Source organism: Acinetobacter sp. AOR41_HL, from assembly GCF_027854645.1.
Classification (GTDB): Bacteria; Pseudomonadota; Gammaproteobacteria; order Pseudomonadales; family Moraxellaceae; genus Acinetobacter; species Acinetobacter nosocomialis.
The window spans coordinates 115343-171286 of record NZ_JAKTHZ010000022.1; the positions used below are offsets into that span (position 1 = coordinate 115343).

A 55944-nucleotide genomic window follows, 5' to 3' on the forward strand; every position below is an offset into this window, starting at 1 on the left:
TGCCTTTTTACAGGGTGGCTATTATCAGCCTTTACAGCAAGCAGTAGTTCATTTGCTAAAGCATCTTAAAGCTAAAGCTGTACTTGATATTGGCTGTGGTGAGGGATATTACACTAGTGCGATGCAACAGGTTGTTGAGCAATGTATAGGTGTAGATATTGCAAAAAATGCGGTACAACGTGCTGCAAAGTTAAATGCCAACGTGACTTGGGTTGTCGGTACAGGAGCAACTTTACCTGTAATTGATCAAAGTATAGATGTGTGTACGAGTCTTTTTAGCCCGATTCCACAAGCAGAAATTTTGCGCGTTTTAAAAGATGATGGGTATTTAATTGTTGTGACTCCTGCAACCGATCATCTGTATGCAATGCGTGAAGCGCTATTTGAGCAAGTTAATCCGCACACACCGCAAAAGTTTGTTGAACAACTGCAAGATTTATTTGAGTTGAAAGAACAGCAAGTTATAGATGCTCCTTTATTACTTGACCAAGAAGCTTTAAAGAATCTGATCGCTATGACGCCTTATGCGTATAAGGCGTCTCCAGAGCGCCGGATGCAATTAGAACAGCAATCACACCTGAAAGTGACAGCATCTTTTCAAATCTATCTTTTTCAAAAGCGTAATAAAAAAGCCATCTAACGATGGCTTTTTTATTTTTACTCAATTTGGTTAATCAAGTTTTCCAACTCATCTTTGTCACGCTTCGGCGCTGTTCCTTGTGAAGGCTTCATTGCCGGAGGTGCTGCCTTAGATGGAATTACAATTTCCTCACCAGGTAGGTCATCAAAGTCATTATTGGTGTTAGCTTTCGGTTGCGGTGGTGCAGGACGATAGAGTGGACGTGCTAATGGTGGTGCAGCACGATATGTTTTCTTATCGCCTATTTCTGTAACGACAGCTTGTTTGTCACGAGAAATAGGTGCCTGAGCATCTTTTTCTAAACGAACCCAAGAAGCTGGAGTACCTTTTAGAGATTGATCCATAAAGTTAATCCAGATTGGTAATGCGGCAATACCACCATACTCACGACGGCCAAGTGTTGTTGGTTGGTCAAAGCCGACCCATGTAATTGCGACTAACTTGCCGTTGAAACCTGCAAACCATGCATCTTTTGCGTCGTTCGTTGTACCTGTTTTACCACCCAAGTCACTACGGCCAATTTTAAGTGCGGCACGACCTGTACCATGCTCAATTACGTCACGTAAGATATTTGCCATATCATAAGCAGAGCTTGATTTTAAAATACGCTGAGCTTGACGATATTGACTATTATTCTTATCAGTTTGTTTTAGGTTGAGCTGTTTAGCTGCTTTTTCTTTCTGTTCCAACTCTTTATTGGTCACTTCAACAACTTGATCATCTGGTGTAGTTGCCTGTGCATCTTCAGTTGTTTCAGGTGAATTAATACATGGAATACATGCATATTCTGGTTTAGCTTCGTAAATCACTTTACCGTATGCATCTTCAATACGTTGAATGAAATGTGGTTGGACACGGTAGCCACCGTTTGCAAACGTTGCATAACCTGTTGCCATCTGAATTGGCAATACTTGAGGTGTACCTAAAGCAATGGTGTAGTTACGTGGAATCTGATCTTCTTGTAAACCAAAATCCATGAATAACTGACGAGTACGTTCAATCCCTACAGTTTGTAAAAGTCTTACAGAGACGGTATTACGAGACAAATACAAAGCTCGGCGTAATGGGATCATACCTAGGTAACGGCCATCAGAGTTCTTTGGTGTCCACTTACCAATGGTAATCGGGCTATCGTTGACCATGCTATAAGGTGTCATGCCACGTTCTAATGCTAAAGCATAAAGGAATGGTTTGATGGTCGAACCCGGCTGACGCCAGCCTTGTAAAGCACGGTTAAATTTTGATTGATAGAAATTATAACCACCAACAATTGCTTCAATGGAGCCATCATTTGGATTAATTGCAATAAGCTGACCTTGAACTTTAGGTACTTGAACTAACGACCATGCAGTTTTAGCTTCATTTGGACGTAAACGAACAATATCTTTAACTTTAACAATCTGAGATGCACGTGAAGGTGCTCCACCTACGCTATTTGCATTGCGATAGGGGCGGGCCCATGACATGCCAGACCATTGCACAGTGACTGTTGAACCATCTTGCATTAAGGCTTCAAAAGAGTTGTTATTTACCTTGGTGACTTCCGCAGGGTAGGTGTTGGCATAAGCTCTAAATTGGCTTAATGGTTTGTCATGTGCTTCTGCTCCACGCCAGCCATGACGACGGTCATAAGCCTCTAAACCATCTTGTACAGATTTTTCTGCAATAGCCTGACGTTGGGCGTTAATGGTCGTGTAAACCTTATAGCCTGAGTCAATTGCTTGTTCACCAAAGTGTTTTACAAGCTCTGAGCGGACCATTTCACCTGCATATGGGTGAATATTATTTAGGTCACGGTTGGGCATATTCAAGTTGATCGGCTCTGCAACAGCCTTTTGATACTCTGCTTGAGAAATATAACCGAGCTGCAACATACGGCCTAAAATCCAGTTGCGGCGTTCAAGTGCCCGTTCTGGGTTAACCACTGGGTTGTATTTAGATGGTGCTTTCGGTAAGCCAGAAATCATAGCCATTTGAGCAATGCTGAGCTCATTAATACTCTTGTTATAGTAAATTTTTGCAGCAGCTGCGATACCGTAAGCATTTTTACCCAAGAAAATCTTATTCACATAAAGACTTAAGATGTCTTCTTTAGATAAGTTTTGTTCAATTTTTCGGGCCAAAAAGATTTCGGTTAGTTTGCGTTTTAAAGTTCTTTCTGGGCTTAAATAATAGTTTTTTGCAACCTGCATTGTGATGGTAGAACCACCTGTTTGCACATCAGACCCAGTAACACTTTCACTTAAAGCACGGCCTAAACCTTTAAAGCTAATGCCGCTGTGTTCGAAGAAAGAAGAATCTTCTGCTGCTAGGAATGCATGAATAAACGTAGGAGGAATTTGTTTGTATTCAACAGGAATAGAAAGTTTACCACCGTACTCAGCAATAAGTTGGTTGTCGGCTGTATAGACTTGCAAGGGCTTTAAAAGCGGTGCTTTTTTTAGTGAACTCATTTCCGGGAGGGTTGGGGCAATATAGAGATACATGCCATAAAATCCCATCGGAAGTGAGACTAAGATAATAATAATGATCAAAAAAATTGGACGCACGAAGCCCAAACTGGATAGCTTTTTCATGATAAGTAAGCTTTAATAAGATCGAATACAAACTAATTGTGGTCAGTATAGCCTTTAGACATGCGGATTGTTAGATGAGATATTGTATCCGTGTAAAAATAAAGACCGAGATTATTGGTTTGTAATTTTTTTTGGGGATAAAAAAATAATAGGACAATAGTGTGCTCAGGTTATATCGTAAACCTAATAAGGGGTTAATGGGCGTCGATATTAGTTCGACTTCTGTTAAGTTGTTAGAGCTCTCTGTCAAGAACGGTAAATATTGGGTAGAAAGCTATGCTTTGATGCCTTTACCTGAAAACAGTGTAGTTGAAAAAAATATCTTAAATCCAGAAGCAGTAGCAGAAGCTTTGGAACGGGCGATGAATTTAGCAAATCCCCAAACCACTAATGCTGCAATTGCTGTTCCAACATCGACGGTTATTCATAAAACTATCGAAATGGATGCAGATATGAGCGATGACGAACGTGAAGTTCAGATTCGTGTAGATGCGGAGCAGTACATACCGTTCCCGCTGGATGAGGTGAGCCTTGATTTTGAGGTTTTGCCTGATCGCTTGCTGAATCCAAATCGAGTAAATGTTCTTTTGGTCGCAACAAGAACGGAAAACGTTGAAACACGTGTTGAAGTTCTTGAATTGGCAGATTTGAATCCTAAACTGGCAGATGTCGAGAGTTATGCAGTCGAACGTGCTTTTAGTGTGTTTGCTGATAGCTTGCCGATGGGCGCAAATACGATAGGAATTTTAGATATCGGCCATACCATGACAACACTATCGGTCATGCAAAATGGCAAGATTATTTATACTCGTGAGCAGGTTTTTGGCGGTAAGCAACTTACGCTTGAAATTCAAAGTCGTTATGGCCTCTCTCTAGAAGAAGCAAGCCGAGCTAAAAAAGACCGTACTTTGCCAGACGATTATGAAATTGAGGTACTAGATCCATTTCTAGATGCTGTGGTTCAGCAGGCGGCCCGCTCATTACAATTCTTCTTTTCTTCATCTCAGTTTAACGAAATAGACCATATTTTGCTTGCAGGTGGCAATGCGAATATTCCAGGTCTTGCCAAGCTTTTGCAGCAAAAATTAGGCTACCGTGTCACTATTGCCAACCCATTTTTACAAATGGGTTTTTCTCCTCAAGTCGACGTTCAAAAAATCGAAAATGATGCTTCATCTTTAATGGTGGCATGCGGCTTGGCTTTAAGGAGTTTTGATTAATGGCAACAATTAACTTACTACCTTGGCGTGAAGAGCTAAGGGAACAACGAAAAAAACAATTTATAAATCTATGCTTTGGGGTGGTTGTTTTGGGGATTACAACCGTATTTGGTGGATGGTTCTATTTTGATCATAAATTAGATGATCAAGAACAAGCAAACCAACTTATTAAAAGTACAAATCAAAACCTTGATCAGCAATTAAAAGCATTAAACGGTTTACAAGAGCAGCGTGATGCCATTATTGAGCGTATGAAGTTGATTCAAAATTTGCAGAGTCAACGGCCAGTAGTGGTGCGATTAGTTGATGAGCTCGTTCGAGTCACGCCACCAGCAATGTATCTAACCAAATTCAGTCGAGTGGGGGATAAATTTACGATCGAGGGTAAAGCTGAGAGTCCAAATACAGTAGCTGAATTGCTTCGTAACCTTGAATCGTCTCCTTGGTATCGTAATGCTTTTATGAATTCTTTCTTGGCTAATGAAGATAAAAAAGATAAGACTGCGAGTTCTCTTCTTCCTAGGGTGGAAGATAACTATGGCAGTTTTGTTGTGACTGTCGATTTGGGGGAAATGGGCGTGACCACAACGAATAACGATGCTGATAAGCCAGCCGTAGCGAAAGACACGGGGGCAGCCAAATGAGTCAAGATGAACTGCAAGAATTATCATTAGAGCAATCAGCTTCAAAGAAAAAGAAATTTAATCTCGATAAATTCCTTCAGCAATTTAATACGCTTGATATGAACAACTATGGTAGTTGGCCAATATCTGTAAAAATTACTTGCTGGATTTTTATTTTCTTTGCTGTATTGGCTTTGGGTTATTTTGTTGCTATTCAGCCAAAGCTACAAGCAATTGATAATGCCCAAGCTCAGGAAGGTAATTTATTAAATGAATTTCGAGAAAAAGACTCGAAATTACGTAATCTTCAGCAGTATCAAGTACAGCTTCAAGAGATGCAGGCAAATTTCAACCAGCAATTAGAACAATTGCCGAAAGAAACAGAGATTCCAAGTTTAGTTGAGGATATTAACTTAACTGGTGTGAACTCTGGATTGAAATTTAAAAATATCCGTTTAGAGGATGAAGTAAAGCAGGAAATTTTTATTGAACAACCAATTGCCATCGAAGCAACAGGCGACTATCACGCTTTCGGTGCTTTTGTAAGTAGTATCTCTGCTTTGCCACGTATTGTGACGATGCATGACTTTGTTGTAGAGGCTGCTCCAGCTAAAGATAGTAAGTCAGATATTCCTGTGCTTAATTATTCTATTAAAGCCAAAACCTATCGATATATAGGAGCACCAGAGCCATCGGCACAACCAGCTAAGGCTGCAGCGGCGAATGCACCAACTAGCCCTAATGCTCAGCCGAAATAGGAGAGTTATGATGAAAATTAAGCAAATTACTCTTTATATTTTGGCCTGTGCCGCTCTTGTGGGATGTGATTCAAGAATTGACGCAGTCAATCAGCAAATGGCAAGTATTCGCAATCAGCCACCGCTCCCTATTGAACCAGCGCCGATTTTTACCCCTGTACCACAATTTAATTATGCTGCTCATCAATTAAAAAGCCCGTTTATGCCAAGCTCACTGGCAGCTGAGCTTAAAATTATGGCCGGGAAGCGAGTGTATCCAAATTTCTCACGTGCACCGCAACCATTAGAAAACTATGCACTTGAAGCCTTAAATATGAAAGGAAGCATGCGTAATAATCGTGGTCAAATATTGGCTTTGATTCAGACACCGGATCATCAAATTGAACGGGTACAAGTGGGTAATTATATGGGCATGAATCAGGGCCGTATTACTCATATTAGTCCAACCCAGATTGATCTGGTCGAGATTGTGCCAGATGGTCGAGAAGGCTATGTCGAGAGACCGAGAACTTTGGTCTTGATTGGGCCTGCACCCTAAAACTTAGGGAATAACAACGAAAAAGTATTTTTAAAGATTATTTAATTGGGGATGGTCAGACAATGAATCAGGTATTCCGTCAGTTTTCTATGGGGGCTGTAGCTGTTGCAATTATGCAGGCTGCATCTGCACAGGTCAGCATGACCAATATAGTACCAACGCAAGTTGCAGGTCAGGGCACAGAAATTAGAGTTATGTTTAATGGATTGCCACCACAGCCACAGGCTTACCAACTTGAAAATCCGTCACGTTTAATATTAGATTTTGATAAAGCTCAACAAAGTTTAAAACAGTCTAAAATTGCTGTTGCAACCAATGAAGCAAGCTCTGTAGATGTAACTTCAGATGATCAACGTTCACGTTTGACTGTAAATTTAAAAGATGCTGGAGCGTTTACAACACGTGTGGAAGGTAATACTTTCATTTTAAAAATTAATTCGGTCCAACCGAATAATAAACCTGTACCAGTAGTTACTGCACAACCACAAGGTATTTCAAACATTGGATTTCAGCGTGGTAGTCAGGGAGAAGGTTTAGTTGTTGTGGATCTTTTGGGAAGTAATACACCTGTAGATGTTCAACAACAAGGCAGTAAAGTTGTTATAAGAACTTTAGGTACAAAAATTCCGGCACATTTGGCGCGTCGTCTAAATGTAAATGATTTTGCAACACCAGTCTCAAGTATTGATGCTTATAATGATAAAGGTGCTGGTGTAATTACTATTCAGTCATCTGGTAGCTACGAATACATGGCATATCAGGCTGAAAATAAGCTCACAATCAGTTTGAAACGACCACAAGATAAAAATGTAACTTCTTTATATAAAACGCCAAATTATTCTGGAAATAAGCTTTCGCTAGATTTTCAAGACATCGAAGTGCGCCGTGTTTTACAGCTCCTTGCTGATTTTACGGGAATCAATATGGTGGCTGCTGATAGTGTGCAAGGTAATATCACGCTACGTTTAAAAGATGTACCTTGGGATCAGGCTCTGGATATTATTTTAAAAACTAAAAATCTTGATAAACGTCGTAATGGGAATGTGATTTGGATTGCTCCTGTTGCAGAGTTGATTAAAGCGGAAGAGGAAGAAGCGAAAGCTGTAGCGCAAAGTGTAAAACTTGCTCCGTTACAGACAGAGTATATTCAACTTAAATACGCTAAAGCTGGCGATATTATGGGTTTAATTACTCAAGGCTCAAATAATAGTAATGGCTTACAACATACTTCTGGTGGAGGAACTTCAACTTCAACCAATTTAAATACTGGCGTTGATAGTCTTGGGAATAATGTGGGTAGTTTACTTAGCCCTCGCGGTACCATTACTCAAGATGACCGAACTAATACTCTTATTATTAATGATACTGCTCAGTCGATTGATCAAATTCGAAAAATGATTGACTTGCTTGATGTGCAAGTTAAACAGGTTATGGTTGAAGCACGTATTGTGAGAGCGTCTACGTCGTTTACCAAAGAACTTGGTGTGAAGTGGGGCATTCTTTCGCAAGGTATTACCAATAATAAAAATTTGTTGGTTGGTGGTAGTGAAACAACTTTATGGAATCTGCGCGAACCTAAAAAAGATGAAACTACAGGTGGGTATAAATATACGATTGAGCGCCCAGATAATTTAAACGTTGATTTGGGGGTTTCTAATCCTGCCGGTAGTATTGCCTTTGGTCTTATTAGTATGTCGGACTTCATGTTGGATCTTGAGCTCTCAGCTTTACAAGCCGATGGTTATGGTGAAGTAATTTCAACGCCTAAAGTGATGACCGCCGATAAGCAAACTGCGAAAGTAGCAACAGGTCAACAAGTTCCATATCAAACTACAACAAATTCTGCTGCAGGCTCAACAGCCACAACATCATTTAAAGATGCATTACTAAGCCTAAATGTAACTCCAAGTATTACGCCTGACGGTAAGATTCAAATGAAATTGGATATTTCTAAGGACTCTGTAGCAGGTGCGGCCCCAAATGGTGAATTAATTCTGAATAAGAATAATATTAATACCAATGTGCTGGTTGATAATGGAGAGACCGTTATTTTAGGTGGTGTATTCGAGCAAACAACGACGAATTCTCAAACCAAAGTTCCGTTTTTTGGTGATATTCCTATTGTAGGGCATTTATTTAGAAAAGATGTAAAGTCTGATGATAAGCAAGAATTATTGATTTTCGTAACACCACGAATTGTTAATGACACTTTAGCTAGAAATCATTAATATATTTTTTAATGAAAGCAATTGAAATAGGTGGCGCCTTGCCAAGCAAAGCGTTTGAAACCCTGCCAAATATTTATTTGGTAGGGCCCATGGGGGCAGGAAAAACAACCGTTGGACGTCATTTAGCAGAACTATTAGGGCGTGAATTCTTAGATAGTGATCATGAAATTGAGCGCAAAACAGGGGCGACTATTCCCTGGATTTTTGAAAAAGAAGGAGAAGTTGGATTTCGTACCCGTGAAACTGTGGTCTTAAATGAGCTCACTTCACGTAAAGCATTAGTGCTTGCTACGGGTGGTGGGGCGATTACTCAAGCACCTAACCGAGAATTTTTAAAACAACGTGGAATCGTTATTTATTTATATACTCCTGTTGAATTACAACTACAAAGAACTTATCGGGATAAAAACAGACCCTTATTACAAGTTGAAAATCCTGAACAAAAATTGCGGGATTTATTAAAGATTAGAGACCCCCTGTATAGAGAAGTTGCACATTATACGATTGAAACAAATCAAGGTGCTGCACGTGATCTCGCACAAAAGATTTTGCAACTTATTCTAGCGAACAAGTTAAAATAGACGAACTGACTAGTGGTTTTATAAATTCATGCAAACTTTACATGTTGAATTAGGCGAACGCCGTTATCCTATTTTTATTGGTAGTCAACTTGACCCGAAACAGTTACTCGAGCCATATATACATGGTCAACAGGTCATGATTGTAAGCAATGTTACGGTTGCACCATTATATTTAAGCCACTATCAAGAAGCATTAAAAAGTCTGGGTAAAACGGTTGCGACTTGTATTTTACCTGACGGCGAAAAATATAAAGATATTCAACATTTAAATTTAATTTTTGATGCATTGCTTGAAGCCGGCTTTAATCGCGATTGTACAGTTTTAGCTTTAGGTGGTGGCGTGATTGGGGATATGGCGGGTTTTGCTTCTGCTTGTTTCCAACGTGGCGTTTATTTTGTACAGGTTCCTACGACATTGCTTTCACAAGTCGATTCGAGTGTTGGCGGAAAAACAGGAATCAATCATCCGCTTGGCAAGAATATGTTAGGTGCTTTTCAGCAACCACAAGTCGTTTTAGCTGATATGGCACAATTGAATACATTGCCAGAACGTGAGCTTTCGGCCGGTTTAGCTGAAGTGATCAAATATGCACTTTTAGGTGATGCTGATTTCTTGGTTTGGCTTGAAGAAAATATGGATGGCCTTGTTTCTAGAGATGCTGATTTACTTGCAGAAGCTGTCTATCGTTCATGTGCTCATAAAGCGCGTATTGTTGCGAATGATGAGAAAGAACAAGGTGAACGCGCTTTACTTAATTTAGGTCATACTTTTGGCCATGCGATTGAGTCGTATCTAGGTTATGGTACTTGGTTGCATGGTGAGGCTGTTGCAACTGGTATGGTGATGGCAGCAGATTTATCACAGCGTTTGGGCTGGATCTCAAATGAAGATGTAGCTCGTACAAAAAAAATCATTCAACGTGCGAATTTGCCGATATCATGTCCACAAATTCCATTGGATGATTTCCTTGGATATATGGCTCATGACAAAAAAGTTCTTAATGGACAATTACGTTTGGTGTTGTTAAAGCAACTTGGACAAGCAGTAATTACCAAGGACTTTGATGTCGAATTGATGAAACAAGCTATTTTGGCGAATCAACACGGATAACAAATAAGGTAAAGCATGACTGTATCACGTACACTTTGGCAGAATGTTCAACAATATATCTGGTTGGTTGGTGGTATTGCCTGCTTATTGCTTGCTTTTATTTTTTGGGTAATTACAGATAGCAAAAAACTGGTTGAAGTTGAAAAGTCCGCTGACTCTGAGGCGCCTGTACAAATTCAACCAGAGAAAGTTGCTACAACACCTAACCTAGGTGCTTTGGCTGATGAGGTTCGTCCACTCGATTTAACTACACGTACTGTGGCTTCGGGTGAGCATGAACCTGAGTTTCGCGGTACAAAGTTTATTAATGAAAATAAAAAACAATGGACGCTTGAGTTATTTCGTGCCTCTGATGAAGATATTATTAAAAACTTTTTAAAAAATCGTACCGACCGTAATAAATTTATTTATTTCCGTTTAAGTGGGGAACAACAAGCAGAGCAGTATGTGTTGGTTTATGGCACATTTAAACGCTCAGAAGAGGCAATTCAGCAATTAACACAAATTAACCTGCAATTACCTGAGTCAGTTAAACCTCAGCCACAACAGTTCTCAAGTTATGCCTCACTGGTAAATGACTTAGGGGCAGATGAGATGAAAGGTGGCAATAATCAGCTTTATGAAGTACGTCTGCGTCCGGCTGCTTTACCTACAATTGATGAGTCATTATTGATGTCAGGAGTAGCTACGGGAACTGCCAATGCTCAGCCTAAAGCTCCTGCAACTAATTCAGCTACAAAAACTACGATTATTCGTCGTGATGCAGAAGGAAATGTGGTTGATGTACAGCAATCAAATTCTAATATTGATCAGCCTAATAGAATACCTCAAACACGAATCAATGAGGGACAGCAGAAAAATGCCACAAATGAGGGCACAAAAGGGAATTAATTTATCTAATAATATGCGCAAAAATGGTGCAAACTAATTATATGATAATATTTTTTGATCAGATGTGGTGCATATTTAGACATTTTTTAACATGATAACGCGAATAAAATAACTATATTTATAATAAATATAAGGGTTTAGTCTCATTTTTTCAATATGGCACACTTTTTGCTTTATTGTTGTGCTTATTAATGTGCTGCAAACTATTTTAGCCCTCTAAGAAGTGAATTCTATGCAGAGGCGTGGAGTCCAACTGCTTTAAAAGAGTGCGAAATAAGTCAAAACATTTTTCTAGCAAAAACCAGTGTACGTAAAAATGGAACAGCGTATATTGGCTTATCAGCCCAAAATTTTTTGTTTGCGAAACATTGAGCTAACTGTCATCCGTAGGCACTATCGCAAAAAGAAGTTGTTTGTTTGACGCTCGAAAGAGCCTTATTGAAAGAAGGGTACGCTATGCACATGCCATCGCCTAATACTGTAGCTCCCGCTCAAGGTTTATATCAGCCTGATGAGTTTAAGGATAACTGTGGTTTTGGACTGATTGCCCATATGAAGGGTGAATCAAGTCATCATCTAGTAGAAACCGCGATTCACAGTTTAAGTTGCATGACGCACCGTGGTGGTATTGCCGCAGATGGCAAGACGGGAGATGGTTGCGGCTTATTATTGGCGATGCCAAAGCAATTTTTCCGTGATGAAGCAAAAAAACTAAGTGATATTACACTAAGTGAAATTTTTGCTGTGGGTACGGTATTTTTAAATATTGATCCTGCATTAGCACAGCACTCTAAAAATATTTTAACAAAAGAAATTGAGTCAGAAGGTTTACGTGTACTTGCTTGGCGTATTGTCCCTACAAATAACGATGCATTAGGTGAAATCGCGCTTCAATCTTTACCGGCTTTTGAACAAGTCATTGTGAACTGTCCAATGGGTGTAACTGAGGTTGAATTTAACCGTAAGTTATTCTTGGCGCGTCGCCGTGCGGAACAACAACTTCAAAAAGATCCGTCATTTTACGTGACTACGCTTTGCTCGACAGTTATTAGCTATAAAGGCTTGATGATGCCTGCTGCAATTGCTGAGTTCTATACAGATTTGGCAGATGAGCGCTTAAAATCGCATATCGTGGTATTCCACCAACGTTTCTCTACAAATACATTACCGCGTTGGCCGTTGGCTCAGCCATTCCGTTACCTTGCGCATAATGGTGAAATCAACACGATTACAGCAAACCGTAACTGGGCGTTAGCGCGTACTCCTAAATTTGAAAACCCATTATTACCAGGACTTACTGAGCTTAACCCGATTGTAAACCGTACAGGTTCGGATTCTTCAAGCTTGGATAATATGCTTGAGATTTTGGTGGGCGGTGGTATGGATTTATTCCGTGCTTTACGTATGCTCGTACCGCCAGCATGGCAAAACGTTGAAACTCTAGATGCAGACTTGCGTGCATTCTATGAATTCAACTCAAAACATATGGAAGCTTGGGATGGTCCTGCTGGTCTTGTTATTCAAGATGGACGCCATGCGATTTGTATGCTTGACCGTAATGGCCTGCGCCCTGCACGTTGGGTAATTACCAAAAATGATTACATTACCTTGGCATCTGAAATTGGGGTTTGGGGCTATGAACCTGAAGATGTAGTTTCCAAAGGTCGTGTAGGTCCTGGTCAAATCTTGGTAGTCGATACTTTAACAGGTAAAGTACTTGATACTAAAGATGTTAGTACTCATTTGAAAAACATGCGCCCGTACCGTGAGTGGTTACGTGATCACGCGATTCGCTTAAATGCAAACCCAGAACTTGAAGAGCAACTTGTTGATAAAGGTTTAACTGGTGAAGCATTAAAAGCAGCTCAAAAAATGTTTATGGTGACATTTGAAGAGCGCGACCAGTTGTTACGTCCAATCGCTGAGAGCGGTCAGGAAGCTGTTGGTTCTATGGGTGACGATACGCCAATGGCTGTATTGTCTCGTCAAGTGCGTCATGTGACCGACTACTTCCGTCAACAGTTTGCACAGGTGACAAACCCACCAATTGACCCACTGCGTGAATCAATTGTTATGTCACTTGAAACCTGTTTGGGTCGTGAGCAGAACGTATTCGAACAAGGTCCTGAGCATGCTGATCGTATCATCATCTCTAGCCCTGTATTGTCAAATTCAAAAATGCAGCAAATCCGTACAATTGAGCGTGCAGGTTACGAGGCAGTTGATATTGATTTGAACTATGCTGAAACAGAAGGTTTACAAGCGGCAATTACGCGTATTTGTGAAGAATCTGCACAAGCTGTTCGTGATGGTAAAACCCTAATTGTTTTAACTGATAAAAACATTCGTGAAGGTTACTTACCTGCAAACGCTGCTCTTGCAACGGGTGCGGTACACCATTACCTCATTAAAACTGGTTTGCGTACTGATGCAAACATTATGGTTGAAACTGGTTTTGCACGTGATCCACACCAATTTGCGGTATTACTTGGTTTTGGTGCGACTGCTGTTTACCCATACCTTGCATATGACGTAATCAATGACTTGATTGCGAAAGGTGAGCTTTTAGGTGATCCGATTCATGCACAAGCAAACTTCCGTAAAGGTATTGAGAAAGGCTTGTTAAAAGTTCTTTCAAAAATGGGTATCTCGACAGTTGCCTCTTACCGTGGTGGTCAGCTTTTTGAAGCAGTAGGTTTATCATCTGAAGTTGTAGATCAGTGTTTCTTAGGCGTTCCGAGCCGTATCCAAGGTGCAACTTTTGTTGATCTTGAAAATGACCAGAAAAAATTAGCGGCGACAGCTTGGTCAAGCCGTAAGCCAATTGATCAGGGTGGTTTGCTTAAATTCGTATTTGGTAAAGAGTACCATGCGTTTAACCCAGATGTGATTAACTCACTACATAAAGCGGTTCGCTCTGGTAAATACGAAGACTTTAAAGAATATGCTGAATTGGTAAATAACCGTCCAGTAGCGACTATTCGTGACTTATTTAAGTTAAAAACAACTAATCCGATCCCAGTTGAACAAGTTGAATCGGTTGAAGATATCTTGCCTCGTTTCGACTCGGCAGGCATGTCTTTAGGTGCGCTTTCTCCAGAAGCGCATGAAGCCATTGCAATTGCGATGAACACCATTGGTGGTCGTTCAAACTCTGGAGAGGGTGGTGAAGACCCTGCACGTTACGGCACAATTCGTAACTCGAAAATTAAGCAAATTGCATCTGGTCGTTTCGGTGTAACACCTGCTTACTTAACTTCTGCTGAAGTTTTGCAAATTAAAGTTGCTCAAGGTGCAAAACCAGGTGAAGGTGGTCAGTTACCAGGTGGTAAAGTGAATGGCTTAATTGCGCGTTTACGTTACTCAGTACCGGGTGTGACACTTATTTCACCTCCACCACACCACGACATTTACTCAATTGAAGATTTGTCGCAACTGATTTTTGACTTGAAACAAGTTAACCCGAAAGCAATGGTATCTGTGAAGTTGGTATCTGAACCGGGCGTAGGTACGATTGCTGCTGGTGTTGCTAAAGCATATGCAGACTTTATTACCATTTCTGGTTATGACGGTGGTACTGCTGCATCTCCACTTTCATCAATTCACCACGCAGGTTCTCCATGGGAGCTTGGCTTGAGTGAAGCGCATCAGGCACTTCGCGTAAATGACTTGCGTGGCAAAGTACGTGTACAAACTGATGGTGGTTTAAAGACTGGTCTTGATGTTATTAAGGCAGCAATTTTAGGTGCTGAGAGTTTCGGTTTTGGTTCAACACCAATGATTGCATTAGGTTGTAAATATCTACGTATTTGCCACTTAAACAACTGTGCAACTGGTGTTGCAACTCAACAAGACCATTTACGTCAAGAGCACTATATTGGCGAACCACAAATGCTCATTAACTTCTTCCACTTTATTGCAGAAGAAACACGTGAATGGTTAGCGGCTCTTGGTGTAGCTTCACTTAAAGACTTAATTGGTCGCGTGGACTTACTTGAAGTATTACCGGGTGAAACTGAAAAACATGCTCACCTTGATTTAAGTGCATTGTTAACTTCTCATCCTGCTGCTGAAGGTAAAGCGCAGTACTGTGAAGTACAAGGTAATGCACCATTTGATAAAGGTGTATTGGCTGAGAAAATGGTTGCAGAAATGCTTCCTGCAATTGAGTCAAGTGCAGGCGGTCAGTTCAACTTTAATGTCGTGAACTGTGACCGTTCAATTGGTGCACGTGTATCGGGTGAGATTGCTCGTCGCTATGGCAACTTGGGTATGGAAGCACATCCGGTTGTAATGAACCTAACAGGTACTGCTGGTCAGTCACTTGGTGTTTGGAATGCTGGTGGTTTACATATCCGTCTTGAAGGTGATGCTAACGACTATGTAGGTAAAGGCATGGCGGGTGGTCGTATCTCGATCTTCCCACCAAAAGGTTCGCCTTTCCAAACACAAAATACAGCAATTATTGGTAATACTTGTTTGTATGGTGCAACTGGCGGTAAGTTATTTGCTGCAGGTACAGCAGGTGAACGTTTCGCGGTTCGTAACTCTGGTGCGTTTGCTGTTATTGAAGGTGCAGGTGACCACTGCTGTGAATATATGACTGGTGGTGTTGTGACTGTGCTTGGAAAAGTGGGTCATAACTTCGGTGCAGGTATGACAGGCGGTTTTGCTTACGTGCTTGACCTTGATAATGACTTTGTAGATTACTACAACCACGAGTTAATTGACTTAACCCGTATTTCAACTGAATCTATGGAAGATCATAAAGAGTTCTTGTTGCGTATTATTGACGAGCATATTAAAGAAACTGGTAGTGCTTGGGCTTATAAAATTCGCAATGAGTTCGATTTCTACAGCCGTAAATTCTGGCTTGTAAAACCAAAAGCTGCTAACTTGCAATCGCTTTTGAAAACTACACAAGCTGATCCACAATAATTCCACGACTGCAAAGACATAGGCAGGTGCGGGCAACAGGGAAATCCGCGCCTACCCACGGAGAGAGACATGGCAGAACGCCTAAATAATGACTTTCAATTTCTGGATGTACCACGTCAAGATCCAGAGAAAAAAGATATTACTGTCCGCAAAGCAGAATTTGTGGAAATTTATAAACCTTTTACTTCGGAAACTGTCACTAATCAGACACACCGTTGTTTAGGTTGTGGTAACCCATATTGCGAATGGAAATGTCCTGTACATAACTACATTCCAAACTGGTTAAAACTCATTGCCGAAGGACAAATTTTCCAGGCTGCTGAGCTTTGCCATCAAACGAACACTTTACCTGAGGTATGTGGTCGTGTGTGTCCGCAGGACCGTTTGTGTGAAGGTGCTTGTACCTTAAATGATGGTTTTGGTGCAGTAACTATTGGGAACGCTGAAAAATATATTAATGACACCGCTTTTGCTTTGGGTTGGCGCCCAGACATGTCCCATGTAAAGTGGACAGGTAAAAAAGTTGCGATCATTGGTGCAGGTCCAGCAGGGCTGGGTTGTGCCGACATTTTAGCCCGCGGTGGTGTTAAGCCAGTTGTATTCGATAAGCGTCCTGAAATTGGTGGCTTACTGACATTTGGTATTCCAGAATTCAAAATGGAAAAGGATGTCATGAAGCGCCGCCGTGAAATTTTCACAGGTATGGGGATTGAATTCCGCTTAAATACTGAAATTGGTAAAGATGTCACGATTGATGAATTACTTGCTGAATATGATGCAGTATTCATGGGAATGGGAACTTATACCTATATGAAAGGTGGTTTCCCGGGTGAAGATCTTGATGGTGTTTATGATGCGCTTGATTTCTTGATCTCTAACGTGAACCGTTGCCAAGGTTGGGAAAAAGATCCAAGTGAATACATTAGCTTAGACGGTAAAAAAGTTATTGTTCTTGGTGGTGGTGATACCGCAATGGACTGTAACCGTACTTCATTGCGTCAAGGTGCTCATGATGTAACTTGTGCATATCGCCGTGATGAAAGCAATATGCCAGGTTCTGCACGTGAAGTAAAAAATGCGTATGAAGAAGGCGTAAAGTTCTTGTTTAACCGCCAACCAATCGAAATTGTTGGTGAGAATGGTAAAGTAACAGGCGTAAAAGTGGTAACGACGCAGATGGCTGAACCAGATAGTCGTGGCCGCCGTAGCCCTGAGCCAATTCCAGGTTCGGAAGAAATTTTACCGGCAGATGCAGTTTTACTCGCGTTTGGTTTCCGTCCAAGTCCAGCAGACTGGTTTGGTAATGTGAATATTAATCTTGATGGTTCAGGTCGTGTAGTTGCACCAGAGCATCAAGAATTTAAATTCCAGACATCAAACCCGAAAATCTTTGCTGGTGGTGATATGGTGCGTGGTTCAGATCTTGTAGTTACAGCTATTTGGGAAGGTCGCCAAGCTGCTGAAGGTATTTTAGATTATCTTGGTGTTTAATCTAAAAATCATTACTAAAGTTTTTGATAAAGCCTGCTATATGCAGGCTTTATTTTTTACCGTTAATCAGTTTGATGTTTTTGGCAAATACAATAAGCTTTTTTGCCCTTTTTGGCCCCTTAGTTGCAAGAGATACTCAAAACTTCCTTCTTCACTACAGTAGGTGTTGAGCATGAACATCGCAGGTATGACGGCAGAAAAATCATATTTAAATCGTCGAAAAGCGTTGGGTATTACAGTGCGTCGCCTTGAGTTTAATCCTCAAGCAATCAAGCGCTATTATTTTGCAAATTCGCCTTTAATGTCCCATTTTTTAACTGCACTCTCTTCAACATTTCCCGTAGGAGAACAGTTTTTTGTAAATAGCGTGCGTAATGTACGTGACAAAGTTTCCGATCCCCAATTGCAGGCACAAATTGCAGCTTTTATTGGACAAGAAGCGATGCACTCAAAAGCGCATGGTGAATTTAATGAGGCTTGGCGCCGTGATGATTATAATCTGGATCGTTTTCAGGCTTGGTTGAATGAGCGTGATAAATATTTAAGAACAATTTCTCCTAAGCTACAGCTGGCATTGACATGTGCATTTGAGCATTTTACGGCTTTGCTTGGAGGGTATATTTTACAGCATCCTGAATTATTAAAAACTTTGGACCAAGATGCGCTAAAGCTTTGGGTCTGGCATGCTATTGAGGAAATCGAGCATCGTTCAGTTGCATTTGATGTGTACCAACATGTATATGGTGATGATCGTATTCGCCGTTTACTCATGCGTAGTGTTACTACGGGATTTGCGAGTCTTGCTTTCTATGGTACGACGCGGTTATTTTGGCAAGATAAATGGAAAAGCTTGCCTAAAGTCGGAGGTAACTTATTTGGGCTATATTTGCTTGCTAAAATGCTTATACAGCTAACTCCTGAATATTTTGCTTATTACAGAAAAGACTTTCATCCGAGTCAAAAAAACTATGGCCAGATGGTCGATTACTGGAAGAGTTATTTGGCCGATGAATATCAAATGACAAGTTTCCAAGAGGAAACAAAGTTAAGGCCAAGCTAGAATAAAAAAACCGGATTTAAAGATCCGGTTTTTTTAAATCTATAAAATAAAAGCAACACAATAATGCCAAATTCATCATACAATCGAGACAAGAGGTTAAAAATATAAAGAAAAACTTGAGGATAAAGTGACGATGAAAACGTTTAAACAACTTGTAATCGCGACAACACTTGCAAGCACCTTACTATTTTCCGGCTGTGGCTATAATACTTTACAGGTCAAAGATGAGGCTGTAACAGCGGCTTGGTCTGAGGTACAGAACCAATATCAACGTCGATCAGATTTAGTACCAAATCTTGTAAACGTAGTTAAAGGTTATGCTAAGCACGAAGAGCAAGTATTAACTGAAGTAACTCAGGCACGCGCAAATGTAGCAGGCTTGAAGGTCGATAAAGAAGTATTGGAAGACCCAGCATTACTTGAAAAATATCAACAAGCGCAAAGCCAGTTAACTGGTGCATTATCTCGACTGATTGCTGTTTCAGAAAATTACCCAGACTTAAAAGCCAATACCCAATTCCAAGAATTACAGGTTCAGCTTGAGGGTACAGAAAACCGAATTGCTGTGGCACGTAATCGTTATATTACAACTGTTCAAGACTATAACTCTTATGTCCGTCAGTTCCCACAAGCTGTAACAGCGAAAGTGATTGGTATGCATCCAAAAGCTAATTTCTCTGCAGAAGCATCGGCTCAGCAGGCTCCAAAAGTTTCTTTCGATTAATTTAAATCAAGGAAGAGCCGCATGAGAAATACTATATTGCTTCAGTTTAAGCAAATTAAGGTGTTTGTTATTACCTTAATAGTGCTCTGCTGCAGTGTTCTGTTTCAGAGTGCGGCTTGGAGTGAGAATAATATTGCCACTGCTACAGATGAAACTGATACTGTGGTGGCAGGTAAAATTATTCAACAGCAGCAAGCTCAAGCATCGAAACCTAAAATCAATGAGCAGGCTGCTTCAAGTGCCGCGTCTCAAGCTCAGGTTGCGAATGACATGGCTGATGGTGAATCAATTCGCGGTTTACCAACATTAAATCAGCCTGTTATTGATCAAGCCAATATTTTGAGTGAAGCTGAAAAGCAGCAACTCAATCAGAAAATTTTAAATCTATACCAGCAAGGTAAGGCACAAATAGGTATTTTGATTGTACCGACCACAGGCCAAGAAGATATATTTGATTACGCTTTACGTGTCGGCGAAAAATGGCAACTTGGTTCGAGTAAACGAGATAATGGTTTACTTATCGCAGTTGCTATTAATGATCATAGAATACAAATTTTGACTGGATATGGTTTAGAAGGCGTATTGCCTGATATTGTGGCAAGTCGAATTATTCGAAATCAAATTACACCTTATTTTAAACAAGCCCAATATGCCCAAGGCTTAAACGCTGGTCTTGATGAAATCGGAAGGATTTTAAATCTAGATCCGGAAGTTGCTCAGCAAGCTGCTCAAGATTTAAAAGAGCGCCAACATCAGGCTGCCGAAGAACAACAAGCCAAACAAACTACTTTGACAATGGCGTTGTTTATTCTTATTGCCGGAATTGTAGGCTCGTTTATTGTTGGTCGACCTCTTAGTGCTTCTACAGCAGGTGTTGCTGCCGCGGTAGCAGGCTTTGTAAACGGTGCTGGCTTGGTCACTAGTTTATTACTTGGATTTGGTATTTTCTTTTTACTCATTACCTCAATTGCCCAACTTATTTTACAGGCTATTTTAAGTGGTTCTGGTGGGGGTGGACGCGGAGGCGGCTTCGGTGGTGGAGGCGGCGGTTATGGCGGCGGTGGAGGTCGTTTTGGTGGTGGAGGTGCTTCAGGGTCATGGTAACAACATCAGAAACAACACAAATTATTACTCAACCAAAAATTGAGGAATATGTAGAGCCAAGTTTAAAACGTTGGTTTAAGCATCTTTGCTATTTTCCTGCTAGTAGCCGCTATTTTAGTAAAAGGGATAAACAAGCTATTGCTGAAGCTGTTCAACAAGCAGAACTTGGTCATGTTGGTGAAATACAGGTCGTTATAGAAGGGCATATTCCTTGTTCACAAGCATATAGGCAGAACACGCGCTTAAGGGCACAGCAATTATTTGCAGAACTTGGGGTTTGGGATACTGAACTTAATAGCGGTGTACTGCTCTATTTAAATTTATGTGAACGCACAGTAGAAATTATATTTGATCGTGGTATTCGAAGCGCGACGACTGAGCAGGTATGGCAACAGATTTGTGAGTCTATTGTGCAGCAGCTTAAACAAAAGCAGTATCTACAAGCTGTAGTGATTGGGGTTCAGCAAATTGGTAATGTGATGTCTCGCTTTTACGATGAAAATATGCCAGATCAGAATAATGAATTGGGTAATGCGCCTATCATTATTAATTAAATTATCTACACAAACTCTAGTTGTTTTAAAAAATTTGGACAATAAACTGACTGACAAAAAATGTCATCTAATTATGTATTTTTAAAGAGATTTTTGTCACATTAAAAAGTAAAAAAAAGAAGTAGACTGTGAAGAAATTTTTATTAGTGATTTAGTTCTAAAAAAATTATAGTGACAATTTTTGTCACTTATTTACTGCTTTAGCATTTCCAATAAGTTTAAAGTATTTATAAGTATTTGTTTTTAATAAAAAATAAAAGTTGGCATGGTTGCTGCATTATATTCTATAGCTCAAAAAGCTTATATAAAAACATACATACAATCTTTGGGGAAAAGGCTATGAATGCACAAAAAGGTTTTACATTAATCGAACTCATGATCGTTGTAGCGATTATTGGTATTTTGGCAGCGATCGCGATTCCTGCTTATCAGGATTACATTGTCCGCTCAAAAGTAACAGAAGGTTTAAATCTAGCATCTTCTTATAAAACTGTAATTGCTGAAAATGCAGGAAATGGGGCTTCTAGTTTAGTTTTAGGAGTACCTAATTTTAGTGCTACAGATAGTGTTTCATCAATTACACCTAATGCTACTAATGGGTCAATTAAAATAGTCTATAGTAATAAAGTAAAAGATATTGAACTTACTTTAACTCCTTATGATGGTGGTGGTAACACACCACTAACAGCTGGTACGGTTCCAACAAATCAAATCACTTGGAAGTGTACTGTAGCTACACCAGCGGATAATAACAAGTATGTTCCTGCGAACTGTCGTAGCTAAAAACCTTTAATCAAATATATAAAATGGCAGTTATATTATATATAACTGCCATTTTATTTTGACCATAGATATTTTTATTAAAGATAAATTTTTTCTTTAAATAATTAATATGGATTTTAGTATGCTTTTTCGATTAATTTATATTTTTTCTTTTGTATTTTTTTTATTATCAATACTAAATCCAATTCATACTTTACCTTGGGTAGGTTTTTTTTCGGAGTTTTCTTGCTATATAGCTGGATGGTTGCTAACATTAAGCTTATGTTTTTTCAAAAATAAAATATCTGTAGATATAATTCCTTTTGTAATTATTTTACTTGTACCTTTAATACAATATTTTTCTGGGGAAATATTTTTCTTTTCAAATTTTTTCTTTTCAACTATTAGTTTGCTTTATTTTTTATTAATGTTGATTGTTGGATTTAACTCTAAAATAAGAAACTTTAATATCATAATGTATTTGGCTGTTTTTTTTATAGCTTCTGGTTTATTTTCTAGTTTAATAGCGATTATACAGTGGATAGGATTATCTGAAAAGAGATTATTTATTATGGGTTTGGTAGGAAATCGTCCCTATGGTAATATGGCACAGCCAAATCATTTAGCTACTTTTCTATGTATTAGTCTTCTTTCTTTATGGTATTTATTCGAGAAATACAAAATTAATCAATTTGCACTTTCTTTTTTTTCAGTTGTTTTCTCAGCTTCACTTATATTAACTCAGTCTAGAACAGCATGGATAATTTTACTTCTATTTTTGATATTTTTTAGTATCGGTATTAAGAAATATAATCTTAGATTGTCTATGAAAAATATAGGTTTTTTAAGTATTTTTATCATTTTTTTTGGTATTTCCCTTCCTTATTTTAATTTTATTTTATCTTCGAATTTTAATATAATAAACACAGTTGGATTGTTAGATAGAGCAACTACTGGATATCAAAGATTAGAAATATGGAATCAAATGATTCATGCAATTACAGAAGAACCTTGGCATGGATATGGGTGGAATCAAACTACAGCTGCTCAGTTTAGAGTTGTAGATTATATTCATAATAAGGAGTGGGTCACTAGTGCACATAATTTGATTTTAGATATATTTGTTTGGTGTGGTATTCCTCTAGGATTGTTAATTGTTACTTACTTCGTATATTTATATATAAAAATTATTTTTAGTATCAGTGACTTGGAAAGTATTTTTTGCTTTTTAGCTATTTCATCTATTTTAATTCATAGTTTATTAGAGTTTCCTTTATATTATTCGTATTTTTTTATACCTTTTGCTTTATTTTTAGGATACGCTCTTGGTTATAAATATAAAGTATGTTTAGAAATAAATTCTTTGTTTATATTATTTTTTTTGATATTTAACTCTTTTTTGGGCGTTGTGGTATTTAAAGAGTATTTAAAGATCAATGATAATCTTTTTTCAGGAAAACTACATGCCATGGGTAATCAGCGAGATAAAGTTAAGTTACCTTATAAATTATTCTTCTTCGATTTTTTTGATGAACGTGCTAAGTGGTTGGCTTTATATCCAAAGATGAAAGTCGATCGAGAAGAAGTATTGTTAGGAAATAAAATGGTTCAGACGTATTTAAAACCATATGATATATATAAGTATGCACAATTGCTGGCTTTTAATGGTTGTAAAGAAGAATCTATTCGTCAGTTAAAGATTTTAAGTATTTTATACGACATACATGTTAGCTATGAAGATTTGTTGCGCAAAGATAATTCTTTAGTTTCTAATTGATTTCTATTTATTAGTCACCTTTCCCAATAAACTTATTATGCGATTCTAAGAAAAGACTAAATGCATAGAAAAAGAGGTGAATTTTTCTTGCTAAAGCTTTTTAGTCCATTTATTCATCTTCGATGTATAATTCTTCTCAAGTTTTTGGTCTGTAACCTGTCACTATGCAAGTATTCTTTTTATTCCTCGCAGCAATCCTGTTAGGTTTTGCATGGCTATCTCCATTTCACTATAACCCTTGGGTGATGTTTTCTAGTGAAATGAGTACCTTTGCGGCAGGTCTAAGTGCCGTAGCTGCACTTTTTTATCAAAATATAAAAATTCCGCGGGCGCAATTATTACTATTGCCATTTATTTTAATTCCAGTGGTGCAGTGGGCTTTTGGTCTGGTTTTTGATTTTAGTACAGCTTTGTTAAGTTCACTTTACTTATTAGGCTTTTGGTTTATGGTTGTGGCTGGCTATAACCTGTCATTAGATTATCAGCAGCGGGACCAAATTTTTACAGGATTTAGCCTGCTTACCGTCATTGTTTCAGTTGCAACTAGCTTTATTGCGGTTTGCCAATGGTTAAATATTGATACACATTTTGCACATATGTTGCATTTGATTGGTAATCGTCCATACGGTAACTTTGGCCAACCCAATAATATGGCAACCTTTCTCATTATGGGGTTATTAGGATGCTTATATTTATATGAAAAGAACAAGGCTTCAGTTTGGTTACTCTTGCCATCAGCACTAACTATTTTATTTGCAGTTGTCCTAAGTCAATCACGCACTTCTTGGATTGTTTTTCCATTTTTACTAACCTATTGGGCTATTAAGCAATTTAACAAACCGAAGCGTTTTGGACTTTTTCAAGGCTTATTATGGTGTGCTGGCTTTTTCCTCATGGCGGGCTTAGTTTTACCATTTCTTACAAGCTTAATTGAGGCATGGTCGCATACAGATATAACTCAGGCGAGTAGCTTGGCTGAACGGGCAAGTTCTGGTTATTTGCGTTTTAATATCTGGACGCAAATGTTACTCGCTGTACAGCAACATCCTTGGTTGGGATATGGATGGAATCAAACTAGTGTTGCTCAAATGTCTGCTTATACTCTTTTCCCAACAGCAGAATGGACGACTAGTGCTCACAATGTGTTGCTAGATCTTATTATTTGGAATGGTATTCCAATTGGTATCGTGATTATTGCTTACTTTACATGTTGGTTATTTTGGTTAAATCAACAAGCGAAAGAAACAATTTCGATTATTGCAGTGATGATGGTCTGTACAGTACTTATTCATGCCATGTTAGAATTTCCGCAGCGTTATGCTTATTTCTTACTGACTTGTGGCTTTTTATTGGGTGTAATTCAAGCACAGACTCCAATACTGAAAGGTTTTGTACTCGGTAAACATCTTCTGCATTTAATTTGGGGTGTTAGCTTAATACTTATGATCGCAATTTGGCGTGATTACAATGTATATGTCATGAATAGTAATTTACTATTTAAAAATAAGCAGCCAAATGCCGAGCTTATGGGAAGTGACCAGATTTTTGTTCTAACTCAATTTGAGCAGCGTTTAAAGTGGATTGCGCTTAATCCTCATGTAACTTTATCTGAAGCAGAGTTAGTTCAATGGGGAAATTTTGTGAAGAACAAAGCAACCCCCTATAATTTACGTAAATATGCTCAGTTACTTGCTTATAATGGAAAAATAGATCAGGCAGAGCGACAAATATTTATTTTGCAGCACCTTTATGGACAGCAAATAACACTGCCGCAATTATTAAAAGATAAATAAAAAAATCCCCTTGTATTCAAGGGGATTTTTTTATGAGAAATTACATTTGGCTCTGGATATAATTCTCAATACCCACACTACCAATAAGATCAATTTGAGTATCTAACCAATCCCAATATTCTTCTTCTTTTTCTAAAATTTCTTGTACCAAATCACGTGTTACATAGTCTTGTTCTGTTTCAGCTAATGCAACTGCTTTTTGAATAGCTTCAATGTTTTCTTTCACTTTGCGAATATCACATTGCAGAACTTCTTCTGTATGCTGACCAATATACAATTTACCTAGATGTTGAAGATTAGGAAGTCCTTCTAAAAATAAGATACGTTCAATAATCTTGTCGGCATGCTTCATTTGACGAATTGATTCTTTATATTCAGCAGAACCGAGTTGTTCAATTCCCCAGTCATTAAACATGCGAGAGTGTAAAAAGTATTGGTTAATTGCAGTTAAATGATGATACAGCACTTGGTTAAGCTGATTGATTACATCACGATTGCCTTTCATTGTAGCTACTCCAAAACAATTTCTGCCTTAATCCAATTAAGGCAATCTATGAATTCATTTTAGTGAACATTCACGGATATGGCGAGTAATTTATAGAACAGCAAATGAAAATCGCAATCAAAAACAACACAATATTGGTAAAGCTGAATTTCCTTCCAAAAAAAACCGCTTGAATGAGGAACAGTTAACGTTCCGCAAAAAGCGGTGGAGGAGTCAATAATTTACTGTTAAATACTAATTTTTATTATGCAGCTACAGAAATGCGCGCAGCAATTTCTGCTAATTCTTCACTAATAATAGCACGTGCTTCTGGTGCACAGCGTCCACAGCAAGTACCGAGGTCAAGCAAATCGCGAATTTCACGATAGCTTTCAGCGCCATTTTCAATAGCGTCTTTAATATCCTGATCGGTAATGCCACGACACAAGCAAACGTACATGGGAGTAATCCCCAAATATAAATGCGATAATTGATATTATTGATAATTATTATCGTTTGTCAATGAAATTCATTTAAAATCTCATTTATCTTTATTGGGATTTTGGATAAAAAAATACCGCCTAAGCGGAAATCTAATGGTTGTTTAGATTTCTAAGCATAGCGGTATCTAATTTTAGAACTAAATATTTAAGGATTAATCTGTAGCTAAATCTTTATCTTATTGATTAATAATTACAATTCCATCCATTTCTACTAATGCGCCTTTAGGTAGACTTGCTACCCCAAGTGCTGCACGAGCTGGGTATGGCTGAGCAAAATATTCGCCCATAATTTGGTTTACAAGCTGGAAATTAGATAAATCAGTAAGGAAGATGTTGAGCTTTGCAATATCTGCAAGTGAGCCACCCGCAGCTTCGCATACTGCTTTGAGATTATCGAATACACGGCGGATTTGAGCTTCAATACCGTCTACAAGTTCCATACTGTAAGGGTCTAAACCAATTTGCCCTGATAGATAGAGTGTGTTACCTACTAAAATAGCTTGAGAATATGTGCCGATAGCAGCAGGGGCATTTTCAGTATGAATGACTTGGCGGGACATTTGGTTCTCCTTGATTAAATCTTTTTCCATCATAATCGATGATAGGTTTTGACAAAAGTATCATCGATTTAATTAATTAGGTGCTTATGGAAAGTTAGATTTTAGTAAAGTAGAACAATTTTTAGCTGACTTTAGAAACTTCTGCTTGTGGAGCAGGGGCATCCAAACGCTCAATACGTGGGAATCCATAGTGCATTCGTAAATCACGAATGACTTTCGCAATATGTTTACGATTGTTGACTACAATATTGACGAAAGTACGTTGCTCATTGGAATGCACCATTTCCACCCCCGCATTATTTTTACGGCATTGATAGATGAGATCTGATACCTGTTCATCATTCATTGCCATATAAATCGCAAGGTAGGCTGTAAATCGTACATCATCTACATCATCTGCTTTCCATTGAAGCGGCATAATATTTTCTGGATGTAGATGTTGTTCATGAAGTAAATTATGACAACGAATACGATGCACAATTAGGCCACGACGTGTTAAATGACCTTGAATTAAATCACCTAAAATTGGGTTACAGCAGTGAGCATATTTAACATCGATACCTTCAGTACCTTGAATTAATCGGTCCGAATTTTCTACTTGTGGATGTTTATCATTTGCAAACAAGTGGTTGGCTACAAGTTGAGGAAGTAAATCTCCAACTGCAATTTGCTCAAATAATGCATTTTTATTGTCAATATGACGCCATTGTAAGAGGTCTAGCCAATCTGCATCTGAAAGGTCGTTGATTGAACGATTAAAGAGTTTCAAAGCGCGTGAAAGTGCTTGGGCACCTACTAAGCGTTGTTCTTCAATATCTTGATCTTTGAGCACGTGTTGTAAAGCACGACGAGCTTTTTGAGTATTAATAAAGCTAAGCCAATCTGGATTTGGAGTTGCTAAAACATCAGTAATAATCTCAATAACTTGTCCACTGACTAGGGGTGTTGAAAGTGGCTTAATTTCACCATCAACTTTCGCACCTACCGCATGGTTACCCAAGAAAAGACTGGCTGAATAGGCAAAATCAACTACTGTTGCACCTTGTGGTAATTCATGTAATTGACCATGTGGGGTATAGACCCAAATTTTTTCTTGATGTAGATAATCAAGTAAATCGTTAAAAGTTGTCTTAGCGCATTCACTATCAATGAGTGTATTTAAATTTTGCATTGATGCCTGAATGGCAGAGCGACAAGTTTGTGGAGCATTTTCACCTAATACCACACCAAAACGGGCAGCTTTACGCATCAATTCAGTTTGGATGGTGAGTGATAACGTAGTTTTTTCGCCTTTGAGCTTGATCAGTAAAGACTGATTTCCGCCAGGTAGTGGACGGCGGATATGATCTTGATATTGGATGACTTGGAAATTTTCTTTTAATGCTGCCACTAAGCGGTCGCAGTCAGCAATAGACTGTAAAACGATTTCAAAAGCATGACTATGAGTCAGCTCTTGTAAATCCATTTCGTTTTTAACGAAATGGCGTAATAACTCAATATTATTATTTTTCTTTTTAATACGACCTTGAATGTGATAATTGTGCAGAAGCTCTGCAAGATTTTGTTCCCAAATACTTTGATATTTACATCGTTCGGGTTTGGTTTGAAGTAAAGCATTTTGAACGTTATCAAACATATCTAAATCAAGATTTTGATAACATAAATTTTCAAGATTATCGGCCATTTCATTCATGCCGACTAATCTTGCCATAGGTACAAAAATATCAAAAGTTTCTTGCGCGATACGAGCACGTTTATCGGGACGCAGAGCACCCAATGTGGTCATATTATGATAGCGATCAGCTAGTTTAATAATAATAACGCGTGGATCTTGTAAGGTTGCTTGCAGAATTTTTCTGAAAGATGCGGCTTTATTATATTCTTTATCGCTTGACTGGCTTAGCTTAGTTACGCCATCAACGAGTTCTGCAACTGTTTGCCCAAAGCGCTCAATAATATCATCTTTGGTATATTGAGTATCTTCAATGACGTCATGTAAGAGCGCTGCCATTAAAGTTTCCGGATCTAAACGCATATTAGCTAAAATACAGCTGACAGCAATAGGATGCAGAATATAGGGTTCACCACTTTTACGGGTAATACCAGTGTGTGCCAGATCTCCAAAATCACAGGCAGCAAGCACTTTCTCGACTTCACTTACTGATAAGTAAGGTTCGATAATTAATTTGAGCTGTTGCTTGGCTTGGCTGACCTCTTCGCCTGGCATAGACCACCCTTTTTCTGTTACTTAAAAAACTAAATCTATCTACTTCTTAATGAAAAGCATATTGCGGAACTTGTCAATTTTTTCGTTTGAAAAAGTGTATTTTTTTTTCAATGAAAATAATTGCTTTTGCCAATATGTTTTTAAATATAAAGAAGCCAAATAAAAAACCATCGCAAAGAAACGATGGTTTTTTATAGAAACAGGAGTAATTAGAAAGAAAAACCTTCTAAATTTAAACTGTTTGTAGAAAGGGCAAGATCAAGACTAGAAGTTTGATAATCTTGCTCACGTTGTTTAAGAATTTCTTTCGTTACGTGACCTACAGCGATTTCGCGTAAAGCAACAACTGTTGGTTTGTCGTTATCCCATTCTACAGTTGGCTCCATGCCTTGACGTGCCAATTGACGAGCACGTTTACTTGCAACGAGCACAAGCTCAAAACGGTTGTCTACATGATCTAAACAATCTTCAACGGTGACGCGTGCCATAAAAGTTCTCGTTTTGGAATGGTAAATTTGAACAGACTAAATAGTATAAAAGGCTTTCGTTCCAGACTCAAGTTATTCCTGTTTTGGTTGTGGAGTAATCAAGTCTTGAATTAGATTTTGATGTCTTTTTGCCTGTTGAGATAAGACTAAACGATTTGCTGTAATGACAGCTTCAAGCTCATGTAGGGCTTTATTAAAGTCATCATTAATAATAATGTAATCAAAATTTACATAGTGTTGCATGTCTTCCACAGCACAGCTTAAGCGATGTTCGATAACTTCCACCGAGTCTGTGCCACGGTTAGATAACCGTTGACGTAAATCGAATTGAGTAGGTGGTAAAATAAAGATCTGTTTAGATTCAGGAAAGAGTTTACGTACTTGTTCAGCACCTTGCCAGTCAATTTCAAGCAAGACATCATGCCCTTGAGCTAATTGTTGTTTAACAGTTGCTTGAGAAGTGCCGTAGTAGTTACCAAATACTTCAGCGTATTCAATAAATCCACCTTGATTTACTTGGTCTAAAAAGACATCTTTTGTTGTGAAATGATAGTGAACACCATCTAACTCACCTGGTCGTTGACCTCGGGTAGTATGCGAAACTGAAACATGTAAATTGCTTACACGGTCAAGTAGGGCTTTCACCAAAGATGTTTTGCCCGTTCCTGATGCAGCAGAAACGACAAACAATAGACCCGACATGATATTTTTCCTGATATGATAAAATATCTTCGCTATTGTAGTGTACCGTGCGTTTAAACTGAATAGTTTTAACTGCAAATATTTACGAGAACTTCCCCTGTTTTATTAATTTTGAGGCTGTTATGGAAATTGTGTTAGCTAATCCGCGTGGTTTTTGTGCCGGTGTTGATCGAGCCATAGCAATCGTCAATCGGGCTTTGGAATGTTTTAATCCACCTATTTATGTGCGTCATGAAGTTGTACACAATAAATTTGTGGTAGATGACTTACGTCAAAGAGGGGCTGTTTTCGTTGATGAGCTGGATCAAGTGCCAGATGATTCTATTGTAATTTTCAGTGCGCACGGAGTTTCAAAAGCGGTCCAGCAAGAAGCAGAGCGTCGAGGTCTCAAAGTTTTTGATGCGACTTGTCCGCTTGTTACGAAAGTGCATATTGAAGTGACTAAATATGCCCGTGAAGGTACAGAAGCGATTTTAATTGGTCATGAAGGGCACCCAGAAGTGGAAGGAACAATGGGGCAATATGACAAATTAAAAGGCGGTGACATTTATTTGGTCGAAGATGAAGCCGATGTAGCAGCGCTTGAAGTCAGACATCCAGAAAAATTAGCTTTTGTTACACAAACGACTTTATCTATTGATGATACTGCAAAAGTCATTGATGCTTTGCGTGCGAAGTTCCCTAAAATTCAAGGGCCACGCAAAGATGATATTTGTTATGCAACTCAAAATAGACAAGATGCCGTACGTGATTTAGCTGAAAAATGCGATGTCGTATTAGTTGTTGGATCACCTAATTCATCAAATTCGAATCGTTTACGAGAGCTTGCTGAACGTATGGGCAAAGCGGCTTATCTAGTAGATAACGCCGATCAGCTTGAACAATCATGGTTCAATGATACTTGTAAAATTGGCGTTACAGCAGGCGCTTCTGCTCCAGAAATTTTAATTAAACAAGTGATTCAACGTTTACAGGATTGGGGAGCCCAAGCACCTAAAGAGTTAGAAGGGCGTGAAGAAAATATTACTTTTAGTCTTCCTAAAGAGTTACGTATTCATGTGACTCAAGCATAAAATGTGACTTGTTTAACATACTGATTTTAAAAAATTTAAACAGATGATTGTCAAATGACGGTTATCTGTTTTTTTATACCCTTTATCTGGTTTGTATTCGTTTTGTAAAAGTAGAACGTAAAATTTATATAGAAATAAAAAGTTTTAAATTTATTTGGGGTTATGGGGATGAGGGGAATTACTCCGCAAGAAGGGTTCACCTTAGTGGAACTCATCGTAACAATTGCAGTCATGGCTATTATTGCAATGATGGCTGCGCCGTCTATGTCAAATTTATTAGAAAGTAAACGTTTAGATACTAATCAAAGAGATTTAATTAGCACTCTATCTGAGGCGAAAAGTCAGGCTGTGCTTGGTCGTCAGAATGTTTCAGTTAATTTGAATTCAGCGGCTTCTAATACGGCCACTTTATTAAATTGGCAACCTACTTCTAACAACACCCTAACGCTAAAAAATATAGCTGCTGATAATACCCAAAGTTCTTTAGCTATCACTACTTTAACATTTAACGCAAACGGAGTTGTGAGTAATATTACTCAGGATGCACTTATATCTATTTGTAATTCAAGAATAAATAAAAAGAAAAATTTTATACTTACAAAACTTGGAGCTTTGGTTTTTAAAGCTGAGGAGACATGCTAATGCATTTAAACAATCTGAAAGCTCAAGCAGGTGTTGGTTTAATAGAAGTTTTAGTCGCTTTAATTCTACTTGCAATAGGAGTGCTTGGTTATGTAGCACTTCAGATTAGGGCAATGGATGCATCTTCAGAAGCATTAACTAAATCTCAGGCGATGATAGTCATGAGGGGGTTAGCTGAAAATATTCGCACAAATAGTGTTCAAGCTGGTCAATATCCAGCATTTGTGCGTAGTTATAGTAATTTTTCATCAACTACAGTGGCTCCGACTTCCTGCTTTAATACGCCGTGTACGCCTTCACAGCTTGCTCAATTTGACGCATATCAAACAGCAAAAAATGCAGATCAGCTGGGTATCAAAATTACAATGACAAATTGTCCAGGCGTTACTTCAACTATGACTTTACAAAGGCAATGTTTATTCGCTTTTTGGGGAAAAACTTTACCAGTAACGAGTACAAGTGGGAGTACATCAACTGTAGATGTATCAAATTGCATCACTAGTAGTGGAATTTATGTCTCTAATTCTAAGTGTTTAATGATGGAGACATATTGATGAATCGATCATTTTTAGAAAAGCAGCAAGGATTTACCTTAATTGAACTTATGGTTGCTTTGGCTTTAGGTTTAATTCTTGTTGCAGCTGCTACTCAATTGTTTATAGGTGGAATTTTATCAAGTCGTCTACAAAAAGCGAATGCTGAAATACAAGATAGTGGTATTTTTGGTCTGGATTATATTGTACGTGACATACGACTTGTCAATTATGGAAATATTATAAATCCTCAGTTAAATGATACTACTCCTTGGGGAGGGATAGTGTTAACGGGTTCTACTGCTACCAATAATAACAATGTAAATTTTGTGCCTAATACGGGGACTAACGCCTATATCGCAGATGCTTTATTAAGCCGTGGTGCAGGCGATACAGTAAGTACCTTAAATAACCAGTGGAAAGGCCTTTCAAATATACAGAACAGTTCAAATGCAACTATACAGAGTGATCAGCTTACTATTCAATTTATTGCTCCTTCTAATATGACAAATTGTGAAGGTGTAAATGTTTTGGCGGGTGATCTTGTTGTAGAGCGCTATTTTTTACGTCTCGATAATAATGGGAGTTCACAACAAGATTATGCCCTAGCATGTGATGCAAATACACCTTCTACCACACCTACAGCTCAACCAACATCAGTTGATGGGTTTGGAGATGCGGGTCAAATTATATTGCCACGTATTGATCATTTTCATGTTCTATTAGGCGCGAAAAATGCAGCTGGTAATTTTGCTTATTACACTATTCCTCAATATCGAGTGGCTGCACAAGCTGCAAGAGATGCGACCCCTACACAATTAGCTCCACGTATCTTATCCATACAAATTTCTGTATTAGCGCGTTCTACCAATAATGCTCAAAACAAAGCAGTCGATCCTAATCAAACTTTTGTAATGTTAGATCAAACAGTACATGCCTCAGATACAAGTACACGATTCTTGCGACGCGTTTATAGCACAACAATTGCTTTACGTAATGCAATGGGGGAAAAACTATGACCCATTTGAGAAGCAAATATATAGTCCAACATCATCAAAAAGGTGCGACGCTTATTGTTGTGCTTATTATTTTGTTAATTGTTATTGCTGTGGGGGTTTTAGCCATTAGGGTGGCTATTGTTTCTTTGAAAGTTGCAACAAATAGCCAAATTGGCCAATTAAATTTTCAATCTTCTGATACTCCTATACAGCTCATCACCCAGATGGATCCAACGACGCTTACAAATATTAGTAATGTGTTAGGAGCAGCACTTAAAGAAAATGAGAGTCATCCTGGATCGGAATATAATTTTTGCTATAAGCCAGTTTCGACCACTGTAAGTTTTGCCCAAACCCGAGATGCGAGTCTACTGCGAGCAGGAACTGCTAACAATGCCGTGGTAGAGGATGGAGGAGTGGCTGGCTTTTGTGACCTGACCACTGATTATGGAAGTAATCGTCAAGCTGTCGTTACACAAATTGCTGTAAGCATTCCAACAGATGCCGTTAATGATGTTCCAGGTTCAAATTTACCACGCGGAACAAATGCGTCTGAAGGTACTGCTTTACCAAAGAGTATGCTTTCTACACAACGCATTCGAGTGATTTCAACTTCTTTTTTACCTGCTTATGCTTCTACCTCAATGCAAACTTTGCAAGCAGATTGTTTGAGTACAAATAGTGCCAAGATCAGCGATAACTTTGATAGCTCATTAAGTAATAAACAAACGTTAGCTGATTGTTTGGCAAATCATAACGTACCTTTTAGTACTCAGATTCAAGAATTTAACTATACCAATAAACTTACTGAAACTATGGCGCCAGGTTCATAATGGGGAATATCATGAAACTACATTTCAAACCAAATAAATTATGGTATGCCATCTATTCAACTTCGATGACATTTACATGGCTTATGTCAAGTTCTGTAGTGCAGGCAAGTGATTTACAAATTTATGCCTCACCTACAGCAGGTAAAAAAACAATTGTTATGATGCTAGATACTTCTGGATCAATGGGGCGTACGATCCAGTCCGGTTATAGTATTTATGATGATTACGGTATTACAAGTTGTTCAACTACTTATGTAAACTCAACAACTACTCCTAGTTATCGTCGGTATTATTGCGGGGTTTCCTCAAATACCACTAATAGCAAAGTAACTAATTTAGCAACCGGATGTGAGAAACAGGCAGATAATAGTTATCGTTGTTATGACCGGTTAACGCGCCTAAAAGATGGTATGTTTTCTTTTTTAGAAAATAATAACCCGATATTTAATAATGTAAGTGTTGGATTGGGGCATTTCTCTACATACAGTAGTGGTACTACTGGTGATGGCAGTAGCGGAGAAATTTTGGTTCCAGCAGCAAATTTGGGCGTTGTAGGATCTGCACAAAGAGTTGCATTAAAAAATGCTGTAGCTGGATTAGAAGCAAGTGGAGGAACGCCTACTGCTAATGCTTATGCTGAGGCAGCAGCTTACTTAATGGGAACACGAACATTAAGCTCGACTACAGCAAATGTGGCAATGTATTTTAAATATTATCCAGTTTTAACTCAGACGTCACAAACCGTTTACTATGCCTGTGGTAATACTTCAGCTAGTGGTTCAACAGATAATACAAAGTGTACATATACGCCGACCACAATTCCAAGCCAGTCTAATTTATCTAACTATAGTAGTAATACTACAAGCTCAACAAATGGAAATATAACGACTTACACCACTTATTATTATAAAACGACTGGATGGTTTTATCCTACAACGACCTATTACTATAAAACTACTTATAGTGAAACTAAAGTAACCAGTTCAACACCTAATTATCAAAGCTGTACAGCATATAACTCTAATGGATGTACTACTTGGAGTGCGGCTTCTTTAACTAATCCAACAACAGATACCTATGATACGCAATGTACAGTTAATACAGTGGCTGGTACATGTGTCTATCAAACTAAAACAATTTTAGGTACAAACAGTTATAGTGGATTTAATAGCTCCGTTCAAAGTTCAAAAGATCCAGATACCAACTACACTACATATAAATCACCATTACCTCCCGTTAGTCAGCGTCAAAGTTGTGATGGACAAGGGGTTTATATTTTGTCTGATGGTGAACCAACGAATAACGTAAACTCTTCTGTTTTAGCCTCTGCATTGAACCTTAGCTCGTTTAGTAATAGTGGTGGACTGAGCGGTGGTACAAACTGGGATTATATGAGTAACTTCGCTAAGGCCTTATTTAATGGCGGGGTAATTCAAAGTGATGCTAATAATGCTACAAACCCAGCTAATGTATCTATACAAACTGCTTTTGTTGGTTTTGGTTCAGCATTAAATGCCTTGAGCACTACAGATGCGAAGAACGCTTGTAAAATGAGTTCTCGTACTCAAATAGATAGAAGTGGAGATGATGCATGTTCTCCGAATCAGGGAACAAATGCTGTATCTGCCCCAGGTTATGGTAATGGTGGATTTTTTCCTACCCAAAGTGCGCAGGGAGTAACCGATAGCGTAATTGCATTTATTAATAACTTAGGGAAGGTGCCTTTAGAGCCTCTTACTACTGGTGCGATTTCTGTACCTTATGATGCATTGAATCCTAAAAATCTACAGGAATATGGTTATTTACGGGCTTTTGAGCCAGATCCGGCAAATGCTTATCTGACTTGGCGAGGTAACTTAAAAAAATATCATGTGGTTTTATCTGGTTCAAATGCTGGTGCATTTGAAGCGAACTCTGGTGGACTGGTCTATGATGCAAATGGAGCATTCCGTAGTGGTACAAAAGATTATTGGAATAGCTCTAGCTATAATGATGGCGGAAAAGTTTTCTTAGGAGGAGCCTATAGCAATGTACCATTACCAACTTTAGGTCAGCCAGAAGAGGTAAATTCTCAAGGTAATATTACTAAATATTATTATGCAGCAAAAAATAAAATCCGAAATCTTTTTACTGATGTTTCTACCGTGGCTACAGATGGTAGTTTAACTAAAATATCAACTACAAATACTAACTTACTGAAAATTCCTGCTGCACCTGCTGTAAATACAAATCCTTTTGATACAGCGGCTAATACTGCAAGTTATGTGCTAGGAAAATTTAATAGCTCTACGGGACAAGATGTTTTGAAGGCATTTCCTGTGAGCTTGAAATTAAAATTATTAAATTACTTGGGTTATCCGACAGATATTACGGCGACAGCTCTACCAAGCACATTAACCACATCAAATGCCCCTTATTTATCGATGGGCGGGAGTATCCACTCTTTTCCGGTACAGCTGACTTATAGTGGTACTTTAGATCAAAATGGAAATTTAACCAGTGCACGTGAGCAATCTATTCTTTACGGAAGTATGGAAGGAGGATTGCATATCGTAGATGCCTCTTCTGGGGTTGAGCAAATGGTATTTATCCCAGCCGATATATTAAATGATACGGTAGCGTCTAAAGCTTTAGTGGTAGGGCAAAGTGATTCAACAGCCCCTGCTCAAGGTATGGATGGAGCATGGGTATCGGATCCAGCATATAACATTACTACTACAGGTTCAGGTAGTTCAGCAGTATCAAAAGTTACTGCTAAACAAATGAATATTTATGGTGGAATGCGTATGGGGGGCAGTAGCTATTATGGATTAAATGTATTAAATCCAAGTTCCCCACAATTAATGTTTAGAATAGGTGCAGATCAATCTGACTATAGCCGTATGGGGCAAAGTTGGTCTAAGCCTGTACTTGCAAATATTCGTTATAACGGTGCGATTAGACGTGTCATGATTGTTGGTGGTGGTTATGATCAATGCTATGAGAAACCAAATATCACGTTGAGTGACTCATGCTTTAGCAATGGTAAGGCAAAAGGAAATGCTGTCTATATTATCGATGCTAAAACCGGAGAGCGTTTATGGTGGGCCAGTGATACAGGTTCCAATAATGATAACGCTAATATGAAGCATAGTATTGTTAGCCGTATTAGTACTTTGGACCGAGATGGTGATGGCTTAGTAGATCATTTGTATTTTGGCGATTTAGGTGGACAAGTCTTTCGTGTAGATCTTAATAATAATCAGACTCAAACTAACTCGACTTATAGTAGTTTCGGTATAAGAGTTGTGAGATTGGCAAATCTGGCAACAAACGATACAACAAATGATAGTGGAAATGATTACACAGGTGGAAATGCCCCTCGTTTTTATGAGCCGCCTACCGTAACAATTCATGATTATGGTGTTCGCTCATTTATTACGGTTGGTATCGCTTCTGGTGATCGAAGTACACCACTAGATGTTTATCCAATTATTGGCCGGGAAGGTATGTCTCCTAGTACGGCGCTTAGTGGTCGACCTGTAAATAATGTTTATGGAATTATTGATAGAGACTTTATCAAAAAGAATTTAATGTCGTTAAGTGATAGTCAGCTTGAAACTAAGGATCTTATTCGCTCAAATCTGCGGAAAAACCCACAAATATTAAGAGCAGGCGAAACGAGCGTAGGGCAAGTTTTCTTTCCAAGTACGGGTATAGGTCAAGCAGGTTGGTACCGATCACTTTCTAGTACGAGCAATGGTACTGAAAAAGCTGATAATAGCTTCCGTATTAAAGGGGGAATGAAAGCCTTTGAAGAACCAATAGCAATTACAGGTAATTTAATCGTTCCTGTCTATGATCCTCAAGGAACGGGTATTGTTGCGTCAGACCCTTGTTTACCACGTGTAGTAGGTGAAACAGATCGACAAACTTATTGTCTACCATTTGGAGTGTGTCTGAATACTGATGGATCGATTAATCATAATAAGGAAGATAATAGTGGTTTTGGAACAGATGGAACAAAGAACCTAAATGTAATTGGTTCAGGGGTTCGCAATATTACTTTTGTGCCTAGTGAAGATAATCCATCTCCGCAAAACAGTTGTGGAAAATTAAAGCTATCTGGTAATGAGCAAGGAACAGGGCAGTGGCAATGCACAAGCTATTTGATCCCTGCACGCTGGTATGAGCGGTATCGCTAAAAGGGATGGTTTATGAGTAAATACTATAATTTGAAGTTCAATCGGGGTTTTACTCTGATTGAACTTATGGTCACTCTACTTACTTTAGCTATTCTTGTTGCTATTGCTGTTCCTTCTTATCAAAGTTATGCCCGTAGAGCTACCGCATCTGCCGCTAAGAGTGAGATTTTAAAATTAGCTGAGCGATTGGAGCAGCATAAGTCTAGAAATTTTACCTATAGGGGATTTACCACAACCTCTGTAACGTTAACTCGTGGGGGGTATACGATTCAGATCACTGATGATACGACTGCTGGTAATTTATTAACGAGTTCTGCTGCGAATGGGCAGACATGGGTGATTAGAGCGACTACTACAGATTCCAGAAATCTTAATTTTATTGCTAAAAACTCAGGTTTACGTTGCCAGAGCTTAACAGCTACTGCTGTTGATAATGATTGTGGTGGAACAACTACATGTAACACATGTGAAGCAAATAGTGAGAGTTGGCAGTGAAGAATGGTTTTACACTGATAGAAATTATGGTTGTGGTAGCAATTATTGCAATTTTGGTAGCGATAGCTACTCCATCGTATTTACAATATGTTCGTAAAGGGAATCGTACAGCCGTTCAATCTGAAATGATGAATATTGCACAAACTTTAGAGTCTCAAAAGATGGTGAATAACCGTTATCCCTCAAATGCAACTATACAATCAATTTATGGCTCTAATGTGAGTCCTCTTCAGGGCAAAGCTTTATATACTTTAGCTTTTACTACTTTAAACGATTCGACATGGGTGCTTACGGCAACACCAATCGCTAATACTTCACAAGCGGGTGATGGAATTATTTGCTTAAATGATCAAGGGCAAAAATTTTGGGCAAAAGGTGCTACAGATTGTGCACTATCGGCTTCATCAAGTTGGACAGAGTAATTTAAATTCAAAACTGCGGATAACTCAAAATTTAATCTTTCTTTCAGGGTGAAAATCACGTAGAATGTCGCCCTCTATGAAAGGGGTTTGAAGTGTTGCCGATGGTCGGCGCAAGGATAATCCGTAAGAATTATAAGGCTTTTATCATGGTTGTTATTCGTTTAGCACGTGGCGGCGCAAAAAAACGTCCATTCTATCAAATCGTTGTGACTGATAGCCGCAATGCACGTGATGGTCGTTTCATCGAGCGTATCGGTTTCTTTAACCCAACTGCACAAGGTCAAGCAGAAAAACTTCGTTTAGACGCAGACCGTTTTGCTCACTGGGTTTCTCAAGGTGCTCAACCTTCTGAACGTGTTGCTTCTTTGGCTGCTCAAGCTAAAAAAGCTACTGCATAATTATTGTAGTAGGTAGCCCATGACACCAACACAGAATGTTCCCGAAGATCGTATTCAGATTGGACAGTTACGTTCAGCTTATGGATTAAATGGGTGGCTCTGGGTGTATTCCAATACGGAACCCATGAGCAATATGTTTGACTACTTGCCTTGGTACATTGAGACCAAGGCTGGTTGGCAAACAGTTGATGTAAAACGTTGGAAACCACATGGCAAAGGCTTAGTTGTCTCTTTAAAAGGTGTGAGTGATCGCACTGGAGCAGAGAGCTTGGTTGGCGCTAATATCTGGATTGCTAAATCTCAATTGCCAAAAGCAGATGTAGATGAGTACTACTGGTCAGATTTGAAAGGCTTAACGGTGTTAGGACTGGATGATGAAGAGCAGGAAGTAAACCTAGGGCAAATTCATGAGTTGTTTGAAACTGGAGCTAATGATGTGATGGTTGTACGTGCTACACCAGACAGCATTGATTCAGAAGAACGCATGATTCCTTGGCATAAAGACGTGGTACAACGCGTTGATCTTGAAGCTGGTCGCATTTACGTCAATTGGGGCGTAGATTACTAATCCTTTTTTAGGGGATTAACGCAGCAGGAAAATAGAGGAGTCTGCGGTGTTTTTTGCAGTCATTACGCTTTTTCCTGAAATGTTTGAAGCGATTACAGCGTACGGGATTAGCGGACGCGCAGCAAAGCGTGACATTGTACAAGTCACTTGTATTAATCCACGTGATTTTGCTGAAGGGAGTTACCGGAGAGTGGATGAACGTCCATTTGGCGGTGGTCCTGGTATGGTAATGATGGCCGAGCCTCTCGCAAAAGCAATTAACCATGCCAAACAACTTGCTTCGCAAGCAGGATGTGTTCATGTACCTGTGGTGTATATGTCTCCACAAGGTAAAACTTTAAATGAACAGGCAGTACAGCAGTTTGTTGATTATGACGGCTTGATTGTATTGTGTGGACGTTATGAAGGCGTCGATGAACGTTTGATCCAGCATTATGTTGATCAGGAATGGTCAATTGGAGATTATGTTTTATCTGGCGGTGAACTACCTGCCATGGTGTTGCTTGATAGTATTATTCGCCGTTTGCCGAATGTAATGTCAGATGAGCAATCAGCGATACAGGATTCTTTTGTAGATGGTCTTTTAGATTGTCCGCAATATACTAAGCCAGACCATTTTGAAGGTTTAGATGTCCCTGAAATTTTAAAATCAGGACATCATGCCAACATTGAAAAGTGGCGTTTTTTGCAGCGATATCAACGGACTTTAGAACGCCGACCAGAGTTGGTAGAAAAAGTAGAGTTGACTAAACAGCAAAAAAAATGGCTGAAAGATATACAAGGGAATAGCGGTAATTCTTAATTGCTATTCTCAAGAACGAAAGTTCTAACACAAGACGAGAAGCAATGCTTCGAGTTAAACCATAAGTCTATTTAAATTTATAGATTTATGTGTAATTAAGGCTCTTTACGATTGTCGTAAAGGGAAAGTTAAACGGGTTGATATGCGTTTTTAGCCTCTATCCCCAGCGGAAACTCAGACCTCTTCTGACTCCGCACATATTGGAGATTCCCACAATGAGTGGTAAACATCCTTTAGTTCAAGCTGTTGAAAATGCACAGTTAAAAACTGACCTTCCTGAATTTGCTCCTGGTGATACAGTAGTTGTTCAAGTTAAAGTAAAAGAAGGTGACCGTGAACGTCTTCAGGCATTTGAAGGTGTTGTTATCGCTAAGAAAAACCGTGGTTTGAACTCTGCGTTCACAGTACGTAAAATTTCTAGCGGTGTTGGTGTTGAGCGTGTATTCCAAACTCACTCACCAGTTGTTGCTAAAATCGAAGTGAAACGTCGTGGTGACGTTCGTCGTGCTAAACTTTACTACCTCCGTGACTTGTCTGGTAAAGCTGCACGTATTCGTGAAAAATTACCAGCTCGTAAAGCGTAAGCTTATAACGAGTAAAAAAATGCGCCTTTTGGCGCATTTTTTTATTTGAAACTCATAATCCTTGTAGTTTTAAACGATTAGCATGTTGACGATAAACCGAGACTGGGTCTGCTGCAAAAATAGAACGTATACCAAGCACTTGGTTGACTTCATCTAAATGGTTCCAGTTATAGTCATCACGAATAGTCCTACCAAACTTGGCACTACATCTAGAAACTAGTCCATCGTTATCTCCTAGTGGGTCAACAACCAAACTACTTCCTGTTAATGCAATATCAAAAGGATCTAATGGATTTGTGAGTGCTTTATTGCCAGAGAATGAATACATATAGATTCCTTTCTCTTGATAAGCACCTTCACCACAAGACGTGGTAGGAACACCCATCGGAAATTGTGCATTAAACTGTGCCGAGCCTTGAGTTGAGAGGCTATGAGCGCCAGCTAAAGAGTCATGCGGATAACTAGTTGGATCTAGCCCTTCTGCCCAAGTAATCGCTGCTGAAAACCAGTTTACTAATGTTGCCAGTCCAGACAGAGGAGTACCCTCAACGTTCAGGATGACATCTGCCATTGGAGATCCTTTGTGAGGTGCTCCGATAGTAGTAAGTGAAGCAACTTTCTCTGGCATGATACCAGCGACATAGCGAACTGTTGGTCCCCCGTGACTATGTCCGATTAAGTTGACTTTAGGTTTTCCCGTAATAGCAATAATTTCTTCTACTTGTTGGGCAAGTTGTTCTCCGCGAACTTCGGTTGAGTTAAACGGTGAAACTCTTGTTGCCCAGACATTTCCTCCGTTACGCGCAAGGTCAGGAAGAATCTGATACCAATAATCAAGACCAAGCGTATCTGTCCCAACTCGGCTAAAACCGGCCATACCATGATTAAAAACCAATGGATATTTGGTTTGAGCATAATTCGAATAGACAAATGAGCTTTTTACTTGCTCTGCATTTGTGGCATGGGTTGCTGAAATACTCAGTCCTGAGAGTATTGCAGCACAGAAAAATATTAAGTTCCTTTTCATTTTTTACTCACTATTTTTATTTTGTATGAGCAGCAGCTGTTACTGCTGGATAAGGTTTGGCTCACTTTGAAATAGAAAAGCCTAATAGTTAAATGGTAGTTCACCTCCTTGGTCATGGACTTTTTCAAAAGTTTGAAGACGAAGTTGTTCCTGTGATGAGCTAAATTGTTGTTGGCGTAGTTGTTGAATTGCTTGATTTTTAGCACTATCACTCATATTGCTATTGAGAACTTCATCACGCTGTTTTAAGAAGCCTGTAACTCGCTGTTGCCAAGCATTACGCTGCGTATCTAAAGTTTCTAATCTTTGTGTTGCCTCAGCTCCTACAAGTGCTGTACGCATTTGACGCAGTTCCTCTGCTGAACCATTGCGAGCTTTAATTTGTTTGGTCAGTGTATGCAAATCATCAAGTTTTGATAGTTCTTGCAGATTTTGTTGCCAGTCTGCTGGTAGCTGTTCAAAGCGTTCTTTCAGCTTTTTAGCTTTTTCAATTTCACTTAAAGATGAATCTTCCAAAATTTTCATGCGATCTAATGTGTAGTTCTGATAGATATCTTCTGTTGAAAAGAGGCCTTCAATTTCAGATGCAGAGAAGAAACGCTTTCTAATATCTTGAATTGAACTAAAGATCTTCTGAAAATAATTTTGATCTTGTTGTTTAGATTGAGGTGGTTGAATTTGTGCAAGCTGCTCACGGTATTTTAAATAACGAGTCCACAAGTCAATAATCTGTGAGCGGGCTGGTTCTAAATACTGATCTTGTATGAATTTCTCAAAATGCGTTTTGACTTGTTGTAAATTAGATTCTCCATACTGTGTAATAAAATATTCAAAACAGTCACGGGTTTGGTTATTTACAACTAAATGTTGAGAACTATCAATTTTTAACTGGCAATTAACTTGAGTATCTTGCTGACTTTTACTTAAGTAAGCATTATCACTTGTTATTGAATTTAAAGGTGTTTGATGAGTAGATGTTAAAGTTTTAGTCTCATCCTGATTGAACCGAGGTGAACTACTTTTCGAGTCGGGGCTTAGCCAATATACACATGCGATGAGGCTCAAAATAAAAAATCCGAGCACACACCACAATATCTTTTTCTGCATCCTTTGCATAAAGATATCTTCCTTAAGTTTTAATTTGTTGTTTTTTTACTCGATCATTAATGTGCCATAAAATAAGTGAAAACGCATCTAAATATTCTGAAAATATCTTGCCGAATTTGCTAACATGTCGGCACTTTTTTCTAGCTTTGTGTTCCAGTAAAAATGACGACAAAAAATCAAAAAATTTCTCGTCGCCATATCAGTGGTGTATTTCTATTAAATAAACCATTAGGGCTCAGTTCAAACGCCGCTTTGCAAAAAGTGCGTTGGCTGTACCGTGCTCAAAAGGCAGGCCATACTGGCGCATTAGATCCATTAGCGACTGGTTTACTTCCTATTTGTCTAGGAGAGGCCACTAAGTTTTCACATTATTTGCTGGACTCGACAAAGCGTTATCAGACGACTGTTCGATTAGGCCAAACTACAACAACAGGCGATGTTGAAGGCGATATTTTACAAGAACGTCCTATTCCTGTTCTTAGCAAAGAGCTTATTGAGCAAACTTTAGAAAAGTTTAGGGGAGATATTCAACAAGTTCCACCGATGTATTCGGCGTTAAAAAAAGAGGGTAAGCCTTTATATGAGCTTGCCAGAAAAGGAATCGAGATTGAACGTGAAGCGCGCCCAGTTACGATTTATGCTTTAGAGCTTATTGAATTTACCGAAAATAGTATCACTCTAGATGTAACCTGTTCTAAAGGAACATATATTCGTGTGCTAGGTGAGGATATTGGTGAGGCACTTGGCTGTGGTGGTCATTTGACAATGCTTCACCGTATTCAAACGGGGCATTTTGAGTTAATCCCAAGTTATACCATTGAATATTTAGAAAGCTTAACGGAAGAGCAAAGAGAAACTTTGTTACTACCAGTGTATGCGCCAATTGACCATTTCTTAAAAATTCAGGTTCCTGAAGGAAGGGAAAAATATTTTTGCAATGGTTTAGAAAGCAATATTGATCATTTTGCGGAAGCAGAAGTTTTGGTTTTTTCGGGAGAACGCTGTTTAGGTTTGGCTGAGATTACTGATAAAAAACGGTTGGTACCTAAGCGTATCTTAAATTTGTAGTAGATGTAGAGTATAGAGCATGGGCATGGAATGGGATGTTATCCTTAGTTTGATCTTTTTTGCGTTTACTGCGGGAGCAATTGATGCTGCCGTTGGTGGCGGTGGACTCATCCAGATTCCCGGTATCATGAGTACTTTCCCGTCCATGCAGACTGCAACGGTTATTGGTACAAATAAAGTTTCATCGATTTTTGGTACTGCATCGGCGGCTTATACGTTTGCAAAAAGAGTGAAGTTGCAATGGAAGCTTTTGGCAGTCATTGCCATTTGTGCTCTCATTAGCTCATTTGCTGGCGCAGCGTGCTTATCACTTATTCCACAATCTGTATTACGCCCTTTTGTGTTTGTAATGCTGATCGTAATTGCCATCTATACCTTAGTAAAAAAGAATTTTGGTCAAGTTCATACTGAGCAAAAAATTACTACGAAAATGCTAGTTTTAGCAGGTATTGGTAGTTTGGCGATTGGCTTTTACGACGGTATTTTTGGGCCGGGTACGGGTAGTTTCTTTATCTTTTTCTTTATCCGCTTTTTACAAGTCGATTTTTTACATGCTTCAGCATTGTCAAAAATCGGTAACTTCATGACGAACCTTGCTGCGTTGAGTTTTCTGATTCCAACTGGTCACGCTATTTTACATATCGGTTTAATGATGGCAGCTGCAAACGTTGTTGGTTCTATTGTTGGGGTGCGTACCGCGCTTAAATACGGTAGTGGTTTTGTCCGTATTATCTTTTTAATTTTAGTCAGTATCTTGATTTGCCGTTTAGGGTATCAAATTTTTGTCACGGGCTAAAATAGTATTGAAAGTATGAGCTGTCTTTGAGTTCGGTTCATACTTTTATGTATCATTTAAAATTCGAAATATAAAAATCATTACAGAAATTTACTAGAAAGAGAACTGTGTAAAAAATAGTCTCATTTTAAGCTACGTAAACAATATAAATTTCAACGTATCATAAACCTTGAAATAAAAAAGATTTTTTAGCTAAAAAATGAGGAAGAGAATGAATATTTTCGAAGCATTAAGAGAAAGCCATGAAAATCAACGTAACCTTTCTGAACAATTAATCCAGACTCATGGTTTAACTGAAGAACGAAAACAATTATTTGATGCATTAAAAAATGAACTCTATGCTCATTCAGTTGCCGAGGACCGTTATTTATATATCCCTTTAATGTTTGACGATGTGGGTTTGGATATTACTCGACATGCCTTATCTGAACATCATGAAATGGATGAGTTGGTTGAACAGCTTGAAAAAACGGATATGAGTAGCCCAAGCTGGTTGGCCACTGCCAGACAGTTAAGTGAAAAAGTTCATCATCATTTAAAAGAAGAAGAGCATAAATTTTTTCAACAAGCTGGAAAAATTCTTAAAGACAGCGAAAAAGAAACGCTCGGCAATAAATATTTAAAGGAATATAAAAAGTATAAAAAGCAACAGTAGATTAAACCTATGCAGCTTTTTTAGTACTTCTTAAAGTAACTCCAATCGAGGCCAGCATTACGCAAGCCAAAGCCACCCATTGCAGCATGCTGATTTCTTCGTGAAGTAATAGGAAACCCGTTAATGCTGCCAATGCTGGCGCTAAACTCGTTAGAGTGCCATAAGTTAATTTATTGAGTTGTTTGAGTGCCATTAAGTCGAGTGCATAGGGAATTGCAGTTGCTAAAATAGCGATAAGTAATGCTTTACCCCAGTACTGTGTCTCAAGTAATGCAGGCGCATTATGCCAAATACCAATTGGTAGTAATGCAAGTGCAGATACGCCGATTCCAATTGTTAATGCATGCATTCCTATATTCTGAGTCACAACTCTATGGCCGAAATAAATATAGAACGCCCAGCAAAGCCCAGCACCTAGAGCACATGCTGCACCTATATATGAGAAATGGTGCTGAACTGGGTTTTGCCAAGGTACCATAAGTGCAATACCTAACATGGCAAGCGCTACCCAAATGTAGTCGCTCTTTTGTTTAATCGAAAGAAGCGCAAGACCTAATGGACCAATAAACTCTAATCCAACAGCAATCCCTTGGGGTAATTTTCCAAGCGACGTATAAAATAAAATATTCATTAACCCTAAAGATGCACAGTACATCAATAAATCACGCCATTTTAAGTAGGGTAAGCGCGACCAGATTTTCCAAGAGCGAAACATGACCGCAACAATAACTGTGGCAAAACATAACCTTAAGATAGTAACGGTAAGAGGGTCCAAGGCTGCAATAAGTTGCTTGGCAAATGAGGCGCTGATTTGATATGAGACCATCGACAAAATCATGTATAGCACAGCAATAATTGAAAGATTTTGCATGGACTTACCTTAACGCTTCATTTGATATTTAAAAAATAAGAGTGATTAATTATAGCCAATATTGTGTTTTAACCAGCAGGTTTTATAGCGTTAACCTGCTGTTTTTTCACGTTGTTGACGAGCTTTCTGGGCCGTTACGGTACAACCGACGGAAGCAGTAATAATTGTTGCGAGCGCCAACCATTGGTTCCATAACAGATATTCGCCTAAAAATATAAAGCCAGAAAGGGCTGCAACTGCAGGTTCTAGGCTCATCAATGTTCCAAAGCTTAGTGGGGTTAAATTGCGTAGTGCTAACATTTCTAAAGAAAACGGAAGCGCACTGGCCAAAATTGCTAAGCCAATAAAATAAAAAAGATAGGGCAGCTCTATAACTTGAGTAATTGAGCCTGAAAAAAATGTAATTGGTAAAAGTATGCAAGCACCTATAGCCATACCTAAACAAACGGTGTGATTACCTGAAATTCCAGAAGGTTTTTGTCCTGCAATAATATAAAGCGCCCAACATGCGCCCGCACTCATTGCAAATAAAACACCGATCCAATCCAAGCTATGAGCTTGATTAAAAGGAAATAATAAAATGAGTCCAAGAATTGCGAAAGTGACCCATACAAAATCATATTTTTGGCGAGCATGATATAAAGCCACGCTTAATGGGCCAATAAATTCAAATGCAACTGCAATACCGATCGGCAAACGTTCAAGAGATAAATAGAAAAGAGCATTCATGCCTGCAAGAGCAAAGCCATAAGCCAAAATCGCTTTCCATCGAACCTGACTAAAATTAATTCGCCAGATTTTAAAAATAAAAGCCAGAATACACGCTCCAATACATAAACGCATTGCAGACACTGTTAAAACGGGAAAGCTCTGAAATAAAACTTTAGCTAACGATGCGCTACTTTGAACGCTCAACATAGCAAGAATAAGGAAGCCCAAAGCATGGAGCTGGGATTTCTGGCTTGGACTGGACATTTTATTATTTGATCAATTGGTATACTTTTCACATGATAATGTAAATACCCATAAAAAAGCCACAGACAATGCTGTGGCTTTTAAATTTACAGTTCGAATTAGAACAATACGCGTACGCGAATTGTGCCTTCAACTTCGTGTAATGTATCTAAAGCTTCTTGAGATGCAGAAGCGTCAACATCCATAATGAGGTAACCAATGTCACCTTTAGTCATAAGAGACTGACCAGAAATGTTGATGCCTTGTTCAGCAAACAAGTTGTTGATTTTAGACAATACACCCGGTACGTTTTTATGGATGTGTAGTAAACGGTGTTGACCCGCCGTTAATGGCAATGCGATTTCTGGGAAGTTTACCGCAGAAAGTGTCATACCCTTGTCAGAGTAAGCAACGAATTTCTCTGCTACTTCTAAACCGATGTTTGCTTGAGCTTCCATCGTTGAACCACCAACGTGAGGAGTTAAGATCACGTTGTCTAAACCACGAAGTGGAGACTGGAATTCTTCGCCATTTGCTTTTGGTTCTTTAGGGAATACGTCAACCGCTGCACCAGCAAGGTGACCAGATTTGATTGCATCAGCTAAATCTTCGATGACTACACATGTACCACGTGCAGCATTTAAGAAGATTGCGCCTTCTTTCATTTTTGCAAATTGTTCTTTAGTAAAGAAGTTACGTGTAGACGGAACATCTGGTACATGCAAAGTCACAACATCAGCAGTTGCTAAAAGTTCATCTAAAGAACCAACTTGGCGAGCATTACCCATTGGTAACTTAGTGACTGCATCATAATAAATAACATGCATACCCATGCTTTCAGCAAGAACTGAAAGTTGAGAACCGATGGAACCGTAACCCACAATACCTAAAGTTTTGCCACGAGTTTCAAAAGAACCGACAGCAGACTTGTCCCAACCACCACGATGACAAGCCGCCGATTTTTCAGGAACACGGCGAAGAAGAAGAATCGTTTCAGCAAGTACAAGCTCTGCAACCGAACGCGTATTTGAATACGGTGCGTTGAATACAGGAATACCACGTGCCATTGCTGCTTTAAGATCAACTTGGTTTGTTCCGATACAGAAACAACCTACTGCGATCAATTTATTTGCAGCTTCGAAAACTTCTTCAGTCAATTGGGTACGCGAACGAATACCAATAAAGTGAGCATCTTTAATTGCTTCTTTAAGCGCTTCGCCTTCAAGAGCAGTTTTACGATAGTCAATATTGGTGTAACCCGCAGCGTTTAAAGTATCGACTGCGTTTTGGTGAACGCCTTCTAACAAAAGGAAACGGATTTTATCTTTAGGTAGTGAAAGATGTTGGCTCATTACGGCTCCGCTACAAAGGCCAAATTTGGTGGCGGTATAATAACATACTGGGCAGCGCTATAGATATTTCGTTTATACCATCGCCTTATGGCAATTTTATCTATGTCTAATCACTTCTGTTTATGGCTTGCCGAGCGCTATGAAATATGCTTGGTATTCTTGAGGGCTTAGGTTTTCCTTTAGAGCCTTATAAAAACACATTTATTGGTTTTAAACATGTTTTGTAGTGACAGTATCTCTATTATGAACTTTATCGCTTGTGCGGTTACATGTAGAATATAGAAGTTCCTTGAACATTATGGCTTTGCTCAGGTGAAAACCTTGAGAATATGAGGTCATAGTCCCACCACAGTTTACTTCTTGCTAGGTCTGCAAACGATGAATGCTCCAGTCGCTTTAACACCTGAGTTACTCACCCAATTAACAGCAATCGTCGGTGAAAACCGTATTAAAACCGATGCTGATAGTCTCGAAAACTGGGGTAAAGATCATACCAAGCATTTTAATCCGAACCCATCGGTCATCGTTTTTCCATCAACGACTGAACAAGTTCAGGCAGTTGTAAAACTTGCGAACCAGTTTAATGTCGCGATTACGCCATCTGGTGGCCGTACTGGTCTCTCTGCTGGCGCAGTAGCAACCAATGGTGAAATTGTCATTAGTATGGACAAAATGAACCAGATTCTTGAGTTCTTCCCGGCAGACTGTATGGTGCGTGTTCAAGCTGGTGTTGTGACTGAGCAATTGCAGAATTATGCAGAAGAACAAGGTATGTATTATCCGGTTGACTTTGCATCAGCAGGTTCTAGTCAGATTGGCGGTAATATTGGTACCAATGCTGGCGGTATTAAAGTCATTAAATATGGCATGACACGTAACTGGGTGCTTGGTTTAACTGTAGTTACTGGTAAAGGCGATATTTTACGTTTAAACAAAGGCATGGTTAAAAATGCAACTGGTTATGCATTACAGCATTTGTTTATTGGTGGTGAAGGCACATTAGGTTTAGTGACCGAAGCAGAAATTAAACTTGAGCGTCAACCACAAAACTTACAAGTTTTAGTTTTAGGTGTTCCTGATTTTGATGCAGTAATGCCTGTATTACATGCGTTCCAAAAAGATATCGACTTAACAGCATTTGAGTTCTTTGGTGAACTTGCAATGCAAAAAGTTTTAAACAATGGTCATGTACAACGTCCATTTGAAACCGAATGTCCGTTCTATGTATTGCTTGAGTTTGAAGCACCATACGAGCCGATTATCGACAAAGCAATGGAAATTTTCGAGCACTGTATGGAGCAGGGCTGGGTACTTGATGGCGTGATGAGCCAAAGCCTTGACCAAGTAGAGAGTTTATGGCGTTTACGCGAAGATATTTCTGAATCAATTGCACCGTTTATTCCATACAAAAATGATATTTCTGTATTAATTACTCATGTACCTGCATTTATTCGTGAAATTGATGCGATTGTTCAAGAGAACTATCCTGACTTTGAAATTTGCTGGTTCGGTCATATTGGTGACGGTAACTTACACTTAAATATTTTAAAACCTGAAAACTTAACCAAAGATGAGTTCTTTGCGAAGTGTCAGGTTGTGAATAAATATGTATTTGATACCGTGAAAAAATACGATGGTTCAATCTCTGCCGAGCATGGCGTAGGTATGACGAAAAAGCCATATTTGGAATATTCGCGTTCTCCTGAAGAAATTGAATATATGAAGGCATTGAAAAAAGTATTTGACCCGAAAGGTATTATGAACCCGGGTAAATTATTTGATCTCTAATGCTTTATTAAATAAAAGAAGTTCTGCTAAAAGCGTATCGTAAGATGCGCTTTTTTATTAATTTTTTTATTTCTTGTACGCTTTCCAACCTGTCAGAATATGATAAATCAACGGTAAAAGACTAAGAGCAAAAAAACTACAAAGCACAATGGCCCATAGAGGTAAACCCCTTGGATTACCTAAAAAGAAATAGGCAAAAATAGAATAAGACAACATCGAAAACATCGCCATTGTTCCAAGTGGAAGCATGACTTTAAAAATTAACACGCTAGCAAATGTTTTGTAGGGTTCCATGTCGTGCTTTAGACTGTAGGCAATAATCATGAGCAACACATAACCTAAAATAAATAGCATAAATAAAGCAGCTGCAAACAATAGAATTGTTCGCCAGCTCTTTTCTTGCGCTGTGTGATCACCAGATTCATAAACAACAGTAATATGTTCACCAACTACAGGCACATCAACAGAGCGAACTGAATTATCTAAAGTTAGAGTTCTATTTTGATTATCTTTAAATTGAACCTGAGCAGTATGCATGAGTGTTTTAGTTTTATATTTACGCCCATTTGAGTCTGTGCGTTCAGTATCTACCCATTCAGAAGTATAACTCACTACAGTTGCATCGTAAGTTGGTTTGGTTGCTAAGCCGTAGACTGCCTGAGAAACCCAATAGGTAAATGGGAAAAATAAAGCACTAATACTAAAAACCACGGCAAATAAATAAGCAAATTCAAATTTACTACTTTTACGATTTTTAGCTAAAGGCTTGACCCAAAACTTGGTGAGTACAAATGACCAAATCATCAAAACTGCAACGACTACCAAGAAAACTTGTCCCGCATAAGTCAGTTGCATAACGATCCTATTTGTTATGTGTATTTGAAATTAATTTTATCAAACGATTGTCATTAAAGTTGAGTAAGCAAGAACAAATATTTGGTCTGTAAAAGAGTAGCCATACTTACAACTACATAGTTTCTACAGAGTAACCAACAAAGGCATAGCATCATAAAGCTATGCCTTTTGTTTTGGTGATAAAGATGCAACGTTTATTTTTGATTTCAGCTCTTTGTGCTGGACTTTTCACTGGGTGTGCGACGACCAGTAAATTAATTCCATTTGTGGGTTCGGAAACCCCAATGCAACAAGTACTTAAAGCTCAACCTGAGATTGTAAAAGAGCACAATAACACCTCAGTTCAGCAAGTGTTTAACCGTGTAGAGTCTCCGACTGTTTCTCGTATTACGGTCATTCAAACAGGTTTAATGGATGACTCTGTTTCAGCTATTCGTACAGAATATTCATTTAAATTAGTCGATGAAAAGTGGCAATTGCAAAATAAGCAAAAGAGATACCAATGTGCGAGAGGAAAAAATACTAAAGGTTTCCAAACACAGCTTTGCTCATAAAAATAAAAAGACGATAAATATATCGTCTTTTTTATACCCTTTAAATTATGCGCCACTCTCTAAAATTCTAATTTTGACATCAACGACATCATCTTTGACTGCTTCATGATGCGCTTGCATATGAGGTGTAGCTAAGTGTGCTTCAAGATGAGCCACGCTTTCCCATTTTTCTAACATAACAATCGTGTCAGGCTCTTGAGTCTGGAAGCTCGCATTTGATTTATGGTCAATTAAAGGTTCATAACCATGGCAACCTTCTTCTGCTAAAACAGTTGGAATGATTTTCTGAAATGCATCCAATACGTTTTGGCGGTGCTGTTCGCCCGATTGAGTACGAATTTCCGCAATAATGGTAAGCATTGTGTTCTCCTTATTAAGCTGCTGCAAATACAGTGTTTAGGTGTGCTTTATATTCTTCAACGTAACTATCAATGTCAGGCATTTTAATCACATCGTTTACAATGAAAGTTGGCAGAGTACTCATACCTAAAAACTGATTGGCTTTATGAAATGGTAAATAAACACCATCTACACCAACGCCGTGGAAGAACTGATCCGCATCGTTAAATGCTTCCATCGGTGCATTCCAAGTGAGTGACAGCATATATTTCTTGTCATGAATTAAACCACCTGAACCATATTTTTTTGAGGTATCAGAGCGGCTACGACCATCGTTTGTATATAATGAACCGTGACCTGTCGTAAATACATCATCAATATATTTTTTTACAGTCCACGGTGCACCCATCCACCAGCCGGGCATTTGATAAATCACGACATCTGCCCATAAGAATTTTTCTACCTCAGCTTCTGCATTGTAGTCGCTATCTGCACGAGTGACTTGTACGTCATGGCCTAGTTCAGTGAGATGGTCCGTTGCCAATGCCGTGAGTGTGTCATTTAATTCACCATTTGAATGCGCAAATTGTTTAGCGCCATTAATGACTAAAATATTGCTCATGGAAGTTTCTCTAATTCAATTCTTAAACTTGAGCGATACTTTAGAGAAGATACTCTTAGAGAAAAATGCAGTAATTGGAAAAATATTATTGAGTAAAAATCACTAATATGGACTGGATATATTGTATTTATGCTTTACTTGAAAGATATATTTTACAAAGTTGAACGGAAAAAATTGTTTGTAGCCTTTAGCATCAAGGTGAAGTTGTGGTGGAGTTGAGTATGAAAAAAATTGGTTTACTCATGATGTGTAATTTATTGGTTCTGAGTGCATGTACACCGAATACAAACCCACCTACACCTCAAGCTAATAGTCCGATACAAGCTGTTTTGATCGATCAACCAAACCTTTTAAATAACGCAAGTAATTTAAGTATTTCACAGCAAATGAATGCTTTGGATGATGCTTCTAATGCACAAGTAACTATTTTACAAACTGTGCCTAGTGAAGATGCTATATCAAAAACACGTACTGAATATTTATTAAAACGTGATCAGACCATTTGGAAAATCGTAAATAAAAAGCAAAGCTACCAATGTACAAAAGGGCAGGAAACAACAGACTTTCAAGTTAATCCTTGTCCTTAAGGCTGAATCCTTAGAAGATATGTGGATAACTTTAGAGTTATTCACAATATAAAAGTGGGTTGAGGCTAAGCAAAATATAGAATTTAAAATGGTTGGAATTGTCCGATTGATGATCAATATAAAAAGTGATATTGTGTCATCCGGCAATTAAGCCAAATGGTAAAAATTACCGAATCTCACGTCATAGAGCCTGTAAATTATTTTGTGTAAGTTCCATTTTTTATAAATGATCTTTTAATCGATCATCGAACTGAATCGTAAACCAATTCATTGCTAAACGCCAATTTTGAATTGGCATCGTCCATTTCTTCGCAGCATTTGATGTTGCTAAGTAAATGACCTTCTTTACTGAGTCATCAGATGAAAAGATTTTCCTTTTCTTCGTTGAATGGCGTATTACGCTATTCAACGACTCAATCGCATTTGTTGTATAAATTGCATGACGTATTTCGGCTGGATAGCTAAAGATCGTTCGGATATTTTCCCAATTGGCCCGCCAGGATTCTCCAATTTTGGGATACTGGTGATTCCATTGATCACAGAAGATGTCTAGGGATTTTAAAGCATTTTCCTCTGTACTTGCCTGATAAATCGCTTTCAGACCCGACGTAACAGCTTTGTAGTCTTTCCAGCTTACAAATCTCAGGCTATTGCGTACAACATGCACGATACACAGTTGAATATCAGTATGAGGGTAAACAGAGGCTATCGCGTCAGGGAAGCCTTTTAATCCATCTACACAGGCAACAAGAATGTCCTGTACTCCTCGATTTTTTAGCTCTGTCATGACTGACAGCCAGAATTTGGCACCTTCTGTCTGAGCAATCCACATACCCAGTAATTCTTTTTGCCCATCCATATTGATGCCTAAAGCAAGGTATACGGACTTGTTAATCACATTGGAGTGCTGACGGACTTTGACAACAATACAGTCAAGATAGACAACAGGATAAAGGCTATCTAAGGCTCTATTTTGCCACTCAGTCACTTGCTCAATCACAGCATCGGTAACTTTGCTGATGAGAGATGCTGACACATCGGCATCGTACATTTCTTTGAAGAAGGCTACAATTTCCCTATTAGTCATTCCTTTTGCATACAGTGAGAGGATTTGGTCATCCATACTGGTGATGCGTGTTTGGTGCTTTTTTATAATTTGTGGCTCAAATGAACCTTCTCGATCACGGGGAATATCTAAAGCCAGTTGTCCATCTTGAGTTGTAATGGTTTTAGAACTAAACCCATTACGGCTATTTGAGCCTTTCTTGGGCTGATGCTTTTCATAACCGAGATGGTCTGAAAGTTCAGTATTGAGTGCAGTTTCAATCATGAATTTTTTAAAGACTGCTGTCATTTGGTTTAAGTCTTCTGGTGTTTTTAGACCTTTAGCCAATTCGGCAGCCATACTTTTGATTGTTGCTTCATCCATGTGAAGTACCTTTTGTAATTATCCTCTGAAGGATAAATGAAAATTAAGTACTTACACAAAATTTAGAACAGTCCC

General features: G+C 38.7%; 53 protein-coding genes (1 of these 53 running past the window's edge). 36 read left to right on the plus strand and 17 right to left on the minus strand.

Translation table 11 applies throughout. From position 1 onward, the window contains the following. On the plus strand, positions 1–640 hold the 3' portion of the coding sequence (locus MKL35_RS08085; protein WP_004884737.1) for a putative RNA methyltransferase. It extends 185 nt beyond the left edge of the window; the window shows 640 of its 825 coding nt (coding positions 186–825); its start codon lies beyond the left edge, outside the window; it ends in the stop codon at positions 638–640. Positions 641–657: 17 nt separating this feature from the next. Here MKL35_RS08085 and ponA read toward each other — a convergent pair whose 3' ends face one another. Continuing rightward, on the minus strand, positions 658–3216 hold the full coding sequence (ponA, locus tag MKL35_RS08090; protein WP_031982123.1) for a penicillin-binding protein PBP1a: 2559 nt from the start codon (positions 3214–3216) through the stop codon (positions 658–660). A 161-nt stretch (positions 3217–3377) separates the two neighbouring features. Here ponA and MKL35_RS08095 point away from each other — a divergent pair, with 161 nt between their 5' ends. From MKL35_RS08095 to MKL35_RS08175, 17 genes are all read left to right on the plus strand, one after another. Further along, the gene (locus MKL35_RS08095; RefSeq protein WP_004711654.1) at positions 3378–4436 is read left to right on the plus strand and encodes a pilus assembly protein PilM; all 1059 of its coding nucleotides are present in this window, start codon (positions 3378–3380) and stop codon (positions 4434–4436) included. Then, the gene (locus MKL35_RS08100) at positions 4436–5080 is read left to right on the plus strand and encodes a PilN domain-containing protein (protein WP_032011715.1); all 645 of its coding nucleotides are present in this window, start codon (positions 4436–4438) and stop codon (positions 5078–5080) included. The genes MKL35_RS08095 and MKL35_RS08100 overlap by 1 nt, the downstream gene beginning before the upstream one ends. Beyond that, the gene (locus tag MKL35_RS08105; protein WP_004711658.1) at positions 5077–5817 is read left to right on the plus strand and encodes a type 4a pilus biogenesis protein PilO; all 741 of its coding nucleotides are present in this window, start codon (positions 5077–5079) and stop codon (positions 5815–5817) included. The genes MKL35_RS08100 and MKL35_RS08105 overlap by 4 nt, the downstream gene beginning before the upstream one ends. 10 nt (positions 5818–5827) lie before the next feature. Beyond that, positions 5828–6355, plus strand: a complete 528-nt coding sequence (locus MKL35_RS08110; protein WP_004711660.1) for a pilus assembly protein PilP — start codon at positions 5828–5830, stop codon at positions 6353–6355. Between the two features lie 62 nt (positions 6356–6417). After that, entirely contained in the window at positions 6418–8583 is a 2166-nt protein-coding gene (gene pilQ / locus MKL35_RS08115; RefSeq protein ID WP_004884727.1) for a type IV pilus secretin PilQ family protein, read from the plus strand. 11 nt (positions 8584–8594) lie between these two features. After that, a complete protein-coding gene (gene aroK, locus MKL35_RS08120; RefSeq protein WP_002051689.1) occupies positions 8595–9164 on the plus strand; it encodes a shikimate kinase AroK in 570 nt (189 codons plus the stop codon). Positions 9165–9192: 28 nt separating this feature from the next. Further along, the gene (gene aroB / locus MKL35_RS08125; RefSeq protein WP_004884725.1) at positions 9193–10275 is read left to right on the plus strand and encodes a 3-dehydroquinate synthase; all 1083 of its coding nucleotides are present in this window, start codon (positions 9193–9195) and stop codon (positions 10273–10275) included. 15 nt (positions 10276–10290) lie between these two features. After that, the gene (locus tag MKL35_RS08130) at positions 10291–11166 is read left to right on the plus strand and encodes a hypothetical protein (RefSeq protein WP_032011717.1); all 876 of its coding nucleotides are present in this window, start codon (positions 10291–10293) and stop codon (positions 11164–11166) included. 462 nt (positions 11167–11628) lie between these two features. After that, positions 11629–16104 (plus strand): glutamate synthase large subunit, encoded by a 4476-nt coding sequence (gltB, locus tag MKL35_RS08135; RefSeq protein ID WP_171057467.1) that lies wholly within the window; start codon positions 11629–11631, stop codon positions 16102–16104. Between the two features lie 69 nt (positions 16105–16173). Next, positions 16174–17595, plus strand: coding sequence for an FAD-dependent oxidoreductase (locus MKL35_RS08140; protein ID WP_032011718.1), 1422 nt, complete (start codon positions 16174–16176; stop codon positions 17593–17595). Positions 17596–17767: 172 nt separating this feature from the next. Then, positions 17768–18655 (plus strand): metal-dependent hydrolase, encoded by an 888-nt coding sequence (locus MKL35_RS08145; protein WP_032011719.1) that lies wholly within the window; start codon positions 17768–17770, stop codon positions 18653–18655. A gap of 133 nt (positions 18656–18788) precedes the next feature. Next, positions 18789–19379, plus strand: coding sequence for a LemA family protein (locus tag MKL35_RS08150; protein WP_002051712.1), 591 nt, complete (start codon positions 18789–18791; stop codon positions 19377–19379). Between the two features lie 21 nt (positions 19380–19400). Continuing rightward, on the plus strand, positions 19401–20483 hold the full coding sequence (locus tag MKL35_RS08155) for a TPM domain-containing protein (protein WP_065286472.1): 1083 nt from the start codon (positions 19401–19403) through the stop codon (positions 20481–20483). Then, a complete protein-coding gene (locus MKL35_RS08160) occupies positions 20477–21037 on the plus strand; it encodes a TPM domain-containing protein (protein ID WP_032011720.1) in 561 nt (186 codons plus the stop codon). Before MKL35_RS08155 ends, MKL35_RS08160 begins: the two co-directional genes overlap by 7 nt. Positions 21038–21376: 339 nt before the next feature. Next, positions 21377–21820 carry a pilin gene (locus MKL35_RS08165; protein WP_032011721.1) on the plus strand — a complete coding sequence of 148 codons (444 nt, stop codon included), beginning with the start codon at positions 21377–21379 and terminating at the stop codon, positions 21818–21820. A gap of 121 nt (positions 21821–21941) precedes the next feature. Next, positions 21942–23576: an O-antigen ligase family protein gene (locus MKL35_RS08170; RefSeq protein ID WP_032011722.1), complete on the plus strand. Its 1635-nt coding sequence runs from the start codon at positions 21942–21944 to the stop codon at positions 23574–23576. Positions 23577–23740: 164 nt separating this feature from the next. After that, complete coding sequence (locus MKL35_RS08175) at positions 23741–25369, plus strand: PglL family O-oligosaccharyltransferase (protein WP_032011723.1); 1629 nt, start codon at positions 23741–23743, stop codon at positions 25367–25369. A gap of 40 nt (positions 25370–25409) precedes the next feature. On the opposite strand, the gene bfr is transcribed toward MKL35_RS08175, so the two are convergent. The 7 genes from bfr to gmk all read right to left on the minus strand — a co-directional run bounded on the left by bfr (position 25410) and on the right by gmk (position 30333). Beyond that, entirely contained in the window at positions 25410–25874 is a 465-nt protein-coding gene (bfr, locus tag MKL35_RS08180; protein WP_000678123.1) for a heteropolymeric bacterioferritin subunit Bfr, read from the minus strand. 244 nt (positions 25875–26118) lie between these two features. After that, complete coding sequence (locus MKL35_RS08185) at positions 26119–26313, minus strand: bacterioferritin-associated ferredoxin (RefSeq protein ID WP_000289091.1); 195 nt, start codon at positions 26311–26313, stop codon at positions 26119–26121. A gap of 219 nt (positions 26314–26532) precedes the next feature. After that, complete coding sequence (locus tag MKL35_RS08190) at positions 26533–26916, minus strand: RidA family protein (protein WP_002051728.1); 384 nt, start codon at positions 26914–26916, stop codon at positions 26533–26535. Positions 26917–27037: 121 nt separating this feature from the next. Beyond that, positions 27038–29143 carry a RelA/SpoT family protein gene (locus tag MKL35_RS08195; RefSeq protein ID WP_004711681.1) on the minus strand — a complete coding sequence of 702 codons (2106 nt, stop codon included), beginning with the start codon at positions 29141–29143 and terminating at the stop codon, positions 27038–27040. Positions 29144–29182: 39 nt separating this feature from the next. Then, positions 29183–29314: a hypothetical protein gene (locus MKL35_RS08200; protein WP_102990545.1), complete on the minus strand. Its 132-nt coding sequence runs from the start codon at positions 29312–29314 to the stop codon at positions 29183–29185. Between the two features lie 38 nt (positions 29315–29352). Next, positions 29353–29631 (minus strand): DNA-directed RNA polymerase subunit omega, encoded by a 279-nt coding sequence (rpoZ, locus tag MKL35_RS08205; protein WP_000135049.1) that lies wholly within the window; start codon positions 29629–29631, stop codon positions 29353–29355. Between the two features lie 72 nt (positions 29632–29703). Continuing rightward, complete coding sequence (gene gmk / locus MKL35_RS08210; protein ID WP_016803891.1) at positions 29704–30333, minus strand: guanylate kinase; 630 nt, start codon at positions 30331–30333, stop codon at positions 29704–29706. A gap of 122 nt (positions 30334–30455) precedes the next feature. On the opposite strand from gmk, the gene ispH reads away from it, so the two are divergent. The 12 genes from ispH to rplS all read left to right on the plus strand — a co-directional run bounded on the left by ispH (position 30456) and on the right by rplS (position 41865). Next, a complete protein-coding gene (ispH, locus tag MKL35_RS08215; RefSeq protein WP_002051768.1) occupies positions 30456–31406 on the plus strand; it encodes a 4-hydroxy-3-methylbut-2-enyl diphosphate reductase in 951 nt (316 codons plus the stop codon). Positions 31407–31574: 168 nt separating this feature from the next. After that, positions 31575–32048 (plus strand): pilus assembly FimT family protein, encoded by a 474-nt coding sequence (locus tag MKL35_RS08220; protein WP_016803890.1) that lies wholly within the window; start codon positions 31575–31577, stop codon positions 32046–32048. Then, complete coding sequence (gene pilV, locus MKL35_RS08225; RefSeq protein WP_079377028.1) at positions 32042–32602, plus strand: type IV pilus modification protein PilV; 561 nt, start codon at positions 32042–32044, stop codon at positions 32600–32602. The genes MKL35_RS08220 and pilV overlap by 7 nt, the downstream gene beginning before the upstream one ends. Beyond that, entirely contained in the window at positions 32602–33600 is a 999-nt protein-coding gene (locus MKL35_RS08230; RefSeq protein WP_032011724.1) for a PilW family protein, read from the plus strand. The genes pilV and MKL35_RS08230 overlap by 1 nt, the downstream gene beginning before the upstream one ends. Then, positions 33597–34412: a PilX N-terminal domain-containing pilus assembly protein gene (locus tag MKL35_RS08235; protein ID WP_004711686.1), complete on the plus strand. Its 816-nt coding sequence runs from the start codon at positions 33597–33599 to the stop codon at positions 34410–34412. Before MKL35_RS08230 ends, MKL35_RS08235 begins: the two co-directional genes overlap by 4 nt. Next, a complete protein-coding gene (locus tag MKL35_RS08240) occupies positions 34412–38596 on the plus strand; it encodes a PilC/PilY family type IV pilus protein (protein WP_065286473.1) in 4185 nt (1394 codons plus the stop codon). The genes MKL35_RS08235 and MKL35_RS08240 overlap by 1 nt, the downstream gene beginning before the upstream one ends. 12 nt (positions 38597–38608) lie before the next feature. Beyond that, the gene (locus MKL35_RS08245; protein WP_004884685.1) at positions 38609–39091 is read left to right on the plus strand and encodes a type IV pilin protein; all 483 of its coding nucleotides are present in this window, start codon (positions 38609–38611) and stop codon (positions 39089–39091) included. After that, the gene (locus MKL35_RS08250; protein WP_017392607.1) at positions 39088–39513 is read left to right on the plus strand and encodes a type IV pilin protein; all 426 of its coding nucleotides are present in this window, start codon (positions 39088–39090) and stop codon (positions 39511–39513) included. The genes MKL35_RS08245 and MKL35_RS08250 overlap by 4 nt, the downstream gene beginning before the upstream one ends. A 146-nt stretch (positions 39514–39659) precedes the next feature. Continuing rightward, entirely contained in the window at positions 39660–39911 is a 252-nt protein-coding gene (gene rpsP, locus MKL35_RS08255) for a 30S ribosomal protein S16 (RefSeq protein ID WP_000260334.1), read from the plus strand. Between the two features lie 19 nt (positions 39912–39930). Continuing rightward, positions 39931–40479, plus strand: a complete 549-nt coding sequence (rimM, locus tag MKL35_RS08260; RefSeq protein ID WP_004711694.1) for a ribosome maturation factor RimM — start codon at positions 39931–39933, stop codon at positions 40477–40479. A 46-nt stretch (positions 40480–40525) separates the two neighbouring features. Beyond that, positions 40526–41281 carry a tRNA (guanosine(37)-N1)-methyltransferase TrmD gene (trmD, locus tag MKL35_RS08265; protein ID WP_002051760.1) on the plus strand — a complete coding sequence of 252 codons (756 nt, stop codon included), beginning with the start codon at positions 40526–40528 and terminating at the stop codon, positions 41279–41281. A gap of 215 nt (positions 41282–41496) precedes the next feature. Then, a complete protein-coding gene (rplS, locus tag MKL35_RS08270) occupies positions 41497–41865 on the plus strand; it encodes a 50S ribosomal protein L19 (protein WP_002051668.1) in 369 nt (122 codons plus the stop codon). Between the two features lie 52 nt (positions 41866–41917). Here rplS and MKL35_RS08275 read toward each other — a convergent pair whose 3' ends face one another. Both MKL35_RS08275 and MKL35_RS08280 read right to left on the minus strand, forming a co-directional pair. Further along, positions 41918–42859: a lipase family alpha/beta hydrolase gene (locus MKL35_RS08275; protein WP_080593661.1), complete on the minus strand. Its 942-nt coding sequence runs from the start codon at positions 42857–42859 to the stop codon at positions 41918–41920. A gap of 114 nt (positions 42860–42973) precedes the next feature. Beyond that, positions 42974–44008, minus strand: a complete 1035-nt coding sequence (locus tag MKL35_RS08280; protein WP_002051740.1) for a lipase secretion chaperone — start codon at positions 44006–44008, stop codon at positions 42974–42976. Between the two features lie 153 nt (positions 44009–44161). Between MKL35_RS08280 and truB the strand changes: the two genes are divergently transcribed. The 3 genes from truB to MKL35_RS08295 all read left to right on the plus strand — a co-directional run bounded on the left by truB (position 44162) and on the right by MKL35_RS08295 (position 46518). Further along, positions 44162–45067 (plus strand): tRNA pseudouridine(55) synthase TruB, encoded by a 906-nt coding sequence (gene truB, locus MKL35_RS08285; protein ID WP_032011726.1) that lies wholly within the window; start codon positions 44162–44164, stop codon positions 45065–45067. A 19-nt stretch (positions 45068–45086) separates the two neighbouring features. Beyond that, a complete protein-coding gene (locus MKL35_RS08290) occupies positions 45087–45863 on the plus strand; it encodes a sulfite exporter TauE/SafE family protein (protein ID WP_081282748.1) in 777 nt (258 codons plus the stop codon). A gap of 211 nt (positions 45864–46074) precedes the next feature. Beyond that, entirely contained in the window at positions 46075–46518 is a 444-nt protein-coding gene (locus MKL35_RS08295) for a hemerythrin domain-containing protein (RefSeq protein ID WP_002051715.1), read from the plus strand. 7 nt (positions 46519–46525) lie between these two features. Here the strand turns inward: MKL35_RS08295 and MKL35_RS08300 are convergent, their stop codons facing one another. From MKL35_RS08300 to serA, 3 genes are all read right to left on the minus strand, one after another. Next, the gene (locus tag MKL35_RS08300) at positions 46526–47389 is read right to left on the minus strand and encodes an EamA family transporter (protein WP_031953420.1); all 864 of its coding nucleotides are present in this window, start codon (positions 47387–47389) and stop codon (positions 46526–46528) included. Between the two features lie 90 nt (positions 47390–47479). Then, positions 47480–48364: an EamA family transporter gene (locus tag MKL35_RS08305; protein WP_032011728.1), complete on the minus strand. Its 885-nt coding sequence runs from the start codon at positions 48362–48364 to the stop codon at positions 47480–47482. Positions 48365–48462: 98 nt separating this feature from the next. Continuing rightward, positions 48463–49695: a phosphoglycerate dehydrogenase gene (gene serA, locus MKL35_RS08310; RefSeq protein WP_002051786.1), complete on the minus strand. Its 1233-nt coding sequence runs from the start codon at positions 49693–49695 to the stop codon at positions 48463–48465. A gap of 378 nt (positions 49696–50073) precedes the next feature. Between serA and MKL35_RS08315 the strand changes: the two genes are divergently transcribed. After that, positions 50074–51483, plus strand: a complete 1410-nt coding sequence (locus MKL35_RS08315; protein ID WP_270913349.1) for an FAD-binding oxidoreductase — start codon at positions 50074–50076, stop codon at positions 51481–51483. 66 nt (positions 51484–51549) lie between these two features. Here the strand turns inward: MKL35_RS08315 and MKL35_RS08320 are convergent, their stop codons facing one another. Then, positions 51550–52338, minus strand: a complete 789-nt coding sequence (locus tag MKL35_RS08320) for a hypothetical protein (RefSeq protein WP_032011729.1) — start codon at positions 52336–52338, stop codon at positions 51550–51552. Positions 52339–52523: 185 nt separating this feature from the next. On the opposite strand from MKL35_RS08320, the gene MKL35_RS08325 reads away from it, so the two are divergent. Then, the gene (locus MKL35_RS08325) at positions 52524–52892 is read left to right on the plus strand and encodes a hypothetical protein (RefSeq protein ID WP_209796500.1); all 369 of its coding nucleotides are present in this window, start codon (positions 52524–52526) and stop codon (positions 52890–52892) included. Between the two features lie 45 nt (positions 52893–52937). Here the strand turns inward: MKL35_RS08325 and MKL35_RS08330 are convergent, their stop codons facing one another. Together MKL35_RS08330 and MKL35_RS08335 are read right to left on the minus strand one after the other, a co-directional pair. Beyond that, positions 52938–53252, minus strand: a complete 315-nt coding sequence (locus tag MKL35_RS08330; RefSeq protein WP_004884660.1) for a putative quinol monooxygenase — start codon at positions 53250–53252, stop codon at positions 52938–52940. A gap of 13 nt (positions 53253–53265) precedes the next feature. Further along, the gene (locus MKL35_RS08335; protein WP_031955958.1) at positions 53266–53853 is read right to left on the minus strand and encodes an NAD(P)H-dependent oxidoreductase; all 588 of its coding nucleotides are present in this window, start codon (positions 53851–53853) and stop codon (positions 53266–53268) included. Between the two features lie 221 nt (positions 53854–54074). Between MKL35_RS08335 and MKL35_RS08340 the strand changes: the two genes are divergently transcribed. Next, positions 54075–54440 (plus strand): hypothetical protein, encoded by a 366-nt coding sequence (locus MKL35_RS08340; RefSeq protein WP_002051788.1) that lies wholly within the window; start codon positions 54075–54077, stop codon positions 54438–54440. A gap of 220 nt (positions 54441–54660) precedes the next feature. On the opposite strand, the gene MKL35_RS08345 is transcribed toward MKL35_RS08340, so the two are convergent. Further along, a complete protein-coding gene (locus tag MKL35_RS08345; protein WP_000343018.1) occupies positions 54661–55869 on the minus strand; it encodes an IS256-like element ISAba26 family transposase in 1209 nt (402 codons plus the stop codon). Between the last annotated feature and the right edge of the window lie 75 nt (positions 55870–55944).

Coding starts and splice junctions, on each gene's coding strand:
- ponA (WP_031982123.1), bottom strand. CDS start 3,216: ATGAAAAAGCTATCCAGTTTGGGCTTCGTGCGTCCAATTTTTTTGATC.
- MKL35_RS08100 (WP_032011715.1), top strand. CDS start 4,436: ATGGCAACAATTAACTTACTACCTTGGCGTGAAGAGCTAAGGGAACAA.
- MKL35_RS08105 (WP_004711658.1), top strand. CDS start 5,077: ATGAGTCAAGATGAACTGCAAGAATTATCATTAGAGCAATCAGCTTCA.
- MKL35_RS08110 (WP_004711660.1), top strand. CDS start 5,828: ATGAAAATTAAGCAAATTACTCTTTATATTTTGGCCTGTGCCGCTCTT.
- pilQ (WP_004884727.1), top strand. CDS start 6,418: ATGAATCAGGTATTCCGTCAGTTTTCTATGGGGGCTGTAGCTGTTGCA.
- aroK (WP_002051689.1), top strand. CDS start 8,595: ATGAAAGCAATTGAAATAGGTGGCGCCTTGCCAAGCAAAGCGTTTGAA.
- aroB (WP_004884725.1), top strand. CDS start 9,193: ATGCAAACTTTACATGTTGAATTAGGCGAACGCCGTTATCCTATTTTT.
- MKL35_RS08130 (WP_032011717.1), top strand. CDS start 10,291: ATGACTGTATCACGTACACTTTGGCAGAATGTTCAACAATATATCTGG.
- gltB (WP_171057467.1), top strand. CDS start 11,629: ATGCCATCGCCTAATACTGTAGCTCCCGCTCAAGGTTTATATCAGCCT.
- MKL35_RS08140 (WP_032011718.1), top strand. CDS start 16,174: ATGGCAGAACGCCTAAATAATGACTTTCAATTTCTGGATGTACCACGT.
- MKL35_RS08145 (WP_032011719.1), top strand. CDS start 17,768: ATGAACATCGCAGGTATGACGGCAGAAAAATCATATTTAAATCGTCGA.
- MKL35_RS08150 (WP_002051712.1), top strand. CDS start 18,789: ATGAAAACGTTTAAACAACTTGTAATCGCGACAACACTTGCAAGCACC.
- MKL35_RS08155 (WP_065286472.1), top strand. CDS start 19,401: ATGAGAAATACTATATTGCTTCAGTTTAAGCAAATTAAGGTGTTTGTT.
- MKL35_RS08160 (WP_032011720.1), top strand. CDS start 20,477: ATGGTAACAACATCAGAAACAACACAAATTATTACTCAACCAAAAATT.
- MKL35_RS08165 (WP_032011721.1), top strand. CDS start 21,377: ATGAATGCACAAAAAGGTTTTACATTAATCGAACTCATGATCGTTGTA.
- MKL35_RS08170 (WP_032011722.1), top strand. CDS start 21,942: ATGCTTTTTCGATTAATTTATATTTTTTCTTTTGTATTTTTTTTATTA.
- MKL35_RS08175 (WP_032011723.1), top strand. CDS start 23,741: ATGCAAGTATTCTTTTTATTCCTCGCAGCAATCCTGTTAGGTTTTGCA.
- bfr (WP_000678123.1), bottom strand. CDS start 25,874: ATGAAAGGCAATCGTGATGTAATCAATCAGCTTAACCAAGTGCTGTAT.
- MKL35_RS08185 (WP_000289091.1), bottom strand. CDS start 26,313: ATGTACGTTTGCTTGTGTCGTGGCATTACCGATCAGGATATTAAAGAC.
- MKL35_RS08190 (WP_002051728.1), bottom strand. CDS start 26,916: ATGTCCCGCCAAGTCATTCATACTGAAAATGCCCCTGCTGCTATCGGC.
- MKL35_RS08195 (WP_004711681.1), bottom strand. CDS start 29,143: ATGCCAGGCGAAGAGGTCAGCCAAGCCAAGCAACAGCTCAAATTAATT.
- MKL35_RS08200 (WP_102990545.1), bottom strand. CDS start 29,314: ATGGTTTTTTATTTGGCTTCTTTATATTTAAAAACATATTGGCAAAAG.
- rpoZ (WP_000135049.1), bottom strand. CDS start 29,631: ATGGCACGCGTCACCGTTGAAGATTGTTTAGATCATGTAGACAACCGT.
- gmk (WP_016803891.1), bottom strand. CDS start 30,333: ATGTCGGGTCTATTGTTTGTCGTTTCTGCTGCATCAGGAACGGGCAAA.
- ispH (WP_002051768.1), top strand. CDS start 30,456: ATGGAAATTGTGTTAGCTAATCCGCGTGGTTTTTGTGCCGGTGTTGAT.
- MKL35_RS08220 (WP_016803890.1), top strand. CDS start 31,575: ATGAGGGGAATTACTCCGCAAGAAGGGTTCACCTTAGTGGAACTCATC.
- pilV (WP_079377028.1), top strand. CDS start 32,042: ATGCTAATGCATTTAAACAATCTGAAAGCTCAAGCAGGTGTTGGTTTA.
- MKL35_RS08230 (WP_032011724.1), top strand. CDS start 32,602: ATGAATCGATCATTTTTAGAAAAGCAGCAAGGATTTACCTTAATTGAA.
- MKL35_RS08235 (WP_004711686.1), top strand. CDS start 33,597: ATGACCCATTTGAGAAGCAAATATATAGTCCAACATCATCAAAAAGGT.
- MKL35_RS08240 (WP_065286473.1), top strand. CDS start 34,412: ATGGGGAATATCATGAAACTACATTTCAAACCAAATAAATTATGGTAT.
- MKL35_RS08245 (WP_004884685.1), top strand. CDS start 38,609: ATGAGTAAATACTATAATTTGAAGTTCAATCGGGGTTTTACTCTGATT.
- rpsP (WP_000260334.1), top strand. CDS start 39,660: ATGGTTGTTATTCGTTTAGCACGTGGCGGCGCAAAAAAACGTCCATTC.
- rimM (WP_004711694.1), top strand. CDS start 39,931: ATGACACCAACACAGAATGTTCCCGAAGATCGTATTCAGATTGGACAG.
- rplS (WP_002051668.1), top strand. CDS start 41,497: ATGAGTGGTAAACATCCTTTAGTTCAAGCTGTTGAAAATGCACAGTTA.
- MKL35_RS08280 (WP_002051740.1), bottom strand. CDS start 44,008: ATGCAAAGGATGCAGAAAAAGATATTGTGGTGTGTGCTCGGATTTTTT.
- truB (WP_032011726.1), top strand. CDS start 44,162: ATGACGACAAAAAATCAAAAAATTTCTCGTCGCCATATCAGTGGTGTA.
- MKL35_RS08290 (WP_081282748.1), top strand. CDS start 45,087: ATGGGCATGGAATGGGATGTTATCCTTAGTTTGATCTTTTTTGCGTTT.
- MKL35_RS08295 (WP_002051715.1), top strand. CDS start 46,075: ATGAATATTTTCGAAGCATTAAGAGAAAGCCATGAAAATCAACGTAAC.
- MKL35_RS08300 (WP_031953420.1), bottom strand. CDS start 47,389: ATGCAAAATCTTTCAATTATTGCTGTGCTATACATGATTTTGTCGATG.
- MKL35_RS08305 (WP_032011728.1), bottom strand. CDS start 48,364: ATGTCCAGTCCAAGCCAGAAATCCCAGCTCCATGCTTTGGGCTTCCTT.
- serA (WP_002051786.1), bottom strand. CDS start 49,695: ATGAGCCAACATCTTTCACTACCTAAAGATAAAATCCGTTTCCTTTTG.
- MKL35_RS08315 (WP_270913349.1), top strand. CDS start 50,074: ATGAATGCTCCAGTCGCTTTAACACCTGAGTTACTCACCCAATTAACA.
- MKL35_RS08320 (WP_032011729.1), bottom strand. CDS start 52,338: ATGCAACTGACTTATGCGGGACAAGTTTTCTTGGTAGTCGTTGCAGTT.
- MKL35_RS08325 (WP_209796500.1), top strand. CDS start 52,524: ATGCAACGTTTATTTTTGATTTCAGCTCTTTGTGCTGGACTTTTCACT.
- MKL35_RS08330 (WP_004884660.1), bottom strand. CDS start 53,252: ATGCTTACCATTATTGCGGAAATTCGTACTCAATCGGGCGAACAGCAC.
- MKL35_RS08335 (WP_031955958.1), bottom strand. CDS start 53,853: ATGAGCAATATTTTAGTCATTAATGGCGCTAAACAATTTGCGCATTCA.
- MKL35_RS08340 (WP_002051788.1), top strand. CDS start 54,075: ATGAAAAAAATTGGTTTACTCATGATGTGTAATTTATTGGTTCTGAGT.
- MKL35_RS08345 (WP_000343018.1), bottom strand. CDS start 55,869: ATGGATGAAGCAACAATCAAAAGTATGGCTGCCGAATTGGCTAAAGGT.